The organism is Curtobacterium sp. MEB011, assembly GCF_030209655.1.
GTDB classification, from domain to species: domain Bacteria; phylum Actinomycetota; class Actinomycetes; order Actinomycetales; family Microbacteriaceae; genus Curtobacterium; species Curtobacterium poinsettiae.
Genome location: NZ_JARVRN010000007.1, coordinates 281,574 through 338,319 on the forward strand (window position 1 = coordinate 281,574; position 56,746 = coordinate 338,319).

At 70.8% G+C, this 56,746-nt stretch carries 54 protein-coding genes and 1 pseudogene (2 of these 55 only partly in view); 32 read left to right on the forward strand and 23 right to left on the reverse strand.

Annotated features, from left to right (window positions below; all coding sequences use genetic code 11):
- Window positions 1–381 carry the final stretch of an NAD-dependent succinate-semialdehyde dehydrogenase gene (locus QRN30_RS10795; RefSeq protein WP_263137448.1) on the forward strand. Its footprint begins 1,098 nt before the window's first position, so 381 of the gene's 1,479 nt are visible here — the last part of the coding sequence; its start codon lies beyond the left edge, outside the window; the stop codon is at window positions 379–381.
- Window positions 382–433: 52 nt separating this feature from the next.
- On the opposite strand, the gene QRN30_RS10800 is transcribed toward QRN30_RS10795, so the two are convergent.
- From QRN30_RS10800 to QRN30_RS10845, 10 genes and pseudogenes are all read right to left on the reverse strand, one after another.
- On the reverse strand, window positions 434–2,287 hold the full coding sequence (locus QRN30_RS10800; protein ID WP_017888717.1) for an ABC transporter ATP-binding protein: 1,854 nt from the start codon (window positions 2,285–2,287) through the stop codon (window positions 434–436).
- 7 nt (window positions 2,288–2,294) lie between these two features.
- Entirely contained in the window at window positions 2,295–2,510 is a 216-nt protein-coding gene (locus QRN30_RS10805; protein WP_017888718.1) for a helix-turn-helix domain-containing protein, read from the reverse strand.
- Window positions 2,511–2,825: 315 nt separating this feature from the next.
- Window positions 2,826–4,205 (reverse strand): MFS transporter, encoded by a 1,380-nt coding sequence (locus tag QRN30_RS10810; RefSeq protein WP_284761074.1) that lies wholly within the window; start codon window positions 4,203–4,205, stop codon window positions 2,826–2,828.
- 219 nt (window positions 4,206–4,424) lie between these two features.
- Window positions 4,425–5,054: pseudogene (gene ribA / locus QRN30_RS10815) on the reverse strand (GTP cyclohydrolase II); the annotation flags it as partial.
- 29 nt (window positions 5,055–5,083) lie between these two features.
- Window positions 5,084–6,163, reverse strand: a complete 1,080-nt coding sequence (gene ribD / locus QRN30_RS10820; protein ID WP_081612386.1) for a bifunctional diaminohydroxyphosphoribosylaminopyrimidine deaminase/5-amino-6-(5-phosphoribosylamino)uracil reductase RibD — start codon at window positions 6,161–6,163, stop codon at window positions 5,084–5,086.
- A gap of 91 nt (window positions 6,164–6,254) precedes the next feature.
- On the reverse strand, window positions 6,255–6,809 hold the full coding sequence (locus tag QRN30_RS10825) for a GNAT family N-acetyltransferase (protein WP_284761075.1): 555 nt from the start codon (window positions 6,807–6,809) through the stop codon (window positions 6,255–6,257).
- Between the two features lie 2 nt (window positions 6,810–6,811).
- Window positions 6,812–7,822, reverse strand: a complete 1,011-nt coding sequence (gene trpS, locus QRN30_RS10830; RefSeq protein ID WP_071251841.1) for a tryptophan--tRNA ligase — start codon at window positions 7,820–7,822, stop codon at window positions 6,812–6,814.
- A gap of 41 nt (window positions 7,823–7,863) precedes the next feature.
- Entirely contained in the window at window positions 7,864–8,706 is an 843-nt protein-coding gene (locus tag QRN30_RS10835; RefSeq protein WP_017888724.1) for an exodeoxyribonuclease III, read from the reverse strand.
- 128 nt (window positions 8,707–8,834) lie between these two features.
- Window positions 8,835–9,107, reverse strand: a complete 273-nt coding sequence (locus QRN30_RS10840) for an HPr family phosphocarrier protein (RefSeq protein WP_017888725.1) — start codon at window positions 9,105–9,107, stop codon at window positions 8,835–8,837.
- Window positions 9,108–9,176: 69 nt separating this feature from the next.
- The gene (locus QRN30_RS10845; protein ID WP_017888726.1) at window positions 9,177–9,947 is read right to left on the reverse strand and encodes a DeoR/GlpR family DNA-binding transcription regulator; all 771 of its coding nucleotides are present in this window, start codon (window positions 9,945–9,947) and stop codon (window positions 9,177–9,179) included.
- A gap of 251 nt (window positions 9,948–10,198) precedes the next feature.
- Between QRN30_RS10845 and ptsP the strand changes: the two genes are divergently transcribed.
- The 9 genes from ptsP (at window position 10,199) to QRN30_RS10890 (ending at window position 18,665) form a co-directional block, all read left to right on the forward strand.
- The gene (ptsP, locus tag QRN30_RS10850) at window positions 10,199–11,857 is read left to right on the forward strand and encodes a phosphoenolpyruvate--protein phosphotransferase (protein WP_017888727.1); all 1,659 of its coding nucleotides are present in this window, start codon (window positions 10,199–10,201) and stop codon (window positions 11,855–11,857) included.
- 67 nt (window positions 11,858–11,924) lie between these two features.
- Window positions 11,925–13,472: a PTS mannitol transporter subunit IIBC gene (locus tag QRN30_RS10855; protein ID WP_071251839.1), complete on the forward strand. Its 1,548-nt coding sequence runs from the start codon at window positions 11,925–11,927 to the stop codon at window positions 13,470–13,472.
- 88 nt (window positions 13,473–13,560) lie between these two features.
- On the forward strand, window positions 13,561–13,998 hold the full coding sequence (locus tag QRN30_RS10860; protein WP_017888729.1) for a PTS mannitol transporter subunit IIA: 438 nt from the start codon (window positions 13,561–13,563) through the stop codon (window positions 13,996–13,998).
- Complete coding sequence (locus QRN30_RS10865; RefSeq protein ID WP_071251838.1) at window positions 13,995–15,152, forward strand: mannitol-1-phosphate 5-dehydrogenase; 1,158 nt, start codon at window positions 13,995–13,997, stop codon at window positions 15,150–15,152. Before QRN30_RS10860 ends, QRN30_RS10865 begins: the two co-directional genes overlap by 4 nt.
- 90 nt (window positions 15,153–15,242) lie before the next feature.
- Complete coding sequence (locus QRN30_RS10870; RefSeq protein WP_071251837.1) at window positions 15,243–16,175, forward strand: NADP-dependent oxidoreductase; 933 nt, start codon at window positions 15,243–15,245, stop codon at window positions 16,173–16,175.
- Window positions 16,176–16,278: 103 nt separating this feature from the next.
- Window positions 16,279–16,824 carry a DUF805 domain-containing protein gene (locus QRN30_RS10875; RefSeq protein ID WP_017888732.1) on the forward strand — a complete coding sequence of 182 codons (546 nt, stop codon included), beginning with the start codon at window positions 16,279–16,281 and terminating at the stop codon, window positions 16,822–16,824.
- A gap of 82 nt (window positions 16,825–16,906) precedes the next feature.
- Window positions 16,907–17,473: a DUF805 domain-containing protein gene (locus tag QRN30_RS10880; RefSeq protein ID WP_017888733.1), complete on the forward strand. Its 567-nt coding sequence runs from the start codon at window positions 16,907–16,909 to the stop codon at window positions 17,471–17,473.
- Window positions 17,470–17,994: a DUF805 domain-containing protein gene (locus tag QRN30_RS10885; RefSeq protein WP_284761076.1), complete on the forward strand. Its 525-nt coding sequence runs from the start codon at window positions 17,470–17,472 to the stop codon at window positions 17,992–17,994. The genes QRN30_RS10880 and QRN30_RS10885 overlap by 4 nt, the downstream gene beginning before the upstream one ends.
- Window positions 17,991–18,665, forward strand: a complete 675-nt coding sequence (locus tag QRN30_RS10890) for a DUF805 domain-containing protein (protein WP_350225051.1) — start codon at window positions 17,991–17,993, stop codon at window positions 18,663–18,665. The genes QRN30_RS10885 and QRN30_RS10890 overlap by 4 nt, the downstream gene beginning before the upstream one ends.
- A gap of 67 nt (window positions 18,666–18,732) precedes the next feature.
- On the opposite strand, the gene QRN30_RS10895 is transcribed toward QRN30_RS10890, so the two are convergent.
- The 6 genes from QRN30_RS10895 to QRN30_RS10920 form a co-directional block, all read right to left on the reverse strand.
- Window positions 18,733–19,374 (reverse strand): TNT domain-containing protein, encoded by a 642-nt coding sequence (locus tag QRN30_RS10895; protein WP_042538840.1) that lies wholly within the window; start codon window positions 19,372–19,374, stop codon window positions 18,733–18,735.
- A 50-nt stretch (window positions 19,375–19,424) separates the two neighbouring features.
- Window positions 19,425–20,198: a succinate dehydrogenase iron-sulfur subunit gene (locus QRN30_RS10900; protein ID WP_017888736.1), complete on the reverse strand. Its 774-nt coding sequence runs from the start codon at window positions 20,196–20,198 to the stop codon at window positions 19,425–19,427.
- A gap of 1 nt (window position 20,199) precedes the next feature.
- Complete coding sequence (sdhA, locus tag QRN30_RS10905) at window positions 20,200–21,993, reverse strand: succinate dehydrogenase flavoprotein subunit (protein ID WP_042538838.1); 1,794 nt, start codon at window positions 21,991–21,993, stop codon at window positions 20,200–20,202.
- 49 nt (window positions 21,994–22,042) lie between these two features.
- Window positions 22,043–22,489 carry a succinate dehydrogenase, hydrophobic membrane anchor protein gene (gene sdhD, locus QRN30_RS10910; RefSeq protein WP_056070803.1) on the reverse strand — a complete coding sequence of 149 codons (447 nt, stop codon included), beginning with the start codon at window positions 22,487–22,489 and terminating at the stop codon, window positions 22,043–22,045.
- A gap of 11 nt (window positions 22,490–22,500) precedes the next feature.
- A complete protein-coding gene (gene sdhC, locus QRN30_RS10915) occupies window positions 22,501–22,950 on the reverse strand; it encodes a succinate dehydrogenase, cytochrome b556 subunit (protein WP_017888739.1) in 450 nt (149 codons plus the stop codon).
- A gap of 78 nt (window positions 22,951–23,028) precedes the next feature.
- Entirely contained in the window at window positions 23,029–24,264 is a 1,236-nt protein-coding gene (locus tag QRN30_RS10920; protein WP_240048676.1) for a glycosyltransferase family 4 protein, read from the reverse strand.
- Window positions 24,265–24,451: 187 nt separating this feature from the next.
- Between QRN30_RS10920 and QRN30_RS10925 the strand changes: the two genes are divergently transcribed.
- The 13 genes from QRN30_RS10925 (at window position 24,452) to QRN30_RS10985 (ending at window position 38,753) form a co-directional block, all read left to right on the forward strand.
- Window positions 24,452–25,567 (forward strand): mannose-1-phosphate guanylyltransferase, encoded by a 1,116-nt coding sequence (locus tag QRN30_RS10925; protein ID WP_284761077.1) that lies wholly within the window; start codon window positions 24,452–24,454, stop codon window positions 25,565–25,567.
- Between the two features lie 198 nt (window positions 25,568–25,765).
- Window positions 25,766–26,830 (forward strand): BMP family lipoprotein, encoded by a 1,065-nt coding sequence (locus tag QRN30_RS10930; RefSeq protein WP_284761078.1) that lies wholly within the window; start codon window positions 25,766–25,768, stop codon window positions 26,828–26,830.
- A gap of 195 nt (window positions 26,831–27,025) precedes the next feature.
- Window positions 27,026–28,546, forward strand: coding sequence for an ABC transporter ATP-binding protein (locus QRN30_RS10935; protein WP_017888743.1), 1,521 nt, complete (start codon window positions 27,026–27,028; stop codon window positions 28,544–28,546).
- Between the two features lie 55 nt (window positions 28,547–28,601).
- Window positions 28,602–29,969 carry an ABC transporter permease gene (locus tag QRN30_RS10940; RefSeq protein ID WP_083389422.1) on the forward strand — a complete coding sequence of 456 codons (1,368 nt, stop codon included), beginning with the start codon at window positions 28,602–28,604 and terminating at the stop codon, window positions 29,967–29,969.
- Window positions 29,966–31,255 (forward strand): ABC transporter permease, encoded by a 1,290-nt coding sequence (locus QRN30_RS10945; protein ID WP_017888745.1) that lies wholly within the window; start codon window positions 29,966–29,968, stop codon window positions 31,253–31,255. The genes QRN30_RS10940 and QRN30_RS10945 overlap by 4 nt, the downstream gene beginning before the upstream one ends.
- 109 nt (window positions 31,256–31,364) lie before the next feature.
- Complete coding sequence (locus tag QRN30_RS10950; RefSeq protein ID WP_017888746.1) at window positions 31,365–31,847, forward strand: cytidine deaminase; 483 nt, start codon at window positions 31,365–31,367, stop codon at window positions 31,845–31,847.
- 1 nt (window position 31,848) lies between these two features.
- A complete protein-coding gene (locus QRN30_RS10955; protein ID WP_042538834.1) occupies window positions 31,849–33,147 on the forward strand; it encodes a thymidine phosphorylase in 1,299 nt (432 codons plus the stop codon).
- A gap of 120 nt (window positions 33,148–33,267) precedes the next feature.
- Entirely contained in the window at window positions 33,268–34,380 is a 1,113-nt protein-coding gene (locus QRN30_RS10960; RefSeq protein WP_042538833.1) for an adenosine deaminase, read from the forward strand.
- Between the two features lie 3 nt (window positions 34,381–34,383).
- Window positions 34,384–34,830 carry a PTS sugar transporter subunit IIA gene (locus QRN30_RS10965; RefSeq protein WP_140448904.1) on the forward strand — a complete coding sequence of 149 codons (447 nt, stop codon included), beginning with the start codon at window positions 34,384–34,386 and terminating at the stop codon, window positions 34,828–34,830.
- On the forward strand, window positions 34,827–35,105 hold the full coding sequence (locus tag QRN30_RS10970) for a PTS sugar transporter subunit IIB (RefSeq protein ID WP_017888750.1): 279 nt from the start codon (window positions 34,827–34,829) through the stop codon (window positions 35,103–35,105). Before QRN30_RS10965 ends, QRN30_RS10970 begins: the two co-directional genes overlap by 4 nt.
- Window positions 35,106–35,134: 29 nt before the next feature.
- Window positions 35,135–35,977 (forward strand): purine-nucleoside phosphorylase, encoded by an 843-nt coding sequence (locus QRN30_RS10975; RefSeq protein WP_284761079.1) that lies wholly within the window; start codon window positions 35,135–35,137, stop codon window positions 35,975–35,977.
- A complete protein-coding gene (locus QRN30_RS10980) occupies window positions 35,974–37,650 on the forward strand; it encodes a phospho-sugar mutase (RefSeq protein WP_284761080.1) in 1,677 nt (558 codons plus the stop codon). Before QRN30_RS10975 ends, QRN30_RS10980 begins: the two co-directional genes overlap by 4 nt.
- Window positions 37,651–38,033: 383 nt before the next feature.
- Window positions 38,034–38,753: a hypothetical protein gene (locus QRN30_RS10985; protein ID WP_214532479.1), complete on the forward strand. Its 720-nt coding sequence runs from the start codon at window positions 38,034–38,036 to the stop codon at window positions 38,751–38,753.
- A gap of 88 nt (window positions 38,754–38,841) precedes the next feature.
- Here the strand turns inward: QRN30_RS10985 and QRN30_RS10990 are convergent, their stop codons facing one another.
- Window positions 38,842–40,629, reverse strand: a complete 1,788-nt coding sequence (locus QRN30_RS10990; RefSeq protein ID WP_056070830.1) for an acetyl/propionyl/methylcrotonyl-CoA carboxylase subunit alpha — start codon at window positions 40,627–40,629, stop codon at window positions 38,842–38,844.
- Between the two features lie 79 nt (window positions 40,630–40,708).
- Window positions 40,709–41,503 carry a Maf family protein gene (locus QRN30_RS10995; protein ID WP_042538823.1) on the reverse strand — a complete coding sequence of 265 codons (795 nt, stop codon included), beginning with the start codon at window positions 41,501–41,503 and terminating at the stop codon, window positions 40,709–40,711.
- A 14-nt stretch (window positions 41,504–41,517) separates the two neighbouring features.
- On the opposite strand from QRN30_RS10995, the gene QRN30_RS11000 reads away from it, so the two are divergent.
- From QRN30_RS11000 to QRN30_RS11015, 4 genes are all read left to right on the forward strand, one after another.
- Window positions 41,518–42,777, forward strand: a complete 1,260-nt coding sequence (locus QRN30_RS11000) for a class I SAM-dependent RNA methyltransferase (protein ID WP_284761081.1) — start codon at window positions 41,518–41,520, stop codon at window positions 42,775–42,777.
- Between the two features lie 176 nt (window positions 42,778–42,953).
- Window positions 42,954–43,673, forward strand: coding sequence for a response regulator transcription factor (locus tag QRN30_RS11005; protein WP_284761082.1), 720 nt, complete (start codon window positions 42,954–42,956; stop codon window positions 43,671–43,673).
- A gap of 5 nt (window positions 43,674–43,678) precedes the next feature.
- Window positions 43,679–44,932: a sensor histidine kinase gene (locus QRN30_RS11010; RefSeq protein ID WP_017888758.1), complete on the forward strand. Its 1,254-nt coding sequence runs from the start codon at window positions 43,679–43,681 to the stop codon at window positions 44,930–44,932.
- Window positions 44,929–45,978, forward strand: a complete 1,050-nt coding sequence (locus tag QRN30_RS11015) for a DUF8320 family protein (RefSeq protein WP_284761083.1) — start codon at window positions 44,929–44,931, stop codon at window positions 45,976–45,978. The genes QRN30_RS11010 and QRN30_RS11015 overlap by 4 nt, the downstream gene beginning before the upstream one ends.
- Window positions 45,979–46,577: 599 nt before the next feature.
- Here the strand turns inward: QRN30_RS11015 and QRN30_RS11020 are convergent.
- Window positions 46,578–46,832, reverse strand: a complete 255-nt coding sequence (locus QRN30_RS11020; protein ID WP_017888760.1) for an acyl-CoA carboxylase subunit epsilon — start codon at window positions 46,830–46,832, stop codon at window positions 46,578–46,580.
- On the reverse strand, window positions 46,832–48,427 hold the full coding sequence (locus QRN30_RS11025) for an acyl-CoA carboxylase subunit beta (RefSeq protein WP_017888761.1): 1,596 nt from the start codon (window positions 48,425–48,427) through the stop codon (window positions 46,832–46,834). Before QRN30_RS11025 ends, QRN30_RS11020 begins: the two co-directional genes overlap by 1 nt.
- 74 nt (window positions 48,428–48,501) lie before the next feature.
- Here QRN30_RS11025 and QRN30_RS11030 point away from each other — a divergent pair, with 74 nt between their 5' ends.
- The 3 genes from QRN30_RS11030 (at window position 48,502) to QRN30_RS11040 (ending at window position 51,233) form a co-directional block, all read left to right on the forward strand.
- The gene (locus QRN30_RS11030; protein WP_056070837.1) at window positions 48,502–49,302 is read left to right on the forward strand and encodes a biotin--[acetyl-CoA-carboxylase] ligase; all 801 of its coding nucleotides are present in this window, start codon (window positions 48,502–48,504) and stop codon (window positions 49,300–49,302) included.
- Between the two features lie 4 nt (window positions 49,303–49,306).
- On the forward strand, window positions 49,307–49,855 hold the full coding sequence (locus QRN30_RS11035; protein ID WP_017888763.1) for a PH domain-containing protein: 549 nt from the start codon (window positions 49,307–49,309) through the stop codon (window positions 49,853–49,855).
- Window positions 49,856–49,925: 70 nt separating this feature from the next.
- Window positions 49,926–51,233, forward strand: coding sequence for a UDP-glucose dehydrogenase family protein (locus QRN30_RS11040; protein ID WP_194589682.1), 1,308 nt, complete (start codon window positions 49,926–49,928; stop codon window positions 51,231–51,233).
- Between the two features lie 71 nt (window positions 51,234–51,304).
- Here the strand turns inward: QRN30_RS11040 and QRN30_RS11045 are convergent, their stop codons facing one another.
- Window positions 51,305–52,507 (reverse strand): glycosyltransferase, encoded by a 1,203-nt coding sequence (locus QRN30_RS11045; RefSeq protein WP_052481764.1) that lies wholly within the window; start codon window positions 52,505–52,507, stop codon window positions 51,305–51,307.
- Window positions 52,508–52,555: 48 nt separating this feature from the next.
- Between QRN30_RS11045 and QRN30_RS11050 the strand changes: the two genes are divergently transcribed.
- Window positions 52,556–53,779, forward strand: a complete 1,224-nt coding sequence (locus QRN30_RS11050) for a polysaccharide pyruvyl transferase family protein (RefSeq protein WP_071252204.1) — start codon at window positions 52,556–52,558, stop codon at window positions 53,777–53,779.
- Between the two features lie 206 nt (window positions 53,780–53,985).
- On the opposite strand, the gene QRN30_RS11055 is transcribed toward QRN30_RS11050, so the two are convergent.
- Window positions 53,986–54,984 (reverse strand): GH25 family lysozyme, encoded by a 999-nt coding sequence (locus QRN30_RS11055; RefSeq protein ID WP_197068647.1) that lies wholly within the window; start codon window positions 54,982–54,984, stop codon window positions 53,986–53,988.
- Between the two features lie 125 nt (window positions 54,985–55,109).
- Window positions 55,110–56,393, reverse strand: coding sequence for an acyltransferase family protein (locus tag QRN30_RS11060; RefSeq protein ID WP_017888768.1), 1,284 nt, complete (start codon window positions 56,391–56,393; stop codon window positions 55,110–55,112).
- Between the two features lie 106 nt (window positions 56,394–56,499).
- Between QRN30_RS11060 and QRN30_RS11065 the strand changes: the two genes are divergently transcribed.
- Window positions 56,500–56,746 carry the 5' end (the start) of a glycosyltransferase family protein gene (locus tag QRN30_RS11065; protein WP_139179874.1) on the forward strand. 1,625 nt of this gene lie beyond the right edge of the window, so 247 of the gene's 1,872 nt are visible here — the first part of the coding sequence; the start codon lies at window positions 56,500–56,502; its stop codon lies beyond the right edge, outside the window.

The following is a 56,746-nucleotide window of genomic DNA, read 5'->3' on the forward strand; positions in this document are numbered from 1 at the left end:
ATCGACCGTCCGGGCACGTTCTACGAGGCGACGGTGATCGACGACGTGCAGCCCGGCTCGGAGATCATGACGACGGAGATCTTCGGACCGGTCGCGTCGGTCACGCGCTTCAGCACCGAGGACGAGGGCATCCGGCTCGCGAACGACACCGAGTACGGCCTCGTCGCCTACGCCTTCACGACCGACTTCCGGCGTGGTCAGCGGCTCGCCGAGCGCCTGGAGACCGGCATGCTCGGCCTGAACACGGGCGTCGTGTCGAACGCGGCGTTCCCGTTCGGCGGCGTGAAGTCGTCGGGCCTCGGTCGTGAGGGGGCACACGAGGGCATCGAGGAGTACCTCGAGACCGTCTACGTGCTCACCCCGGACCCGTTCGCCGCCTGAGCCTGCGCGTGGTCCCACGGTGCGGCCGCGGTGGACGCGGCCGCACCGACGCTCACACCAGCAGCTGGTGCTTCGCCAGGTCGCGGTAGAGCGGGGTCGACTGCACGAGCTCGGAGTGCGTGCCGCTACCCACGACGCGGCCGCGCTCGAGCACGACGATCACGTCGGAGTCGACCACGGTCGACAGCCGGTGGGCGATGACGAGGAGCGTGCGGTCTTCGGCGACGGCGTCGATCGCGAGCCGCATCTTCTGCTCGTTGACCCCGTCGAGGGACGACGTCGACTCGTCGAGCAGCAGGATCGGGGGAGCGGCGAGCAGCGCACGGGCGATGGCCAGGCGCTGCCGTTCCCCGCCGGAGAGCATCACGCCGTCCTCACCGACCTGCGCGTCGAGGCCGCGGGGGTCGCGGTGCAGGACCTCGCCGAGGTTGACCGCCTCGAGCACGCGGACGCAGTCGTCCTCGGTGGCGTCGGGCGACCCGAGCAGCAGGTTGGCGCGGATCGTGCCGGCGAGCACGGGTGCGTCCTGCTCGACGTAGCCGATCTGGGCACGGAGCTCGTCGCGGTCCATGCCGCGCACGTCGATGCCGCCCAGGCGGATGACGCCGTCGGTGGGGTCGTAGAACCGCTCGATCAGCGCCAGGGTCGTCGACTTGCCGGCACCGGACGGACCCACGAGTGCGACGCGCGACCCGCGCGGCACGCGGAACGACACGTCGTGGAGCACCACGTCGTCGACCGGTCGCTCGTCGTCGACGCGATCCGGGCCTCCTGGGTGATCCGCGGCGTCGGACGCGACCGCGCCGTCGGCACCCGAGGCGTCCGCCTGGCCGCGGTACCGGAACGACACGTGCTCGAACGCGATGGCGTCGTCGGTCGCGACCGCCGCAGCCGGCCGGACGGACGCGTCGTCCTGGGACTCGGTCGGCAGGTGCAGGATCTCCTCGATGCGGCCGAGGGCGCCGAGCGCCTGGGCGACGGCGACGACCGCGCCCATCGCCTGGCCGAGCGGCATGATCATCATGAAGAGCAGCAGGATGAACGTGATGAGCGTCGCGATGGTGATGGTGCCGGCCGCGACCTGCGCGCCGCCGACGCCCAGGACGGCGATGAACGCGACCTGCATGACGATGCTCGCGACGGGGACGACGAAGGCGGACATCTTGGCGATGTCGAGCCCCCGCTTGTACGCCTCGGTCGCGTGGCCGTCGACCTCGTGCACCTCGCGCTCGGTCGCGCCGGCTGCACGGATGGTGCGGACCGCGCCGATCCCGCGTTCGACCGCGGCGGTGAGGTCACCGACCTTCTCCTGCGCGCGCTTCGACGCGACCCGGATGCGACGGCTCAGTCCGCCGACGACGACGATCGCGACCAGGACGATGACCACGACGATCACGAGCAACAGCGGGTCGATGACGGCCATCGCGATGACGGCGCCGACGAACGTCAGCGCGCCGCCGATCGACTCGATGAGCCCCTGGGTCAGGACGGCGCGCAGGAGCGTGGTGTCGCTGCCGACACGGGACACCAGGTCGCCGGTGCGGCGGGTGTCGAACTCCGAGATGGGCAGGTTGAGGATGCGCGCGATGAGCTTGCGGCGGGTGGAGAGCACCACGCCCTCACCCGCGCGCTGCAGCAGGAAGTGCTGCACGCCGTTCAGCACGCCCGCGATCATGACGAGCCCGACCAGCAGCCACACGAGCGTGCTGAGGGTGTTGCCCTGCTGCACCGCCGTGATCACCTGGTTGACCAGCAGCGGCTGGGCGAGCGACGCCCCCGCGCCGAGGACGCTCAGCACGATGATGACCACCATCGCGGGCTTGTTCTCGAACAGGTAGGACAGCAGGCGACCGAACGTGGCGCGGGGGCCGTCGGAGGTCTTCGGGCGTGCGAAGGGGAAGCTCATCGTGCTCCTAGTTTCTGCCGTACTTCTTGTGCACTGCCTGTCGGCTGACACCGAGCAGCGTCGCGATCTCCTGCCACGATGCGCCGGCGGTGCGTGCACGGCGTGCGGCGAGTTCCTCGGCCCGGTCGAGCTCACGACGCAGCTCCCGCACGCTGGCGAGGGCGGAGAACGGGTCGTCCCCCGAGGCTCCGGCCGCGAGGCTCGTGATGGTCGGTCGGTCCATGCCTGTCAACGTACATTGACGCACCGACACTCGTCAATCTGGGTTGACGAGTGCCGGGTGAGGTGCGCAGACGCCGGCGTCTTCGTTCGACGCCGTCACTCGCGCGAGACGCCGCCGGATTCGGCGGCGTCTCGGCGGGCTTGCGGCGCCTTGCCGGTACGACGGCGTGTTGCGCGGGGCGCGAGGCACGCACGCGACGGACGGGAGGCCCGGTGCCAGCTGGCACCCCTCCCTCGCAGGCTCGGTCGGCGCGCCCCGCGCAACGCTTCGCGTCGCTGCTGAGCGGGGGCCTCCCGTCCGTCAGGTGGTCGCCGATCAGGCGTCGGCGATGTCCTTCGACTTCGTCTCGCGCACGAAGAGCAGCGCGACCAGCGTCACGACCGCGGCGATCGTCAGGTACAGGCCGACGAGGAAGATGTCGCCGTCCGGCCGCCAGAGCGCCAGCGCGACCGTCGGCGCGAGCGACGCACCGAGGATCGACGCGACGTTGTAGGCGATGGCCGAGCCGGTGTACCGGACGTTCGTCGGGAACAGCTCGGGCAGCAGCGCACCCATCGGGCCGAAGGTCAGACCCATCAGGGAGAGCCCCACGATGAGGAACGTCACCACCGTGATCGGCCCGCTCGACGCCGCGAACCAGAACTGGAACGTCAGGCCGAACAGCGCGATGCCGATCGTGGTCGGGATGAGGGTCTTGCGGCGGCCGAACCGGTCGGCGAGCAGGCCCGCGATCGGCGTGAAGATCCCGAAGAACACGACGCCGATCATCAGCAGCGTCAGGAACTCACCGCGGGAGTACCCGAGACCGACCTTCGGCACGAGCGCACTGTTCACGGTGCCGGTGGTGCCGTACTGCAGGGTGAACGTCGTCAGGAAGTAGAAGAGCACGTAGGTGGCGACCATGCCGAAGGTGCCGACGATGACGGCCTTCCACGAGGTGCGGAACACCCGGCCGAGCGGGACCTTCGCGACCGTGCCGGACTCCTGCACCCCGCGGAACACCGGCGACTCGACGAGCTTGAACCGCACGTACAGGCCGATGATGACGAGCACCGCGGACAGCAGGAACGGGATGCGCCAGCCCCACGCCTGGAAGTCGGCGTTCGGGGAGCCGTCGGCACCGGCGGGCATCGCCGCGTTGATGGCGATGAACAGGCCGTTCGCGAGCAGGAAGCCGATGGGGGCACCGAGCTGCGGCATCGAGCCGAACACGCCGCGCTTGCCCTTCGGCGCGTTCTCGGTCGCGAGCAGCGCCGCACCGGACCACTCGCCGCCGAGGCCGACGCCCTGGGTGAAGCGCATCACGGCGAGCAGGACCGGGGCCCAGACCCCGACGGTGTCGAACGTCGGCAGGCAGCCGATCAGGAACGTGGCCGTGCCCATCACGAGCAGCGACGCGACGAGGGTGGTCTTGCGGCCGATCCGGTCACCGAAGTGCCCGAAGATGATCGACCCGACCGGCCGGGCGAAGAACGCCAGGGCGAAGGTGACGAACGACGACAGCTGCGAGGCCGTCGGGTCCTCGTTGGGGAAGAACAGCGTGGGGAAGACGAGCACCGCGGCGGTTGCGTAGACGTAGAAGTCGTAGAACTCGATCGACGTGCCGACGAGGCTGGCGATGACGACGCGGGAGCGCGGGTTGCCGGCGGGGGCCGGAGCGGAGGTGGGCGTTGCGGGTGCCGGAGCGGCGGTCATGACAGGGCGGGGTCTTCCGTGCTGCGTGCTCCCGGGGGAGAGCACGAGGGTCCGGACGGCGGACACCGATCGGTTCGCGCGGGGTGGCGCGGGCACCGATCGGGTGCGTTCGGCTGAGGGGGACCGCTTGTGACGGAAGCCCGATCATACGACAGATGTCGTCTGGCTGCGAATCAGCCCAGAGTCAGCTGGTCGCGGCCGTCCGTTGCCCGTGCGCGCTCAGGCGCCGGCGCCGGCCCCGGCTTCGAGGTGCTCGGGCAGCTGGTGGCCCATCCGGTCGCGCTTGGTGTCGAGGTACCCGGCGTTCTGCGCCGAGATGCCGACGACGAGCGGCACGAGGGAGTCGACGGTGATGCCGTGCTCCTCGAGCTGGCGGCGCTTCTCGGGGTTGTTCGACAGCAGCCGGACGCGGGTGATGCCGAGGTCGGCGAGGATGCCCGCGGCACCGCCGTAGGCACGGGAGTCCGCAGGCAGCCCGAGCGCGAGGTTGGCGTCGAGCGTGTCGAGACCGTCTTCCTGCAAGCGGTAGGCCTTGAGCTTGTTGATGAGACCGATGCCGCGGCCCTCGTGCCCGCGCAGGTAGATCACCACGCCGCCCTCGGCCGCGATGGTGTCGAGCGCCGCGTCGAGCTGGGGGCCGCACTCGCACTTCAGCGAGCCGAAGGCCTCGCCGGTGAGGCACTCGGAGTGCACACGGACGAGCGCGCCATCGGCGGGCAGCGAGCCGTCGGGCAGGGCGCCGATGATGGCGACGTGCTCCGCGCTCGTGACGAGGTCGCGGTAGGCGCGCATCTGGAAGGTGCCGTGGGTGGTCGGCACGTTCGTGGACACCTCGAAGTGGACCGGGCTCCCCGGCGTGGGTGAGGTCAGCGCGTCGGTCATGTGGTGCTCCGGTCGTTCGTGGGCCCGTCGTTCCCGAGCCCGGATGTCGCGTCGTGCTGCCGCTGCAGCTGGTGGTCGTGGTGCTGTGTCCGCTGCGGCCGGGCTCGGACCAGCAGGTCGGGGCCGAGGCTGGTGGTCGATAGTACGTCCAACCGGCGACGGTCGGAGATGCTTCCCACGCCCAGGTCGCCGAGGGCCACTCGGGGACCGCCGAGCAGGACCGGGGCGATGTACACGAGGTACTCGTCCACGAGTCCGGCGGCGATCAGCGCCGAGGCGACCGTCGGACCCCCTTCGACGAACACCGAGTGCACGCCGTGCCCACGCAGGGCTCCGAGCGACGTGGCCAGGTCGTGTCCGGGCAGGGCGATGAGTCCGCGCGGGTGCCGGCGGACCGCGGCGTCGTCGGGCACCGGGCGGTCGCCGAGCACCACGGCGAGCGGCTGGTCGGCGAGCAGCTCGCCGGCGTCGCCGCGGGCGGTCAGACTCGGGTCGTCCGCCAGGACGGTGCCGGTGCCGACGAGGATCGCGTCGTGGGCGGCACGCTGCTCGTGGACGTGCTGGCGGGCGGCGGCGCCGGTGATCCACTTGCTCGTGCCGTCGGCAGCGGCGGCACGCCCGTCGAGGCTGGACGCCCACTTCACGGTGACCCACGGGCGACCGAGCCGCACCGACAGGAGCCACCGTTCGAGGAACGCTTCGGCCTGGTCGGCCAGGACCCCGGAGACGACCTGGACCCCCGCTGCGCGCAGTCGGTCGGCGCCGCCGTGCACGTCGGCTCCGGGGTCGTCGATCGCGTACACGACCCGGGCGACTCCGGCGTCGAGCAGTGCCACGGCACAGGGGCCGGTGCGACCGACGTGGTTGCAGGGCTCGAGGGTGACGACCGCTGTCGCGCCGCGGAGCAGCGCCGGGTCGACCTTGGCCATCGCGTCGACCTCGGCGTGCGGGGTCCCGGCACCCTTGTGCCAGCCCTCGGCGAGGACCTCGCCGGTGGGGGACAGGATCACCGCGCCGACGCGTGCGTGGTCGCCGACAGCGGGTCCGAGGGCCGCGAGTTCGAGCCCGCGGCGCATCGCCCGGACCTCGGTGGGTCGTGCCGTGTCGCTCACGGGCCGAGCCTACCGGCGGCATTCGGGTGACGCGTCACCATGGTTGTGAGCGTGTTCAGACGACGGGCCACGGGAGGTCGGAGGCAGGTGCGCCGTCGGCGCGTCGGAGCGCCGTCCACGCCGCCGTGGGGCCCCCGTCCCGGTCCGGCACACGGGCTTCGCCGCGGCCCGTGTACGAGAACCCGGCCGCACGGGCGACAACCGCCGACGCTGTGTTGCCCTCGTAGCACTCCCAGTAGACGTCCGGGGCGCCCTGCTCGAGCGCCCAGTCGACGACGAGCCGGACGGCGTCGTGCATGATCCCGGCGCCGCGCGCGGACGGCGCGAGCCAGAACCCGAGGTCGCGGCCGGCGGTGCGGTAGCTGATGATGCCCGCGAGCCACGTCGAGCCGGCGGGCCTGATCGCCCAGGTGTACTCACGGTCCGAGGCCCAGCCCGGGCCGACGAGCGCGTCGACGAAGGTGCGGGCGTCCTGTTCGCGGTACGGGTTCGGGACCGTGGTCCACCGGACGATCTCCGGGTCCTGGCAGGCTTCGGTGATCGCCGCGGTGTCGGCGCGGGTGGGCAGGTCGAGCCGGACGCGCGCCGACTCGAGCGTGACGGGCTGCACGCTCAGCCGCGCGACCGCGGGACGAACCCGATGCGGTCGTAGACGCGGGCCAGGGTGTCCTGCGCGATGGACTCGGCACGGTCGGCACCGACGGCGAGCAGGCGGTCGAGCTCGGCCGGGTCGTCGAGCAGTTCGAGCGTGCGGGCGCGGACCGGTTCGAGCTCGGCCACGACGGCGTCGGCGACCTCGCCCTTCAGGTCGCCGTAGCCCTTGCCGGCGAACGACTCCTCGAGCGCGGCGATCGACGTGCCGGTGAACGCCGACAGGATCGACAGCAGGTTCGTCACACCGGGCTTGGCCTGGCGGTCGGCCCGGATCTCGCGCTCGTCGTCGGTGACGGCCGACTTGATCTTCTTCGCGGTGCGCTTCGGGTCGTCGAGGAGGCGGATGAGGCCGTTCTCCGACGCTGCGGACTTGCTCATCTTGCTGGTCGGGTCCTGCAGGTCGTAGATGCGTGCGGTCTCGGTCAGGATCCGCGCCTCGGGCGTGACGAAGGTGTCGCCGAACCGCGAGTTGAAGCGTCCGGCCAGGTCGCGGGTCAGCTCGACGTGCTGTCGCTGGTCGTCACCGACCGGCACGACCTTGGTGTCGTACAGCAGGATGTCGGCGGCCATCAGGATCGGGTACGTGAAGAGCCCGACCGACGCCGCCTCGGCGCCCTGGCGCGCCGACTTGTCCTTGAACTGGGTCATCCGGCTCGCCTCGCCGAAGCCGGTCAGGGTGTTCAGCACCCAGGCGAGCTCGGCGTGTGCGGGGACGTGGGACTGCACGAACAGCGTCGCCTTCGACGGGTCGATGCCCGACGCGATGTACTGCGCGGCGGTGGCCCGGGTGTTCGCACGGAGCTCGGCAGGGTCCTGCGGGGACGTGATCGCGTGCATGTCGACGACGCAGTAGATGGCGTCGTAGTCGTCGAGCAGAGTCCTCCACTGCATGAGTGCCCCGACGTAGTTGCCGAGGTGCAGCGAGCCGGCGGACGGCTGGATGCCCGAGAAGATGCGGGTCTTGGTCATGGTGGTGCTCCGGTGCGTCAGGTGAAGCGAGAGAAGTGGGGTCAGAGTTCGTAGTCGACGACCACGGGGGCGTGGTCGGACCATCGCTGGTCGTACGCCGCAGCGCGGTCGACCGTGTACTCCGTGACCTTCGCGGCCAGGTCGGGCGTCGCCATCTGGTAGTCGATGCGCCAGCCCGTGTCGTTGTCGAAGGCCTGACCGCGCCACGACCACCACGTGAACGGCCCGTCGACGTCACCGGCCTGGGCGCGCCCCACGTCGACCCACCCGAGGCCGGGACCCGTGGAGCCGTCGGCGCCCTCGACGGGCTCGCCGTCGGCACCGAAGAACCGCGAGAAGTAGGCACGCTCGCGCGGCAGGAAGCCGGCACGCTTGACGTTGCCCTTCCAGTTCTTGATGTCGCGCTGGTCGTGCCCGACGTTCAGGTCACCGACGACGACCGCGAGCGGGTTGTGCGCCCGGAGTGCGGGCAGCCGCTCGGTCATCGCGTCGAGGAACTTCCACTTCTCGTCCTGCTTGGGGGTGTCGACCTCGCCCGAGTGCACGTACGTCGAGACCACGGTCACGGTGGTGCCGCCGATCTCGTAGTCGGCTTCGAGCCACCGGCCGGCGGAGTCGAAGTCGTCCGGTCCGAGCGCGACGCGGTGGATCTGCGCCGAGTGTCGGGACGCGATGGCCACGCCGGCGCGACCCTTCGCGGTCGCCGGGTCGTGCACGATGTCCCACTCGTCGCCGAGCAGCGCCGTCAGGTCGTCGCTCGACGCGCGCACTTCCTGCAGGGCCAGCACGTCGACGTCACGGGTGGCGAGCCAGTCGCCCATGCCCTTGCGGAAGGCGGCGCGGACGCCGTTCACGTTGACGGATGCGAGGCGCAGGCGTGTCATGCAGAACACCTTATCGGCGGGTGCCGACAGCCCTGGACGCCCCCGACGGACGGACGGGAGGCACGGTGCCAGCTGGCACCGTGCCTCCCGTCCGCCCTGTGGTCGCGTGCAGGACGCGACCTGCGCGATCAGGCCGCGTCGTGGTCCGTCCCGAGGAACTCGACCAGGCTGTCCGCGGTGGTCTCGGCGTCGTCGCCCGAGACGGTGAGGGTGACCTCGTCGCCGTGCTCGATGCCGAGTCCGAGCAGGGCGAGGATGCTGCCGGCGTTCCCGGACTTGTCGCCCTTGGCGATCGTGACCTGGTGCCCCGACGCCGTCACGGTCTGGACGAAGAGGGAGGCGGGGCGAGCGTGCAGGCCGGATGCGCTGGCGACGGTCACGGTGCGGGTGGCTTCGGACATCGATGTACTCCTGTCGACGGGTGGTTGGCTCATGCTAGCGAGCGCTGGGTGGGCGGGAACGGGGCACGGTCAGGCTCGGCCGGGCCAGAAGACCTCGGTGCCGGCGGCCTCGACCTCGCGGACCAGGTCGAGGTTGACGGCGGGGTCGGTGATGATCGTGTCGATCGCGGCGAGCGGGGCGACGCGTCCGAACTCCTCGCGGCCGAACTTGGTGTGGTCGGCGAGCAGGATGCTCCGCCGTGCGGACTTGATCATCGCGCTCTTCACGGCGGCCTCGGCCACGTTGTGGGTCGTCAGGCCGCGCTCCGGCGTGATGCCGTTGATGCTGATGAAGGCGACGTCGACGCTGACCATGCCGATGAGCTGGTGCGTCCACGTGCCGACGCCGGCCAGCGAGTCGCTGCGGATGTTGCCGCCGAGCAGGTGCAGGTCGAGGCCCGGGCGGTTCGCGACGGCGGTGGCGACCGGCAGCGAGTGCGTGACGACCGTCAGGCCGCGGTCGGTCGGGAGCATCTCGGCCAGGCAGATGGTCGAGGTGCCGGCGTCGATCATGATCGAGCCGTTCTCGGGCAGTTCCGCCAGGGCGGCCTCGGCGATGACCATCTTCTCGGTCTGGTTGATGCCGCCGCGGTCACCGACGCCGGGGTGCAGGGTGATGCGCTCGACCGGGATCGCCCCGCCGTGCGCGCGCCGGACGAGGCCGCGGCGCTCGAGGCTCGTCAGGTCGCGGCGGATGGTCTCGGGCGTGACGGCGAGCAGCTCGGCCAGGTCCTTGACGTCCACCCGGCCCTGCGCGCGCGCCTGCTCGACGATGCGCTGGTGGCGTTCTGGTGCGTACATCGGACCTCGTCGTCTCGGGTCGGAACGGAACGGACATGTTCGGGCGCGACATCCGTGATGTCGGTGCCGTCGGTCGATCCGCCAGACGCAAACGGGCATCTGTTTCTGTATTTTTATCCCCGGATGTGTTTGTTTGTCAACGCTGATCGGGGTAGTGTGCTGATCAGCCGTACGGGCGTGGTCTGTTCCCGTGCCGCGTGCACCGAACGATCCACCCCACCGCAAGCGCGTGTGAGATGAAGGAGTCTCGAATGTCCGAACTGCTCGGCACCGGCGTCGGCCGTGGCGTTGCCCACGGCCCCGTGCTCCGGATGGCTGACCCGCTCGGCGAACCGTCGAAGGATGCCCTGGTGGGTTCTGCGGACGACGCGAAGCAGGCCGTGCACGACGCACTCGCCGCCGTGGCGGACGACCTCAACAAGCGCGGACAGCTCGCCGGTGGCGACGCCCAGGCCGTGCTCGAGGCCCAGGCGCTGATGGCGCAGGACCCGACGCTGCTCGACGACGTGCACGCCCGCATCGACGGCGGCACGAACGCCGAGCGTGCCGTGTACGAGGCCTTCGCACAGTTCCGCGACCTGCTCGTCGGCATGGGTGGCTACATGGGGGAGCGCGCGGCCGACCTCGACGACGTCGCCCAGCGCATCATCGCCAAGCTCCGCGGCGTGCACGCCCCCGGTGTCCCCGAGTCGGACACCCCTTTCGTCCTCGTCGCCCGCGACCTCGCACCGGCCGACACCGCCCTGCTCGACCTCGACAAGGTCCTGGCGCTCGTCACCCGTGACGGCGGCCCGACCTCGCACACCGCGATCCTCGCCCGTGCCAAGGGCATCACCGCCATCGTCGGTGTGACCGGTGCGGACGACCTGGTCGACGGCCAGTCCGTCGTGGTCGACGCCATCGCCGGCACGGTCGTGACCGACCCCGACGCCGCACTGGTCGCGGACGTCGAGCGCCGCATCGCCGACCGCCTCGCCGCCGCAGCGGCACCGCTCACCGCCGGTGCCCTCGCCGACGGCCACGTCGTGCCCCTGCTCGCGAACCTCGGCAGCCCCGCCGACGCCGCCGGCGCCGTTGCTCTCGGTGCGGAGGGCGTGGGGCTCTTCCGCACCGAGTTCCTCTTCCTCGACTCGCCCAAGGCCCCCACGGTCGACGAGCAGACCGAGTCGTACCGCCAGCTCCTCGCGGCGTTCCCCGGCAAGAAGGTGGTCGTGCGTGCGCTCGACGCCGGCGCCGACAAGCCGCTGCCGTTCCTCACCGACAAGGACGAGGAGAACCCCGCCCTCGGGCGCCGCGGTCTCCGTGCCCTGCGGAACCACCCCGAGGTCCTGCGCGACCAGCTCACCGCGCTCGCCCAGGCCGACGCCGCGACCGAGGCCGACCTGTGGGTGATGGCCCCGATGGTCGCCGACGCCGAGGAGACCGAGTACTTCGTCACCCTGGCGCGTGAGCTGGGCATCCGCACCGCGGGCGTCATGGCCGAGGTGCCGTCGCTCGCGCTGATGGCCGACCAGGTGTTCCAGAACGCCGACTTCGTGTCGATCGGCACGAACGACCTGACCCAGTACACGATGGCCGCCGACCGCATGCTCGGCACCGTCGCGTCCTACCAGGACCCGTGGCACCCCGCCGTCCTGCGCCTCGTCGCGCAGCTCGGCACCGCGGGCGCGACCGCCGGCAAGCCCGTCGGGATCTGCGGCGAGGCAGCAGCCGACCCGCTGCTCGCCGTGGTCCTGGTCGGTCTCGGCGCCACCACCCTCTCCATGACCCCCGCGGCCCTGGCCGACGTGCGCGCCGAACTCGGTCGCTACACGCTCGAACAGGCCCGCGAGATGGCGACGGCGGCACTCGCCGCGAGCACGGCGGCGGCCGCGAAGTCCGCTGCCGCGTCCGCGGTGCACGCCGCCTGACCCACCACTCCCAGCACCACCCTCCCAGCACCACGCAGCAGCTCCACCACACAGAAAGTCACCGCACATGACAACGTCGTCCGTTGCAGCGCCCGACGCACCCGCGAAGTCGCGGGGCGGCGCACGCGTCGCCGTTCAGAAGTTCGGCACGTTCCTCTCCGGCATGGTCATGCCCAACATCGCGATCTTCATCGCGTGGGGCATCATCACGGCCTTCTTCATCCCGGACGGCTGGACGCCGGTCGCAGCCCTCGGCGGGTCCCGCGACGGCAGTGTCGTGGGTGTCGTCGGCCCGATCCTGACGTACCTCATCCCGCTCGCGATCGCGTTCCAGGGTGGCCGCATGGTCTACGAGACCCGCGGTGCAGTCGTCGGCTCGATTTTCGCGATGGGCGTCATCCTCGGCTCCGACTCGACGATGATCCTCGGTGCGATGATCTGCGGGCCGCTCGGTGCGTACATCATCAAGCAGCTGGACCGTCTCTGGGACGGCAAGATCAAGCCGGGCTTCGAGATGCTGGTCAACAACTACGCCGCCGGCATCCTCGGGTTCGGGTTGTTCCTGGCCGGGTTCTTCTGGCTGTCGAAGGTCTTCACCGGGATCGCGACCGCACTGGGTGCAGCCGTCGAGTTCCTGATCAACCACTCCCTGCTCCCGCTCGCGAGCGTCTTCATCGAGCCGGCGAAGGTGTTCTTCCTCAACAACGCGATCAACCACGGCGTGCTCGACCAGCTCGGCGTGGACCAGGTCAAGGAGTCGGGCAAGTCGATCCTGTTCCTGCTCGAGGCGAACCCCGGCCCCGGCCTCGGCCTGCTGCTGGCGTTCACCATCTTCGGTGTCGGCATCGCTCGTTCGACCGCCCCCGGCGCGATCATCATCCAGTTCTTCGGCGGCATCCACGAGATCTACTTCCCGTACGTGCTGCAGAAGCCGGTCATGTTCATCGCGGTGATCCTCGGTGGCGGCACGGGCGTGCTGACGAACGTCATCTTCAACTCCGGCCTGACGGCACCTGCGTCCCCCGGGTCGATCTTCGCGGTGTTCCTGAACACGCCGCGGGACAGTTTCCTCGGCGTCATCCTGTCGGTCGTCCTGTCCGCGGCAGTCACGTTCGCGGTCGCGTCGTTCTTCCTCCTCGCCACCCGCAAGCGTGACCGCGAGATGGGCAACGACGGCGACATGAGCGCCGCGATGGCGAAGCTCCAGGCCAACAAGGGCCGCGACGTCAACTCCGCGACCGCCGGCCTGCTCGGCAACAACTCCCCGGCCAACGAGGAAGAGGCCGAGGCCTCCCTCGGCGGCGTCGGCTCGGCGAGCACGGCGACGGCGACGAAGGTCCAGAACCTGGTCTTCGCCTGCGACGCCGGCATGGGCTCCAGCGCCATGGGCGCCAGCGTCCTGCGCAACAAGATCAAGAAGGCGGGCATCGAAGGGGTCACGGTCTCCAACAAGGCGATCGCGAACCTGTCCGGTGACGAGGACCTGATCATCACGCAGGAAGAGCTGACGGACCGTGCGAAGCAGAAGAACCCGAACGCGCAGCACGTGTCGGTCGGCAACTTCATGAACGCGCCGCAGTACGACCAGGTCGTCGAGCAGCTGAAGAACCAGTAACGCCACAACCAGTAACGAAGTGCAGTATCGGAGGGGACGGGGCTGACCCGTCCCCTCCATCACGTCCTCAACACAAGGAGAACCCCCGATGCCCGTCCTGCAGGAGAGCCAGATCCGCATCCACACCGAGGACACCGCGCCGACCAAGTCGGAGGCGATGAAGGAGGCGGCCGAGATCCTCGAAGCTGCGGGCGCGGTCACGGCCGACTACTACCCGGCGATGCTCGAGCGCGAGAAGAGCGTGTCCACCTACATGGGCAACTTCCTCGCGATCCCGCACGGCACCAACGACGCGAAGGACGCCATCAAGTCGTCCGCCCTGTCGTTCATCCGTTACGCCAGCCCGATCGACTGGGACGGCAACCCCGTGCGCTTCGTCGTCGGCATCGCCGGCGTGAACAACGAGCACCTCGACATCCTGTCGAAGATCGCGATCGTGTTCTCCGACGAGGACGAGGTCCAGAAGCTCACCGACGCCGCCGACACCGCCGCGATCCTGGCGATCCTCGGCGAGGTCAACGAGTGAGCACCAGCACCGCCGTCCACTTCGGCGCCGGCAACATCGGCCGTGGCTTCGTCGGGCTCCTGCTCCACCAGGCCGGGTACGAGGTCGTCTTCGCCGACGTCGCCGCCCCGCTCATCGACGCCCTGGCCGCAGCCGACTCGTACACCGTGCACGAGGTCGGGTCCGGCGCCCAGGACCACGAGGTCACGGACTTCCGCGCACTGAACAGCGCGCAGGACGAGGACGGCGTGGTCGCCGAGATCGCGACGGCCGCGATCGTCACGTGCGCCGTCGGCCCGAACGTCCTGAAGTTCATCGCCCCGGTCATCGCACGCGCGCTGGTCGCCCGTGACGCGGACGCCGCACCGATCGCCGTGATGGCGTGCGAGAACGCCCTGAACGCCACGGACCGCCTGCGCGAGTTCATCGTCGCTGCCCTGCCCGAGGACGGCCGCGACGCCGCCCTGGCGAAGGCCGTGTTCGCGAACACCGCCGTCGACCGCATCGTGCCCGCGCAGCCCGAGGGCGGCGGACTCGACGTGACCGTGGAGACATACTTCGAGTGGGCCATCGACCGCACACCGTTCGGTGGGAACGAGCCGGAGATCCCCGGCGCGCACTACGTCGACGGCCTCGCCGCCTCGATCGAGCGCAAGCTCTTCACGGTGAACACCGGACACGCCACCGTCGCGTACCACGGCTTCGTCGCCGGGGCCGACAAGATCTCGGACGCCATCGCGATCCCCGCCGTGCGCTCCGAGCTCGAGTCCGTGCTCACTGAGACGAGCGATCTGCTGGTCCGCCGGCACGAGCTCGACCCCGAGGTGCACCGCGCCTACGTGCAGGCGATCATCGGCCGGTTCGAGAACCCGCACCTGCCCGACACGGTGACCCGCGTCGGCCGACAGCCGCTCCGCAAGTTGTCGCGTGACGAGCGGTTCGTCTCGCCCGCCGCAGCGCTGGCCGAAGACGGCACCGAACCGACCGCGCTGCTCGACGCGATGGCCGCTGCGCTCCGCTTCGACGTCGCGGACGACGAACAGAGCCTCGAACTGCAGGCTCTCCTCGCATCGGACACGTCGGACGCCGACGTGGCCACGCAGATCACCGGTCTCGGTGCGGAGCACCCGCTGCACGCCGCGTTCGCCGACCGGATCCGGTCCGCACGCGCCTGACGACGTCAGCACCGACGAACGGGAGGCCCGTCACCAGCTGGTGACGGGCCTCCCGTTCGTCCCGGGGCCGCGACGCGTAGCGTCGCCCGCATGACGAAGCACTGGGTGGCCCCACGGTTCGGCGGCAGCGAAGTCCTGGAGTACGTCGACACCGAGGTGCCGGCGCCCGGTCCCGGCGAGGTCACGATCGCCGTCCGCGCCGCCGGCATGAACCCTGCTGACACGAAGCACACCCGCCAGGGAGACCCCGCGGACCTGCCGATCGCCGTCGGGTACGAGGTCGCCGGTGTCCTGTCCGCCGTCGGCCCCGACACCGAGATCGCGTCCGGCGGGGGAGCGGTCGGCGACGAGGTCCTCGCCTTCCGCATCAGCGGCGGCTGGGCCGAGTCGGTCACGGTGCCCGCGGCCGACGTCTTCGCGAAGCCCACCGCGCTCGGTTTCGCGGAGGCCGCCAACCTGCTCCTCGCCGGCTCGACCGCCGCCGACATGCTCCGCGTCACCCGCGCCGAGGGGCGCGACACCGTCCTGGTGCACGGCGCCTCGGGCGCGGTCGGCGTCAGCCTGCTCCAGCAGCTGCGGCTGCTGGGCACGCGCGTCATCGGCACCGCGTCGGAGCGTGGTGCGGACGTCGTGCGACGCTTCGGTGGCGAATGGGTCGCGTACGGCGACGGCCTGGAGGCGCGTGTCCGTGATCTCGCCCCCTCCGGCATCGACGTGGCACTGGACTGCGTCGGCACCGACGAGGCCGTCGACGTCTCGCTCGCGTTGGTCGCGGACCGGTCACGGATCGTGACGATCGCCGCGCAGGCGCGGGCCGCATCGGACGGTATCGCCGCCGTGGGTGGGGCGCAGCCGGCCAGCAAGGCGTTCCGGGACTCGGTGCGGCAGCGGCTCATCGACCGCGCCGGTGCCGGAGGGCTCGAGGTCCCGGTCGCGCGGACGTTCCCGTTGTCCGAGGCGAAGGCGGCGGCGGAGTTGCTGGAGTCCGGGCACCCCGGCGGCAAGCTCGCCCTCCTGCCCTGATGCGAGACCGAGCCGGGTGTCGTCCCCGCGGATGACGCTCGCCGGCTCGGGGGAGTGCCACACTCTGTGTGGACCGACAGCCCGCGCCGGAAGGAACGCACGCATGAGTGACCAGTACCCACCCAGGGACCCGTACGGGCAGCAGCCGGGGCAGTCCGGCCAGCAGCCGTGGGGGCAGCCGGGTCAGCAGCCTCCAGGGCAGTACGGGCAGCCCGGTCCGGGTCAGCCGAGTGGTGGGAGATCCGAGCCGCCGCTCTGGGCGCCCTGGTACGGCATCCCCTTCCCCCAGGCGTTCCTGCGGTTCTGGAAGAAGTACGTGCGCTTCGACGGTCGGGCCAGCCAGTCGGAGTACTGGTTCTGGGCGCTGTGGTACCTGATCGGGTCGGCGGCCGCCGGCATCATCGGCAGCGGGTTCGACGTGTTGCCGTTCGTCAACGACGGCTCGGACGGACTCGGCAGCCTCTGGAGCCTCGCCTGCGCCCTCGGGTTCATCGCGTTGACCGTACGCCGGCTGCACGACGTGAACCTCAGCGGCATGTTCGCGCTGTTCTTCATCATCCCGCCCATCGGCATCCTGTTCTCGTTGATCATCGGCCTGATGTCGACGAACCCGCAGGGGCAGCAGTACGACCGGCCGCAGCAGGGGTAGCGCAGCGGATCGGCCCTGCCGCCCGCTCGGGAGTTCTGGTTGACTCGGACGTGTACATCAGCCAACACTCGAGGGGGACCACGTGAGCGACCAGTACCCGCAGGATCCGAACAACCAGCCGAACGCCCAGTTCGGTGGCACGCCGCAGTACGGCCAGCAGCCGCCGACCGGGCCCGACGGGGAACCGCCGCTGTGGGCACCGTGGTACGGGATCTCGTTCGGCAAGGCCGTCGGCCGCTTCTTCAAGAAGTACGCGACCTTCAGCGGTCGCGCCAGCCGGAGCGAGTTCTGGTGGTGGTACCTGGCCAACGGGATCATCGGCATCGTCCTGGGCATCCTGTACGGCATCGGCATCGCCACCTCCGAGCGCTCGACCGTGTCGATGTCGACTGCGACGTCCACCAGCGTCCAGTCGACCGTCACCGAGCCGTCCGCCCTCTTCGTCATCGTCGGCATCGTCGCCCTGCTCTGGGGCCTGGCGATCATCGTCCCGACGCTCGCCCTCGGCTGGCGCCGACTGCACGACGCGAACCTCCCCGGTGCGCTGTGGATCATCGCGCTCTTCGTCGGCATCGTCGGCATCGTCTTCGGTCTGCTGCCCTCGAACCCGCAGGGCGCGCGGTACGACCGTCCGCAGGGTGTCCGATGACCGAGAGCACGCAGCAGTGGACGCCCGCGGAGCAGACCGGTCAGTCGACCGGCGCCGCGGGCGTCCCGCCGCGATGGGCTCCGTGGTACGGCATCTCGTTCCCGAAGGCCATCGCCCGCTTCTTCGCGAAGTACGCCACGTTCAGCGGTCGTGCGAGTCGGAGTGAGTTCTGGTGGTGGTTCCTGGCGAACACGATCGTCACCGGGGCCCTGGTGACCATCGGCGCCGTCATCCGCCTCACCACGCGCAACGCCCGGACGGTCGACTACTACGGCACTGCGTACCAGGTGGTGGACCCGGTCCCGCCGATCTTCTGGGTGGTGCTCGTCCTGCTGGTGCTCTGGGGCCTCGCGACCCTGGTGCCGTCGCTCGCCCTGGGCTGGCGACGCCTGCACGACGCGAACCTGTCCGGTGCACTGTGGATCATCGCGCTGTTCATCGGCGTCGCCGGTGTCGTCTTCGGACTGCTGCCGTCGAACCCGCAGGGCGCTCGGTACGACCGTCCGGACACGAGCCGATGAGCAACGACGGGACGCCGCAGTGGGGCCAGCCGGGCGGCGACCAGCCGCAGGGGCAGCCCGGGTACGGGCAGCAGCCTGGGTACGGGCAGCAGCCGGGCTACGGGCAGCAGCCCGGGTACGGGCAGCAGCCTGGGTACGGGCAGCAGCCGTACGCCCAGCCCTACGTCGACCCGTACCCGCAGTTCGCGCAGCCGATCCCGCTCGGGCCTGATGGCACCCCGCCGCTCTGGGCGCCGTGGTACGGCATCGGGTTCCTCGATGCGTTCACGCGGTTCTTCAAGAAGTACGCCCGGTTCGACGGGCGCGCCAGCCGGAGTGAGTTCTGGTACTTCGTCCTCGCCAACGCCATCGTGACCATCGTGTTGTTCGGCGGGTTATACGCCGTCCTGTTCGCGACGGTCGGGGCGAGTAGCGGCGTCGACGAGTACGGCAACCCCACGGGGAGCAGCGCTCCGTCGCCGTTCGCCTTCGTGCTGCTCGGCCTCTCCTTCCTGTGGTGGCTCGCCACGATCGTGCCGGGCATCGCGCTGGGCTGGCGTCGCGTGCACGACGCGAACCTGGCAGGCCCGTTCTGGCTGATCGCGCTGTTCGTCAGCGCGGCTGCGATCGTGTTCGGCTGCCTGCCGTCGAACCCGGCCGGCGCGCAGTACGACCGCCCTGACCTGCGGTAGCTCCACGAACGAGAACAGCCCACCCCACGCATCGAGCGCAGGGTGGGCTGTTCTCGTTCGTGGACGGTCAGACCACCCGGAGACGGACGAGCGCGCCGTCGACGACCAGGTCGCGCACGGTGGCGGACGGGTCGGCGATCTGGAAGCGCAGGGCACCGCCCGGCTGCTCGAACCACGGCTGGACGAAGCGGACGTTCACCAGGAACGGCCGGTCGACGACGTAGCGGTGCGTCTCGGGCGACGAGGTCACGTGTGGCGGCAGCGAGCGGCTGGGCAGCGGGGTGTCGAGCGGGTGGAGCAGGTAGCCGTCCGGGCCACCGATGCGGTCGACGGGGACGCCGGCCGGGATCTGGATGGTCAGGCCCTGTTCGCCCGCCTGGGAGACCTGCTGCGCGAGCTGCGGGTAGGTCGACGCCGCACGGTCACGGACCCCGTCGAGCTCGTGGCGGGGGATGTCGCGCGGCTGCGGGAACGGACGGTTCAGGAACCGGCGAAGCATCTCCACCGCGTCGTCCTCGCCCGTCGCCTGCGCGAGCCGACGAGCCGTGCCGTAGTCGACGACCTCGAGCGCGTAGTCGGAGGCGTCGGTCTGGACGATGCGGAGCGCCCCCTCGACCGGCGGTTCGTGCAGGGTCTCACCGGGGAGCTGCACGTACCGGGTCGTGTAGCCGAGCTGGTCGAGGATGGGGCGGGTGTCCGCGAACGTCATGGTCGGGAGCCTATCGGTCGGCGTGGTGCGGAGCTTGGACGGAGCCGGGACTACGCCCGACCCCGCATGATCGCCTGCTTGACCTCGGAGATCGCCTTCGTCACCTGGATGCCGCGAGGGCACGCGTCGGTGCAGTTGAAGGTGGTCCGGCAGCGCCAGACGCCTTCCTTGTCGTTGAGGATGTCGAGACGGACGTTCGCGGCGTCGTCGCGGGAGTCGAAGATGAAGCGGTGGGCGTTCACGATCGCGGCGGGGCCGAAGTACTGCCCGTCGGTCCAGAACACCGGGCAGGACGACGTGCACGCCGCGCAGAGGATGCACTTCGTGGTGTCGTCGAAGCGGGCGCGGTCGGCGACCGACTGCACACGCTCCTTGCCGGGCGTCGGGGCCGACGAGGACTGCAGGAACGGCTGCACCTCGCGGTAGCTCTGGAAGAAGGGCTCCATGTCGACGACGAGGTCCTTCTCGAGCGGCAGGCCCTTGATCGCCTCGACGTAGATCGGCTTCGAGACGTCGAGGTCCTTGATCAGGGTCTTGCACGCCAGACGGTTCCGACCGTTGATGCGCATCGCGTCGGAGCCGCAGACACCGTGCGCGCAGGAACGGCGGAAGGTCAGCGACCCGTCCTGCTCCCACTTGATCTTGTGCAGGGCATCGAGGATGCGGTCGGTCGGCAGCATCATGACGTCGAAGTCCTGCCAGCGCGGCTCGTCGTCGACGTCGGGATCGAAGCGACGGACGATGACCGTGACCGAGAAGGATCCGGGAGGGGCGTCCTGCACGGTGTCGGTGCGGGGTGCTTCGGAGACCAGGGTGTCGGTCATCTCAGTACTTCCTCTCCATCGGCTGGTACCGCGTGATGACGACAGGCTTCCAGTCGAGCGTGATGTGGTCGTCGGCGAGCGACGAGTGCGGGTCGCCCGTCAGGTACGCCATGGTGTGCTGCATGTAGTTCTCGTCGTCGCGCTTCGGGTAGTCGTCGCGCATGTGTCCGCCGCGGCTCTCCTTGCGGTTGCGTGCGGAGTAGACGACGACCTCGGCCAGGTCGAGCAGGAACCCGAGCTCGACGGCCTCGAGCAGGTCGGTGTTGAACCGCTTGCCCTTGTCCTGCACGGAGACCTGCATGAAACGGTTGCGCAGTGTGTGCAGGGTCTCGGTGACACGGGCGAGCGACTCGTCCGTGCGGAACACCTGCGCGTTCTTGTCCATCTCCTCTTGCAGTTCCTTGCGGAGGGCAGAGACGCGCTCGGTGCCGGTGGAGGCGCGGAGCTGGTCGAGCATGCCGCGGACGCCGGCAGCCGGGTCTTCCGGCAGCGGGAGGAACTCGGCGGTCTGGACCCACTCGGCGGCGTTGTTGCCCGAGCGCTTGCCGAAGACGTTGATGTCGAGCAGCGAGTTCGTGCCGAGACGGTTCGAGCCGTGCACGGAGACGCAGGCGCACTCGCCGGCGGCGTACAGCCCGGGGACGACGGTGGTGTTGTCGTACAGGACCTCGGCCTTGACGTTCGTCGGGATCCCGCCCATCGCGTAGTGCGCGGTCGGCATGACGGGGACCGGCTCGACGACGGGGTCGACACCGAGGTACGTCCGGGCGAACTCGGTGATGTCCGGCAGCTTCGTCTCGAGGACCTCGGCACCCAGGTGCGTGCAGTCGAGCAGCACGTAGTCCTTGTTCGGACCGGCGCCGCGACCTTCTGCCACTTCCTGCACCATGCAGCGCGCGACGATGTCACGCGGAGCGAGGTCCTTGATGGTGGGGGCGTACCGCTCCATGAAGCGCTCACCCGAGGCGTTCCGGAGGATCGCGCCCTCACCGCGGGCACCCTCGGTCAGCAGGATCCCGAGCCCTGCGAGGCCGGTCGGGTGGAACTGGAAGAACTCCATGTCCTCGAGCGGCAGGCCCTTGCGCCAGACGATGCCGACGCCGTCGCCGGTCAGGGTGTGCGCGTTCGAGGTGGTCTTGTACATCTTGCCGAAGCCACCGGTCGCGAAGATCATCGCCTTGGCGTGGAAGACGTGGAGCTCACCGGTCGCGAGCTCGAACGCGACGACGCCGGCCGGCTGCTGGCGGGTGACGCCGTCCTCGCCGACGACGTCGACCATGATGAGGTCGAGTGCGTAGAACTCGTTGTAGAACTCGACGCCGAGCTTCACGCAGTTCTGGAACAGCGTCTGCAGGATCATGTGCCCGGTGCGGTCGGCGGCGTAGCAGGCCCGGCGGACCGGGGACTTGCCGTGGTCGCGGGTGTGCCCACCGAAACGACGCTGGTCGATCTTGCCCTCGGGCGTGCGGTTGAACGGCAGGCCCATGTTCTCGAGGTCGATGACGGCGTCGATCGCCTCTTTCGCGAGGATCTCGGCGGCGTCCTGGTCGACCAGGTAGTCGCCGCCCTTGATCGTGTCGAAGGTGTGCCACTCCCACGAGTCCTCTTCGACGTTCGCGAGGGCTGCGGCCATACCGCCCTGCGCCGCACCGGTGTGCGACCGGGTGGGGTAGAGCTTCGAGATGACGGCCGTCTTCGCCTTCGGGCCGGCTTCGATCGCGGCTCGCATGCCCGCGCCTCCGGCGCCGATGATGACGATGTCGAACTGGTGGTGGTGGACGGTGGTCTCGGTCACAGGGGTCTTTCCGTAGACGGTGGGAACGCGGGCAGCAACGGTGGTGGTGCTACTGCGCCGGGCAGAAGGACGGCAGGTCGGCGGCAGCTGCGCCGGCGGGGCACGGGTCGAAGGTCCAGCAGACGAGGAGCCCGAGCACGATCAGCACGACGCAGGCGGCCAGGATCGCGATGAGGAGCGTCTTGCGGATGCCCGGCTTCGACACGTAGTCGTTGACGATGGTGCGCATGCCGTTCGAGCCGTGGATGAGGGCGAGGACCAGCATGAGCGAGTCCCAGACCTTCCAGAAGGGGTTGGCCCACTTGCCGGCGACGAAGGCGAAGTCGATCTGCTTGACGCCCTCGCCCGCCACCATGTTGACGAAGAGGTGGCCGAAGATCAGCACGACGAGCAGGACGCCCGAGGCGCGCATGTAGATCCAGCCCCACTTCTCCCAGTTGGTGGTGCTCCGGGCGGCCGCTGCCGAGCGGGGAGGTTCGACGATCTGCGTGGTCATGTCCGTGCCCCTCAGTTGAAGTCCGCGACGAGGTTCATGAGCTGGCGGGGCAGGAAGCCCGCGATCGCCACCGCCCACAGGACCATGACGATCCAGAACATGGCCCGCTGGTACTTCGGGCCCTTGGACCAGAAGTCGATCAGGATGATCCGCAGGCCGTTGAACGCGTGGAACACGATGGCCATCACCAGCGCGATCTCGCCGAGGTTCATGATCGGGGTCTTGTACGTGCCGATGACGGCGTTGTAGGCCTCGGGGGAGAGCCGCACGAGTGCCGTGTCGAGGATGTGCACGAGCAGGAAGAAGTAGATCGCGACGCCCGTGATGCGGTGGAGGACCCACGACCACATCCCGATGGATCCGCGGTAGAGCGTGCCCTGTGGCGTCCGAGAAGCCCTGGGCGCTTCGATCGAGACGTCGGGCACCGCCGTCGCCGTACCCCCGCCGGTGTGCTCAGCCATGAGCTCGTCCTTCCATAGGACGGGCTCGCCCGATCGGCGAGCCCTTGCCGTTCGTGTTCGTGTGGAACACGACCCATCCTATGCGCGAGCGCTGACCTTCTCGTCCCGACCTGCCCGGAGGCCCCGTCCGACGGGCGGCGCGCCGATGGTCCGGGCCGTGTCGTGGTGGTCGAGGAGCTGGTCGCCGACGGCCTCCCACGTGGTCCCCTCGACGCGGAGCCGACCGGCCGAACCCATCCGCTCGGCCAGGGCGCGGTCGTGGTGCAGCCGCAGGACGGCGTGCCGCAGGGCCTGGGGTGCGTCGGCGTCGTAGAGCTCCCCGTCGAGCCCCGGGGCGACCAGGTCGAGCGGGCCGCCGGACGCCGGTGCGATCACCGGTAGGCCGGAGGCGTGGGCCTCCTGCAGGGTCTGCCCGAAGGTCTCGGCCGGACCGGTGTGCACGAACAGGTCGAGTGCTGCGTACGCGTCGGCGAGGGCGTCGCCGCGCAAGGGGCCGGTGAAGGTGACGTCGAGGTGCCGGAGCCGCCGCTCGAGCATCGCCCGCGACGGACCGCCGCCGGCGACGACGACCCGGATGCCGGGGACACCACCGAGTTCGGCGAGTCGCTCGACCTCCTTCTCCGGGGCGAGGCGACCGACGTACCCGACGATCGTCTCGCCGTTCGGGGCGAGCCGGCGGCGGAGCGCCCGCACGTGCCCCGACGTCCGGCGTGCGGGGTGGAACAGCTCGGTGTCGACGCCGCGACCCCAGCGGGCGACGCGCGGTACGCCGTCCTCGGCGAGCATCGCGGCCGTCGCGCTCGACGGGGCGAGCGTCAGCGAGGCGCCCGCGTGGATGCGTCCGAGGATCTTCCGCACCAACGGGACGGTCGCGGTCAGGCCGTTGCGGCGGGCGAACCCGGCCACGTCGGTCTGGAAGACGGCGACGGAGGGGATGCCGAGCCTCCCGGCCGCCGTGATCGCGCGCCCACCCAGCAGGAACGGACTCGCGGCGTGGAGCACGTCGGCGCCGGAGGCGGCGAGGATCGTGTCGAGCACCGGGTGGGGGAGCGCCACCGGGAACTGCCGGTAGGCGACCGCAGGGACACGGTGGACGTCGAAGGAGCGGTAGCGCTCGACCGCGCTGCGCGAGCGGAACTGCGCGAGTCCGGGGGTGTCCGGGGCGATCACGACCGCGCGGTGACCACGTCGTTCCAGGTGGTCGAGGACCGCCAGGACACTCGTGGTCACGCCGTTGAGGGTGGGCAGGAAGCTCTCGGTCACGACGGCGACGGTCCGGGGGGACGTGCCGCGCTCCACGCTGCGTGCGCTCATGGTGCTGCCCATGCTCCGGGCGTGACGTGACCCGACGGGGCCGACGACGTGAACGGGACGCGCGCGCCGGGTGAACAACGCGACGCCCTCCGGTGCGGACGCCGGACGGCGTCCTGCGGGAGGCCGCATGCGGGAATCGTGCGGAGACCACCCAGGATCCGCCCGGCGGGGGCGGTACGGTGAGCGCGTGGCTGACGCTCTCGAAGACTTCTACGCGATCATCCCCGCAGGGGGCATCGGATCGCGCCTGTGGCCGTTGTCGCGCGCGGACGCACCCAAGTTCCTGCACGACCTGACGGGTTCCGGCACCTCGCTGCTGCGGCAGACCTGGGACCGCCTGGCGCCGCTCGCCGGCGACCAGCGGATCATGGTCGTCACCGGCCGTGCGCACCGCGTCGCGGTCGAGTCGCAGCTACCCGGCGTCGAGGACCACAACGTGGTGCTCGAGAGCGAGCCGAAGGACTCGACGGCGGCCATCGGCCTGGCCGCGGCGATCCTGGTGCGCCGCGAGCCCGACGTCATCATCGGCTCCTTCGCGGCCGACCACGTCATCGGCGACGCACGCGGTTTCCGCCGTTCGGTCCGCGAAGCCGTCGCCGTCGCCCGCGCCGGCTACGTCACGACCATCGGCATCACCCCGACGGAGCCCGCGATCGGCTTCGGGTACATCCACGCGCACGGCGACACCCTGGACATCGAGGGCGCACCGACCGCGCACGCCGTCCGGTCGTTCGTCGAGAAGCCCGACCTGGACACCGCCCGCTCGTACGTCGAGCAGGGCACGTACCTGTGGAACGCGGGCATGTTCATCGCCCGCGCCGACGTGCTGCTCGAGGAGATCGGCCGGAACAACCCGACGCTGCTGGCCGGCATCAACGAGCTGGCGGACGCCTGGGACACCTCGGCGCGCGGCGCGGTCGTCGACGCGGTCTGGCCCACGCTCGAGAAGATCGCGATCGACTACACAGTCGCCGAGCCCGCTGCTGCTGCTGGTCGCATGGCCGTCGTGCCCGGCGACTTCGACTGGGACGACGTGGGCGACTTCGCCTCGCTCGCCAAGCTGCAGTCCGGTGGGCGACCGAACAACCTCGCGGTGCTCGGGGACGGTGCGCGCATCCTGGCGGACTCGTCGAGCGGCATCGTGATCTCGCACAGCCAGCGACTCATCTCACTCATCGGCGTCGAGGACATCGTCGTCGTGGACACCCCGGACGCCCTGCTCGTCACCACGAGCGCGAACGCCCAGCGGGTGAAGGGTGTCGTGGATGCCCTGAAGATCAGCGGCCGGGGCGACGTCCTGTAGCGCTCCACCGACAAACCCCTCGAACTGGGGGTGAGCGGGCGGCCCCGCGTTACGGGCGCGTTTCGGCGGGGTCGCGATCCCGTAACCGATCCACGGGACCCCCGCAACGGGTCCTGTACCGACCCGACGGTCGTGTACTGTCGCCACGATCGCCCGGAACGCACGTGGTCCGGGCACGCTCCCCGGAGGAACCAACCCGTGACATCTCGTACCCGACAGGTCGTCCTCAGCGGCCTCGCGCTCGCCGGCACCGTCGCCGTCCTGGCCGGCTGTGCCTCGGCGCCGTCCACCACCGAAACGGCGAAGAAGACCGACTTCCGCCCCTGCATGGTCTCCGACGCCGGTGGGTTCGACGACAAGTCGTTCAACCAGCTCGGCTACGAGGGCATGAAGGACGCCGCCAAGGACCTCGGCGCCACCTACAAGGAAGCCGAGTCCAAGGACGCCACCGTCTACGACTCGAACATCGAGCAGCTCATCGGCCAGAACTGCAACCTCGTCGTGACCGTCGGCTTCAACCTGGCCGACGCCACGAAGAAGCAGGCCGCTGCGAACCCCGACACCGACTTCGCGATCATCGACGACAACTCGATCGACGCCAAGAACGTCAAGCCGATCACGTTCGACACCTCGCAGGCCGCGTTCCTCGCCGGCTACGCGGCGGCGTCGTACTCGAAGACCAGCGTCGTCGGCACCTTCGGCGGCATGCAGATCCCGACCGTCACCATCTTCATGGACGGCTTCGCGGACGGCGTGAAGTACTACAACGAGCAGAAGGACAAGGACGTCAAGGTCGTCGGCTGGAACGTCGACACCGGCAAGGGTTCCTTCACCGGTGGCTTCGAGGCCGGCACGCAGGCCAAGTCGGTCGCGCAGACGCTCCTCGACCAGGACGCCGACGTGATCCTGCCCGTCGGTGGCCCGATCTACCAGTCCGCTGCCGAGGCCATCAAGGACGCCGACAACGGTTCCGTCCTGATCGGCGCGGACAGCGACCTCTACGAGGCCGACCCCCGCTACAAGGACATCGCCTTCACCTCGGTCGAGAAGGGCATGCGCCCGGCCGTGAAGGACGTCGTCGAGCAGGCGGCTGACGACAAGTTCTCGAAGGAGCCGTACGTCGGCACCCTGAAGAACGACGGCGTCGGCATCGCTCCGTTCCACGACTTCGAGTCCAAGGTCGACAAGGGCCTGCAGGGCGAGCTCGACGACGTGAAGGCCGGCATCATCGACGGCTCGATCAAGGTCAAGACCCAGTCCTGACCCGGTGAACGCGGGCGGGGGAGCATCCCTCGCCCGCGTTCTCGTGCGCCCAGGTGGCGCACCCCAGACCGTGCATCCCCAGGGTGCACCCCCAGACCGTGCACCCAAGGGTGCGCGCCAGACCGTGCTTCCGCAGGGTGCACGCGACAGCGTGCGCCCGCGTGGCGCGCGCGAGACAGAAATAGACTCCCGAACATGAAGCTCGAACTCCGCGGCATCACCAAGCGGTTCGGCGCCCTGGTCGCCAACGACCACATCTCGCTCACCGTCGAGCCGGGTGAGGTCCACTGCCTCCTGGGTGAGAACGGCGCCGGCAAGTCCACCCTGATGAACGTCCTGTACGGCCTGTACGACGCCGACGAGGGCGAGATCCTGCTCGACGACGTGGTGCAGGACTTCGACGGCCCCGGTGACGCCATGCGCGCCGGCATCGGCATGGTGCACCAGCACTTCATGCTCGTGCCCGTGTTCACGGTCGCCGAGAACGTGATGCTCGGGCAGGAGCAGACGACCTTCGGTGGCCGTCTCGACCTGGCCGGTGCCCGCAAGCGCGTGCAGGAGATCTCGGACCGTTTCGGGTTCGACGTGGACCCGGACGCCAAGGTCGAGGACCTGCCCGTCGGTGTGCAGCAGCGCGTCGAGATCATCAAGGCGCTGTCCCGCGATGCCTCCGTGCTGGTGTTCGACGAGCCGACGGCCGTCCTCACCCCGCAGGAGACCGACGAGCTGATGGGCATCATGCGCCAGCTCCGCGAAGCCGGCACCGCCATCGTCTTCATCACCCACAAGCTCCGTGAGGTGCGCGAGGTCGCCGACCGCATCACGGTCATCCGCCTCGGCAAGGTCGTCGGCGAAGCTTCGCCGACAGCCACGAACAACGAGCTGGCCGCGCTGATGGTCGGCCGCGCCGTCTCGCTCGTGGTCGACAAGGAACCCTCGACCGGTGGCGACGACGCCCTGGTCGTCGAGCACCTCACCGTCACCGACCCGTCCGGCATCGTGCTCGTCGACGACGTCTCCTTCACGGTGCGTCGCGGCGAGGTCCTGGCCATCGCCGGGGTGCAGGGCAACGGGCAGACCGAGCTCACCGAGGCGATCATGGGCCTCGAGCCCGCGCACGGTGGCCGCATCACCCTGGACGGCAAGGAACTCACCGGCCGGAGCGTCAAGCAGGTGCTCGACGCGGGCGTCGGCTTCGTCCCCGAGGACCGCAAGGAGGACGGCCTGGTCGGCGAGTTCACCATCGCCGAGAACCTGATGCTCGACCGCGCCGACCACGCCGAGTTCGTCCGCGCCGGCACCATCCGGTCGGCGGAACGTGACGCGTTCGCCGACGAGAAGATCGCCGAGTTCGACATCCGGACGCCTGGTCGCACCACCGCTGCCGGTCGGCTGTCCGGCGGCAACCAGCAGAAGATCGTCCTGGCGCGCGAGCTGAGCCGCGAACTGCGGCTGTTCGTCGCCGCGCAGCCCACCCGCGGCATCGACGTCGGCTCGATCGAGTTCGTCCACAAGCGCATCGTCGCCACCCGCGACACCGGTGTGCCGGTCATCGTCGTCTCCACCGAGCTCGACGAGGTCGTCGCACTGGCCGACCGCATCGCCGTGATGTACCGCGGCGGCATCGTCGGCATCGTCCCCGCGACCACCCCCCGCGACGTCCTCGGCCTCATGATGGCCGGGGAGATCCCTGAAGGAACGGAGCTGGCCGCATGACCGGTTCGGCCGGCGAGATCCACGCCACACCCACGACCGGAACGGAGCTGGCAGCGTGACCACCCCACCGCCAGACAACACGCAGCAGCCGGCCCCGGCGGCGAACGACACCGCCGACGCCCCGCTCACCGACGACCGTCTGCAGGAGGTCGAGTCGACCCCGCACCTGATGACGGACTCGGCAGCGGACACCGAGCGCCGCAACGGCGCCGGCGGCGACCGCTGGCACGCCGCCCTACAGGGGATCCTGAACGGCTCCGTGCTCGTCACGGTGCTCGCCGTCGTCCTCGCGCTGGTCGCCTGCGGCATCCTCATCGCGGTGACGGACGAGAACGTCCGTGCCACCGCCGGGTACTTCTTCGCCCGCCCCACGGACATGCTCCAGGCGGTCGGCACCGCGGTCGGCGGCGCGTACGCCTCGCTGTTCCAGGGCTCGGTGTTCAACTTCGGCGCGGACTCGTTCCAGCAGGCGATCGGGCCGCTCACGCGCTCCGTCGACTACTCGGTGCCGCTCATCGCCGCGGGCCTGGGGATCGCGCTGTCGTTCCGCGCCGGACTGTTCAACATCGGCGGTCAGGGCCAGATCCTGATGGGGGCCGCGGCCGCCGGGTGGGTCGGGTTCTCGTTCGACGGGCCCGCCGCGGTCCACATCCCGCTCACGATCCTCGCCGGCATCGTCGGCGGCGCCGTGTGGGGTGGCATCGTCGGGGTGCTGAAGGCCCGGACGGGTGCGAACGAAGTGGTCGTCACGATCATGCTCAACTACGTCGCGCTCTACCTGGTCAGCTACCTGCTCCGCACCCCGGGCCTGCTGCAGGCCCCGGGCAGCAGCAACCCGATCTCGCCACCCACGAAGGACAGCGCCCTGCTGCCGCAGCTCTTCGGCGTCCGGTACGGCGTGGACCTGGGGTTCATCGTCGCGATCCTCGCGGTCGTCGTGGTCTGGTGGCTCGTCAACAAGTCGTCCCTCGGCTTCCGGTTCCGTACCATCGGTGAGAACCCCCGTGCCGCCCGCGTGGCCGGCATGAGCGTCCCGTCGCTGACCATCTGGGTGATGCTGATCTCCGGTGCCCTGGTGGGCATCGCCGGCGCCTACCAGGTGCAGGGCGCCGTCACGTCGGGCTTCACCTCGGGCATCGACGCCGGCATCGGCTTCGACGCCATCACGGTGGCCCTGCTCGGCCGTTCCAAGCCGTGGGGCGTGTTCTGGGCGGCCATCCTGTTCGGCGTGCTGAAGAACGGTGGCTACGCCATGCAGGCCGCCAACGGCATCCCGATCGACATCGTCGGGGTCATCCAGGCCCTCATCGTCCTCTTCATCGCGGCGCCGCCGCTCGTCCGCGCGATCTTCCGGATCCCGCAGCCGGGTGCCCGCAAGCGCACGAAGACGAACAAGACCAGCAAGAAGGCGGTCGCCGCATGAGCACCCTCAGCCCCACCGCGGCCCCCGCGTCGCCGCTCGCGGACCGCCCGCTCGAGACCACCAGGAGCTGGAAGCTCCCGATCGGGTACGGCGTGTTCACGCTCATCGCGATCGTGCTGTTCGGCCTGCTGCCGCGTTCCGGCACCACCACGTTCCGCCTGGCGAACGCCGGTGACTTCTTCGCGCTGCCGAACGTCCCGTTGCCCGCGCTCGGGACGGGCATCGTCGTCATCGTCCTGCTCGCGATCCTGACGGTCTACGCGTTCATCGAGACGCGTGCGCTGCGCCGGGTCGCGCTGTGGGTCACGTCGGTCTTCGCGGTGGTGTTCGTCGTCGGGTTCCTGACCTGGGCCGCCGCCGGTTCGTCCCTGCCGATCCCCGGCCTGCTGCTCGGCGCGCTGAGCCTGAGCGTGCCGCTCGTGTTCGGTGCCCTGGGCGGCGTCATCTCCGAACGGGTCGGCGTCGTGAACATCGCGATCGAGGGCCAGTTCCTCGCCGGTGCGTTCAGCTCCGCGATGGTCGCGTCGATCACCGGGTCGCCCTGGGTCGGCCTCGTCGCCGCGCTCGTCGCCGGCATGCTCGTGTCGTTCGTCCTCGCGGCGTTCAGCATCAAGTACCTGGTCGACCAGGTCATCGTCGGTGTCGTCATCAACGCGTTCATCTCCGGCCTGACCGGCTTCCTGTACTCGCAGGTGCTCTCCCCGAACGAGGAGACGCTCAACATCGGCATCCGGTTCCCGAAGGTCGAGATCCCGCTGCTGCACCAGATCCCGGTCATCGGACCGGTGTTCTTCGAGCAGACCGTCGTGGTCTACCTCGCCTACATCGCCGTCGCGGTGGTCACCTTCGGGCTGTTCAAGACCCGCTGGGGGCTGCGGCTCCGCGCCGTCGGCGAGCACCCGCAGGCCGCCGACACGGTGGGCATCAACGTCACGAGCACCCGGTTCTGGAACGTCTCCCTCGCCGGTGCGATCGCCGGTCTCGGCGGGGCGTACTTCACGCTCGACGCGGTCGGGCCGTTCACGAAGGACATGACCGCGGGCGCCGGCTACATCGCCCTGGCCGCCGTCATCTTCGGCCGGTGGGACCCGATCAAGGCGACGCTCGCGGCGCTGCTGTTCGGCTTCGCGTCGAACCTGCAGAACACGCTCGGAGCGATCGACTCACCCGTGCCGAGCGAGTTCCTGCTGATGCTGCCGTACGTGGTGACGATCTTCGCCGTGGCAGGCCTGGTCGGGCAGTCGCGCGGGCCCGCCGCGTCCGGCAAGCCCTACATCAAGAGTTAGTTCCCTTCCGCAAGACACCGGTGTTCGTGCTCCGCACCGCGGTTCGCGGGTGTTCGATCGACGAACACCGGTGTTTTGCGAACCACCCACCGGCCTGGAGGCACGACACATGACCGACACGCACGCTGCGGGTGACCAGGGGGTCACCGCCACCGACCTGACGGACGCGGCCACGGGCCTCCCGGCCGACGACGTGGACTGGGGCGCCCTGCGGGACGCCGCCACGGCCGCGATGCGGCGCGCCTACGCGCCGTACTCGTCGTTCCCGGTGGGCGCCGCGGCGCTCACCGACGACGGCCGGATCGTCTCCGGCTGCAACATCGAGAACGCGAGCTACGGGGTGACGCTCTGCGCCGAGTGCTCGCTCGTGTCGCAGCTGCACATGACCGGCGGCGGCAAGCTCGTCGCGTTCACGTGCGTCGACGGCGACGGGGCGACCTTGATGCCGTGCGGGCGCTGCCGCCAGCTGCTGTTCGAGCACTCCACCGAGGGCATGCTCCTCGAGACGCTCTCCGGCATCCGCACCATCGACGAGGTCCTGCCGGACGCCTTCGGGCCGCGCACCCTCGCCACCTACCAGCAGGAGCACTGACATGGCAGTCGAGCCGTTCGACACCGTCGACCTCATCCGTACGAAGCGCTCCGGCGGCGCGCTGAGCACCGCCGAGGTGGACTGGCTCGTCGACGCGTACACCCGCGGCTACGTCGAGGACCCGCAGATGGCCGCGATGGCGATGGCGATCTTCCTGAACGGCATGGAGCGGCGCGAGATCAAGGACCTCACGCTCGCGATGATCGCGTCGGGGGAGCGGATGTCGTTCTCGTCGCTCGGCAAGACGACGGTCGACAAGCACTCCACCGGCGGGGTCGGCGACAAGATCACCCTGCCGCTGGCACCCCTGGTGGCGTCGTTCGGCGTCGCCGTGCCGCAGCTGTCGGGCCGCGGACTCGGGCACACGGGCGGCACGCTCGACAAGCTCGAGTCGATCCCCGGGTGGCAGGCGTCGATCTCGAACGACCGCATGATGCAGGTGCTGCAGGACGTCGGCGCGGTCATCTGCGCCGCCGGGTCCGGGCTGGCCCCCGCGGACAAGAAGCTCTACGCGCTCCGCGACATCACCGGCACCGTCGAGTGCATCCCGCTCATCGCGTCGAGCATCATGTCGAAGAAGATCGCCGAGGGCACCGGTGCGCTCGTGCTCGACGTCAAGTTCGGGTCCGGCGCGTTCATGCCGACGTACGAGGCGTCGAAGGAGCTCGCGCAGACCATGGTCGACCTCGGCAACGACGCCGGGGTGGCGACCTCGGCGCTGCTGACCGACATGGAGGTCCCGCTCGGACTGACGATCGGCAACGCGCTCGAGGTGCGGGAGTCGGTCGAGGTGCTCGCCGGTGGCGGACCGGCCGACGTCGTCGAGCTGACCGTGGCACTCGCGAGCGAGATGCTGACGCTCGCCGGACTGCCCGACGCCGACCCCGCTGCGGCACTCGCCGACGGCCGGGCCATGGACACGTGGCGTCGGATGATCGAGGCGCAGGGCGGGGACCCGTCCGCGGCGCTGCCCGTCGCCCGGGAACAGCACGTCGTGACCGCGCCGACGTCCGGGGTCCTCACGCAGCAGGACGCGCTGCCGTTCGGCGTCTCGGCCTGGCGGCTCGGAGCCGGTCGTGCCCGTGCGCAGGACCCGGTGCAGGCCGGTGCGGGCATCGAGCTGCACGTCAAGCCGGGGGACACCGTGACCGAGGGGCAGCCGCTGTGGACGCTGCACTCCGATGACGCGTCGCGGATCCCGCGCGCGCTGGAGTCGCTCGAGGGGGCGTGGGCGATCGGCTCGGCGGACTCTCCCGCCGCAGCACGTGGTCCGATCGTGCGCGAGCGCATCGGGTCCTGAACCCGGCCACCCGGCCGACCGGAGGCTCCCTGCACAGCTGTGGGGAGCCTCCAGTGTCTTCCGTTGTGGGTTGTGCACAGGTGCCTGCGCGGCGGCGGTGACCACCGATAGCCTGGGGGAATGAGCGCCGACGCCCCGACCTACCGCCTGCCCGACGCCGGGGCGGTCATCAACGACCTGCCGAAGGTCTCGCTGCACGACCACCTCGACGGCGGCCTGCGTCCCGCGACCATCATCGAGCTCGCAGCATCCGCGGGTGTCACGCTCCCCACCACCGACCCGGAAGAGCTCGGGCAGTGGTTCGCCGACCAGTCGAACTCCGGCTCGCTCGTCGAGTACCTGAAGACGTTCGACGTGACCACGTCCGTCATGCAGACCGCACCGCAGCTCACCCGCGTCGCCCGCGAGTTCGTCGAGGACCTGGTCGCCGACGGCGTCGTCTACGGCGAGGTCCGCTGGGCGCCGGAGCAGCACCTGCAGGGCGGGCTGACGCTCGACCAGACGGTCGAGGCGGTGCAGGCCGGCATCGAGGAAGCCGTCGACGCCGCCGGTGGGCGCATCCGTGTCGGCCAGCTCGTCACCGCGATGCGGCACGCCGACCGGTCGCTCGAGATCGCTGAACTCGCCGTCCGGCACCGCGACGCCGGAGTCGTCGGCTTCGACATCGCCGGTGCCGAGGCCGGGTTCCCCGCCTCGAACCACCGCGCAGCCTTCGACCACCTGGCTTCCGAGCTGTTCCCGGTCACCGTCCACGCGGGCGAAGCCGACGGACTCGCCTCGATCCGCTCCGCGCTCGTCGACGGCCGGGCGCTCCGCCTCGGACACGGCGTCCGCATCTTCGAGGACGTCGCCCTGTCCGACGCCGGGGACGGCTCGACGCTGGCCTCCCTGGGCGAGGTCGCCTCGTGGGTCCGTGACCGCGAGATCCCGCTCGAGGTCTCGCCGTCGTCCAACCTGCAGACCGGAGCGATCGCCGCGTGGGGCGACGACCTCGCCGACCACCCGTTCGACGTGCTCTACCAGCTCGGCTTCCGCGTCACGGTGAACACCGACAACCGCCTGATGAGCGGCACCTCGCTGTCGAAGGAGCTCGCACTGCTCGCCGGCACCTTCGGCTACGACCTCGACGACCTGGCGGCGTTCCAGATCAACGCCGCGCTCGGCTCGTTCCTGCCGCTCGAGGACCGCGAGGAGATCATCGCCACCATCACGGCCGGGTACCAGGAGGCCTGACGCATGGGACTGCCACCGCTGCCGGACACCGCTGTCCTCCTCGGTGCGGACGCGCCCGCATGGCGTGACGCGATGCGCCTGGTCGGCGGTGCGCTCGTCGCGTCGGGCGCCACCACCGACGAGTACACCGACGCCATGATCGGCATGGTCGAGGAACACGGGCCGTACATCGTCATCTCGCCGGGGCTCGCGTTCGCGCATGCCCGGCCCGGTGGCGCCGTGGTGCGGGACGGACTCGCGGTCGTGACGCTCGCATCGCCGGTGGCGTTCGGCCACCCGCACAACGACCCCGTCCGTGTCGTGCTCGGGCTCGCGGTGGCCGAGGTCGGCACCCACCTGGAGTCGATCGGCGAGATCGCGAACCTGTTCAACGACGCCACCGTCACCGGGCGGATCGCGGCGGCGACCACGGCGGACGAGGTCCGCGCGATCATGGGGGTCTCCGCGTGAAGATCGTGACCATCTGCGGTGCCGGCATCGGGTCGAGCGGCATCCTCAAGGTGAACGCCGAGAAGGCGCTCGACACCCTCGGGCTGTCGGCGTCCGTCGTCGCTGCGGACGTCGCATCGGTGCGGGACGTCTCCGACGACGCCAACGTGATCCTGACGAGTCAGGAGTTCGTCGAGGCGATCGGGGACACCTACGCCGAGGTGATCGTGATCAAGAACCACTTCGACCAGGGCGAGATCACGGCGGCGGTCGACCGGGCGCTCGGCGAGCACTGAGCGCGTAGTGCGCCCTTTAGAGTTGGGGCATGAGCACCGAGAACCCGCTGAACGACCCCGCTGCCGACCCGTTCGAGGTCGCGCGGGACGCCGCCGCCGTCATCGCCGAACAGTCCGGCATCGAGCGGCACGACATCGCACTGACCCTCGGTTCGGGTTGGGGCAAGGCCGCCGACATCATCGGTGAGACCGTGTCCGAGATCCCGGCCGACCAGGTCCCCGGCTTCAGCGCCTCGGCCGTCCCCGGACACTCCGGCACGATCCGGTCGATCCGCCTCGCCGACGGCCGCCACGCGCTCGTCATCGGCGCCCGCACGCACTACTACGAGGGTCACGGCGTCCGCCGGGTCGTGCACAGCGTCCGCACCGCCGCGGCGACGGGTGCCTCGATCATGGTGCTGACCAACGGTGCCGGTGGCATCAAGGAGCACTGGACACCCGGCACCCCGGTGCTCATCAGCGACCACATCAACCTGACCGCCGACAGCCCACTCGAGGGCGCGACGTTCATCGACCTGACCGACCTGTACTCGGCGCGTCTGCGTGAGGTGGCCCGGACGGTCGATCCGTCGCTCGACGAGGGCGTGTACACGCAGTTCCGCGGCCCGCACTACGAGACCCCGGCCGAGGTCCAGATGGCGAAGGCCATCGGCGGGCACATCGTCGGCATGTCGACCGCGCTCGAGGCCATCGCTGCCCGCCAGGCCGGCATGGAGGTCCTCGGGTTCTCGCTCATCACGAACCTCGCCGCCGGCATCCAGAAGACGCCGCTGTCGCACACCGAGGTGCTCGAGGCGGGCAGGCAGGCGGAGCCGGTGATCGCGGACCTGCTCGCACGCGTCGTCACCGCACTCGGGCAGCCGGCGTCGTGAAGCTCGACCTCGACCGGGTGCTCGGCACCGCGCGGGCGTGGCTGGCGCAGGACCCCGACCCGGAGACCCGCGACGAGCTGGCCGCGGCGATCGACGAGGCCGCCGACGGTGACGGTCCTGCGGTCCGGGCGCTCGCCGAGCGGTTCGACGGGCGACTGCAGTTCGGCACCGCCGGACTCCGCGCCGAGCTCGGCTGGGGCCCGCTGCGGATGAACCGTGTCGTCGTGACCCAGGCGGCGGCGGGGCTCGCACGGTTCCTGATCGAGACCGGGCGTTCGCCGAGTGTCGTCATCGGCTACGACGGCCGGGTGAACTCGGACGTCTTCGCGCGCGACTCCGCCGAGGTCATGCGGGGTCTCGGACTCGAGGTCACCCTGCTGCCCTCGGCCCTGCCGACGCCGGTGCTCGCGTTCGCCGTCCGGCACCTCGACGTCGGTGCCGGCGTCATGGTGACGGCGAGCCACAACCCGCCGCGGGACAACGGGTACAAGGTCTACCTCGGACAGGACGACGACGGTTCGCAGATCGTGCCGCCCGTCGACGGCGAGATCGCGGCCGCCATCGACGCCGTCGCCGCAGGGTCCGTCACCGACCTGCCGCGCGGCACCGACTACACCGTGGCGACGTCGGCCCTGGTCGATGCCTACGTGGCCGCCACGGCCGCGATCGTGCCCGCTCCGACGCTCCCGGTCGACGAGCAGCCGAAGGTCGTCTACACGGCCATGCACGGCGTCGGGTGGGAGACCGCTCGCGCGGTGTTCGTCGCCGCCGGGTTCGCGTCACCGACCGTGGTGCCGGAGCAGATCGAGCCGGACGGTGCATTCCCGACGGTCTCCTTCCCGAACCCGGAAGAGCCCGGCGCGATGGACCTGGCGATCGCCCGTGGTCTCGCCGTCGGCGCCGACCTGGTGATCGCGAACGACCCCGACGCCGACCGGCTCGCACTCGCGATCCCGACGGCCGCGGACGCCGGTGCGCCGTCCTACCGCCGGCTGTCGGGCAACGAGGTCGGCTGGCTGCTCGGGTGGCGTGCCGCTGCACGGGCGTCCGAGTCCGGCGCGACCGGCACCCTCGCTGCGTCGATCGTCTCGTCGCCGGCCCTGGCCCGGGTGGCTGCGCGCCACGGGCTGGAGTACCGCGACACCCTGACCGGCTTCAAGTGGGTGTCGCGGGTGCCCGGGCTGCTGTTCGGCTACGAGGAAGCCCTGGGCTACCTGGTCGACCCGTCGGTCGTGCGCGACAAGGACGGCATCTCGGCGGCGCTGGAGCTGCTGTCGTTGGCGTCGGACCTCGCCGCGGCCGGATCGTCGATCGCCGGGCAGCTCGACGCCTTCGCCGCCGAGTTCGGGGCGTTCGCCTCGGGGCAGGTCGCGACCCGGGTCGACGACCTGTCGCGCATCGGCGAGGTCATGGCGTCGCTCCGGTCCACGCCGCCTGCGTCCCTCGGTGGCCTCGACGTGCACACGGTGACGGACTACTCGGACGGGGTGCAGGGCTTCCCGCCGTCGGACATCCTGCGCTACGACCTGGCCGGCGACGCACGGGTGATCGTCCGCCCGAGCGGGACCGAGCCCAAGGTGAAGGTCTACATCGACACCGTCGCGGACACCCCCGCCGAGGCCCAGCGCCTGGTCGACGCCATCGCCGACGCCGTGCGCCCCTTGGTGTCCTAGGGCGGGGTGGGCTTCCGCAAAACACCGGTGTTCGCGCTCTGAACACCCGCACAACGCGGTGCAGAACGCGAACACCGGTGTTTTGCTGTTCCTCCACAGGGGGTGGGGGAACGCTGGCTGCTCACAAGGAGGGGGAGGCCGTCGTGCAGGCCGCGCGGAGCCGTGACGGTTGGGCCATGGCTCACATCACGGTGTTCGGCGCGGCTCCGAGCGATCCCGATCCGAGAGCGCACCGACGGCTTGCAGATGCCGCGCGCCGCGGGACCCTCATCCGCCTGACGGCGGGTCGGTACGTTGAACGAGAGGCGTTCGAATCAGCGAGTGCAGCGGAGCGCCATCGTGCACGGGTCGAAGCGGTCGTGCCGAACATCCACCCTGCCCTCGTGATCTCCCACGAGTCGGCTGTGGCGATGCTCGGACTCCCGTGGCTCGGGGAGTTCCCCACGCACGTCGTCGCCACCGATCCGCGTCGAGCCACCGGTCAACGTCGCGCGCACCTGCAGAAGGTCGGAGGGGCGGGTCGCCCCATCGCCTGTGCGAGCGTCGGCGGCCTGCCCGTCACGACCCTCGTGGTCACCGGGGTCGACGTCGCGCTCCGAGCGTCGTTCCGCACGGCGGTGGTCGTGTTGGACGCGGTCCTGGCCCGAGGAGTGCCGCAGGACGCGCTGCTCGCCGAACTGCGCAGCAGGGAGCCCCGTCCGCGGGCGTCCACCCGTGCGCGACGCGCGATCGAGTTCGCGGACGCTGCTGCTGACTCGCCGGGTGAGTCGGTGGCGCGGCTGTGCTGGGCAGAAGCGGGGTTCCCGCCGCCGGTGCTGCAGCAGGAGTTCCGCGATGCGGCCGGCCTGATCGGCCGCGTGGACTTCTGGTTCGAGGACGCCGGCGTCGTGGTGGAGTTCGACGGGCTGGTCAAGTACCGCGACCGGACGATGCGCGCTGGTCGATCGCCCGAGCGCGTCGTCATCGACGAGAAGCTCCGGGAGGACCGCCTCCGTGCGCATCGCCACGTCCGTCGGGTCGTCCGCGTGACGTGGCCGGACGTGGAGCCAGGCGGCAACGGCCCCGTGGCACTCGAGGCAGCCGGAGTGCGCCGTGTTCGATGAAGCAAAACACCGGGGTTCACGAGCCGAACCGCGGCATGCACGTGTTCGACCGGCGAACACCGGTGTTTTGCGGGAGGGAACCCGCGCGCTACGCGAGCTCGAGCAGCACGTGACCGGACGAGACCGTCTGGCCGACCGGGGCGTTCAGCCCGGTGACGACACCGTCCTTGTGGGCCTGCACGGGCTGCTCCATCTTCATGGCCTCGAGCACGACGAGCAGGTCGCCCTTCACCACGGTGTCACCCTCGGCGACCGCGAGCTTCACCACGGTGGCCTGCATGGGCGACGCCACGGACGACCCGGACTTCGCCAGACCGCCACGGACGGCCGACGAGCGGCGCTTCGGGGGAGCGGTGGGCCCGGCGGGACGACGACCGGCGACACCGGCACCGGCAGCACCGCCACCGACGATCGACGGCATGGTGACCTCGATGCGCTTGCCCTGCACCTCGACGACGACGCTGTCGCGCGCAGCCGGGGCCGGCAGTTCCTCGGGGGAGCCGCTCCACGCCGGGATCTCGTTGACGAAGTCGGTCTCGATCCACTGCGTGTACACCGAGAACGGCGAGGAGTCGTCGGTCGCGAACGCCGGGTCGGACACCACGGCACGGTGGAAGGGGAGCACGGTCGGCAGGCCGGTGACCTCGAACTCGGCCAGTGCGCGTCGGGAACGCTCGAGCGCCTCGGCACGGGTGGCGCCGGTGACGATCAGCTTCGCGAGCATCGAGTCGAACGAGCCGGACACGACATCACCCGCGACGACACCCGAGTCGACGCGGACGCCTGGGCCGGACGGTGCGTTGAACGCGTGCACGGGGCCGGGCGCGGGGAAGAAGTTGCGGCCCGGGTCCTCGCCGTTGATGCGGAACTCGAACGAGTGTCCACGCGGTTCCGGGTCCGAGTAGTCGAGCACGCCGCCCTCGGCGATGCGGAACTGCTCGCGCACCAGGTCGATGCCGGTGACCTCTTCGGACACGCAGTGCTCGACCTGCAGGCGGGTGTTCACCTCGAGGAACGACACGGTGCCGTCGGCGCCGATGAGGAACTCGCAGGTGCCGGCACCGACGTAGCCGACCTCGCGCAGGATCGCCTTCGACGACTCGTACAGCGCGGTCTGCTGCTCGGGCGTCAGGTACGGCGCCGGGGCTTCCTCGACGAGCTTCTGGTGGCGACGCTGCAGCGAGCAGTCGCGGGTGGAGACCACGACGACGTTGCCGTGCTCGTCCGCCAGGCACTGGGTCTCGACGTGACGCGGCTTGTCCAGGTACTTCTCGACGAAGCACTCGCCCCGACCGAACGCGGCGATCGCCTCGCGCGTGGCGGACTCGAACTGCGAGGCGACCTCGTCGCGGGTCCGCGCGACCTTCAGCCCGCGGCCACCGCCACCGAACGCCGCCTTGATGGCGACCGGCAGGCCGACCTCGTCGGCGAACGCGATGACCTCGGAGGCGTCCTTGACGGGCTCGATGGTGCCGGGAGCGAGCGGCGCGCCGACCTTCTCGGCGACGTGGCGCGCGGAGACCTTGTCGCCGAGGCGCTCGATCGAGTCCGGCGACGGTCCGATCCAGACGAGCCCGGCGTCGATGACGGCGCGGGCGAAGTCGGCGTTCTCGGCCAGGAACCCGTAGCCCGGGTGCACGGCGTCCGCACCGGAGCGGCGGGCGACCGAGATGATCTTGTCGATGACCAGGTACGTGTCGGCGCTCGTGGTGCCGTTCAGCGCGTAGGCCTCGTCGGCGAGGCGGGCGTGCTGGGCATCGCGGTCCTGGTCGGCGTAGACCGCGACCGACGCCTTGCCCGCGTCGCGGGCCGCGCGGATGATGCGGACGGCGATCTCGCCGCGGTTCGCGATGAGGACCTTGCTGATACGGGGCATGACACAGCAGCGTATTCGTGCGGCGTGCGTGCGTTTTGACTGACGCCCACAAAGAAGCACCCGGATCAGGTGCGGATGTCTACAGTGCCCACAGATCGTGCCAGTCGATGCCGAAGCCACGCAGGAGCATCGAGCGCAGCATCGGCAGGGACATCCCGATCACCGCGGACGGTGCCCCCTCGATCCGCGTGATGTACGCGGCGGCCCGGCCGTCGATGGTAAACGCGCCGGCGACCTCGAGCGGCTCGCCGGTCGCGACGTACGCGTCGATCTCGTCGGGGGACACGTCGTCGGCGAAGGTCAGCACCGCGCTGTCGACGGCGACCACGCGGTCGCCGTCGGCGGCCAGCGCCGACCCGCCGGGGGCGACGTCGCCGAGCTCGGGGACGCCGGCGGCGGACGTGACCAGGGACCGGACGGGAGGCACGGTGCGTGCCGGTCCCGTGCCTCCAGGCCGTCCCGTGGTCGGCTCCAGGTCCGGGCGCCGGTCGTCCCGTCGCCGGTCGATCACGCAGTGCCCGCTCCACAGCGTGCCGCCGCCGGCGGCCAGCATCTGCCGCCAGCGCTCGCGCGCGACCTCCGGGTCGTGCGGCTTGCCGTACAGCTGCCCGTCGACCTCGAAGGCGGAGTCGCCGCCGAACACGACCCCGTCGACCGGCGACCCGGCCACCGTGGCGTCCGCGACGGCCGACGCCTTCGCGACGGCGAGGAGCGAGACGAGTTCCGGACCGGTCAGGTCGCGGCCGAGCGATGCCGCGGCGGCGGCGCCGACGGCGTCCTCGTCGACCCCGGGGGACACGAGGACGGGTTCGATCCCGGACTGGGCGAGGAGTGCTCGGCGGGCGGGGGATGTACTCGCGAGGTACAGACGCATGGGACCATCTCACCATGGGTGAATCCGTCGGCACGCTGCTCGAACTCGACGTCACCGGGATCGCCCACGGCGGCATCTCGGTGGCACGGCACGAAGGACGGGTGGTCTTCGTCTCGGACGCGATCCCCGGGGAGCGCGTCGTCGCCCGGGTGACCGAGGACCGCAAGAAGTCGTTCTGGCGCGCCGACACGGTCCGTGTCCTGACGCCGAGCGAGCACCGCGTCGACCACGTGTGGCCCGAGGCAGCCCTCGATCGCGACCCCGAGACGCGCCCGGGCGGTGCCGAGTTCGGCCACATCGCCCTCGCACACCAGCGCACGCTGAAGCACGACGTCCTCGTCGACTCGTCCGCACGCTTCGCGCGGATGGACCTCGCCGAGGTGCTCGGCCACGACGTCGTCGTCGAGGCCGCGCCCGGCGACGACGCGGCGAACGGCCTCGGCTGGCGCACCCGTGTCCGACTGCACGTCGACGAGCAGGGCACCGCCGGCCCCTTCGCTGCCCGCTCCCACTCCGTGATCCCCGTCGCCAGCCTGCCGCTCGCGACCGCCGTCGTGCAGCAGAGCGCCCCGCTCGGCCGTGGTGCGCTGCCGGGCTCGTCGGTCATCGACGTCCTCGCGCCGAGCGGTTCCGAGGGGGCACGGCTCGTCATCGACGACCAGAAGCCCACCGTGGTGACCGAGGTCGTGGGGGAGCGCACCTTCCAGGTCGACGACAACGGGTTCTGGCAGGTGCACCGTGCCGCCGCTTCCGTGCTGACCGAGGCCGTGCAGGACCTGGTCGACCGCGACCGCCTCGACCCCGAGGGCACCCACCTCGACCTGTACGGCGGTGTCGGTCTGCTCGCCGCCGCACTCGGCGACCTGGTCGGCCCGAAGGCGCGCATCACGAGCGTCGAGAGCGCCGCCCGTGCCACCGAGCACGCGCAGGAGAACCTGTCCGAGTGGCTCGGCGCACGTGCCGAGACCGGCCGGGTCGACCGCTGGCTGACGAACACCGTGGCCAACGCCTCGCGCGCCGAGAAGGACCGCTTCCGCGCCGGCACGGTCGTGCTCGACCCGCCGCGCTCCGGCGCCGGGCGGGACGTGGTCGTGCAGATCGCCGCGCTCCAGCCGGAGCAGGTCGTCTACGTGGCGTGCGACCCGGTGGCACTGGCACGCGACGTCGCGACGTTCGCCGACCTGGGGTACCGGCTCGAGGCCCTGCGGGCCTTCGACCTGTTCCCGCACACCCACCACCTGGAAGCCGTCGCGCGCCTGGTCCCCACGCGCTGAGGGCCGGGGCTCGTTCGACCGCCGTTCCTTGCGTGTCGGGGTGTCCACCAATAGGCGGACCGACCAGCGTGGCGCGGCCGAGAAGCCCCGCACCTGAGTCCGGGCTGGGTATCCTGGGTCGTTGATGGCACTCCGGTTTCAGGGGCCGGCGTCGCGCATCGGAACGAGAGGCCACAGTGGCAGCAGGAACGACAACCACCAGCACCGAGACGTCAGGGGCGGCCACCAGGCCGGTCCGGGTCGCGATCGTCGACGACCACGAGTCCGTCCGACTCGGGATCCAGGCGGCGTGCCAGAACGAGGGGTTCGAGGTGGCGCTCACCGCCGCCAGCGTCCCCGAGTACGTCCAGAACCTCGACGGGCGAGAGGTCGACGTCGTCGTCCTCGACCTGTCCCTCGGTGACGGCTCGACCGTCACCGAGAACGTCAAGGGCGTGCAGGGGACGGGATCGGCGGTGCTCGTGCACTCCATCGCGGACCGGGTCGCCAACGTGCGTGAGGCGCTCGCAGCAGGGGCTGCCGGCGTCATCCCGAAGTCCTCCGCCACCAAGACGGTGATGGCCGCGGTCGCCACCGTCGCACGGGGCGACGTGCTCAACAACCTCGAGTGGGCGAGCGCCATCGACGCCGACCGTGACTTCGCGAAGGCGCAGCTCGGCCGCCGCGAGCGCGAGATCCTGCACCTCTACGCCTCGGGGCTCCCGCTCAAGCTCGCCGCCCAGCAGCTCGGCATCGGCTACTCGACGGCGCGTGAGTACCTCGACCGGATCCGGGTGAAGTACGTCGAGGTCGGCCGCCCGGCCCCGACGAAGGTCGACCTGCTGCGTCGGGCCGTCGAGGACGGGATCCTCCCGGGGCTCGACTCGGGCATCGACCCCGACGGCGACGGTCGCTGACACGGATGGTCACCGCGGCTGAGCCGGGGCGGACGGCCGTCGAACCGGCACCGTTCGGTGCCGATCCGGCGCGCAGCGTCCGCGCCTCGATCACGCAGGCATCGGTGGAGCGGGCGTTCGCGATCCTCCTGGCGATGGCCGCGATCGGGCTCGGCATCGTCGACGCGCCGGCGGTCGTGCAGCAGCTGCCGTACCTCGACCCGTTCTGGGGGCCGACGCTGATGCTCGCGCTCGCGGCGTCGTTCGTGCTCATCGGCGTAGCGGCCTTCGTGCAGCGGGTCGCCCAGATGGCGCAGATCATCTGCGCGCTGCTGTTCCTCGTCGCGCTCGTGACGTGGACGGCGACCGTGCAGGAGCCCATCCCGTCGTCGCAGCAGCCGTGGCCGTGGTGGTTCTGCACGGTCGGCTGCACGGCGGCAGCGATGGGCTTCGCCACGTGGCGTGCGACGGTCTACACCGCGCTCGTGCCGGCGGTGTACGTCGTCGTCCGGCTCAGCCCGCTCGGCGGCGACGTCGGCGTCCTCGCGGTGCTGCTCGACGGGGTCTACACGGCGCTCCTCAGCGGCGCGGTGCTCGTCATCGCGGTGGTGCTGCGCCGCGCGGCCACGGCGGTCGACACGGCGCAGTCCACGGCCGTGCGGCGGTACTCGCTCGCCATCCGGGAGCACGCGACGGAGGTCGAACGGGTCCAGGTGGACGCGATCGTGCACGACAGCGTCCTGACGACGCTGCTCTCCGCTGCACGTGCCGACACGCTCGAGGCCAAGACCCTCGCGGCGAGGATGGCCCGGAACGCGATCGACCACCTCGAGGCCGCGGCCACCGACGGCCCGGGCGACGTCGAACCCGTCGCGCTCGGGGAACTCCGGGCGCGCATCCGCGAGGGGATCGGCGCCCTCCCCGCGCCCGTCCGCCTCGTCCCGACGACGACCGGGTCGGTCCGCCTGCCCGCGTCGGTCGCGGACGCGCTGGCCTCGGCGGCGCTGCAGGCCGCGGTGAACAGCGTGCAGCACGCCGGCGACTGCGACGTCTCCCGCTGGGTCAGCATCGAGCAGCAGGGGCAGGGCGTGCGCGTCGAGGTCGGCGACGACGGCCGCGGGTTCGACGTCGCGGCCATCCCCGCTGAACGCCTGGGGGTCCGCCGCTCCATCGTCGAGCGGATCGCGACCGTCGACGGGCACGCCGAGGTGCACACCGCGCCGGGCGAGGGCACCCGCATCGTGCTCACGTGGTCGCCGGCTGCGAGGACGACCGCATGAAGGTCTCCCTGCCGGCGAGCATCGCCCTCGGACTCGCGTCGCTGTTCTCCGTCTACCACCTGGTCCTCGCCGCGGCCACGCTCCCGCGGGTCGACCAGGTCGCCCCGATCATCGCCTGCATGGCGCTCTACGCCGCGGCCACCGGCCTCGCACTGTTCGTCCCCGGCAAGATCCTGCCGGTCTGGACGGCCTGCTTCTCCCTCGCCACCGCGATCGTGATGCCGGTGATCGCCGCCCCGGTCGTCGTCGAGGGTCGCGGACCCGGCTCCGCCACCTGGTGGATCGCGGCGATCGGCACGCTCATGGTCGTGCTCGTCGTGCGCGGCCGGGGTCCGTTCGCGTGGGCCGGCGTGCTGTTCCTGACCGTGTACACCGTCGCCTGGGCCGGCCTCGGCTCGCTCGGCGGTCTGGGCGTGGTCGGCAGTGTCGCCTGGGTCGCGATCGCCACCGTCTTCGCGGCCGCGATGAGCCGCGCCATCCGCAACACCCGTGAGCTCGTCCTCGCCGAGCAGGAGACCGCCGACTGGCAGGCTGCGCAGGACGCCCACGTGTTCGAGCGGCAGTTCCGGCTGAGCCAGACCACCCGGATGGCCCTGCCGATGCTCCAGCGCATCATCGACTCCTGCGGGGACCTGGACGAGGCCGACCGTGCCGAGTGCCTGCACCTCGAGCAGGCCATCCGTGACGAGATCCGCGGCCGGTCGCTGCTGTCGGACGACGTCCGCGACGAGGTGATGCGCCTGCGTCGCCGTGGAGCGACCGTCCAGCTGCACGACGACGGCGGGCTCGACGACCTGGATGCCCCGGACATCCGTCGCATCCACGCCCGCGTCGCCGAGGCGCTGCGGCAGGCCCGCGACGCCGACAACGTCATCGTCCGGACCGTCGGCGAGGGCTCCGACTCCGCGGTGACCGTCGTCGGGCTCCGCCTCGACGTGGCGGCGAGCGAGTCGGCCGCGCTCGGAGCGGGGCTGGACGATGACGACGGTGACGAGGACGACTCCGTCGCGCTCTGGCTCGAGATCCCGCGGCACGAGCCGGCGTAGCGCGCGGCCACGCGGCCGCGCGCGTGTCGCGACGATGCACCACGTGATCGACGCGTGGACCGTCGCGAACGTGGTGCGGACGCGCACTGCGGTGGGCGCGATGTGGGACAGCCGGGAGGCGCGCGGCGGCCCCGGCACGAGCCTCCCGGCCGTCACGTGGGTGCGCCGGGCTGGCGCGTGCGTGGAAGCGACCACGTCGCTGTCGTACGACGTCGACGCTGTCGTTCCGCATCGGCCCCGCGAGCCGCACCGACGCCCGCCAGCACGCGCTGGACGCCCCCGGGAACGGGGAACGGGCCGGTCGGATACCGACCGGCCCGTTCGCGACCCGAGGCTGAGCGACAACCCGAATGTCGCCCTGCCCCGCAGCGGGCGGTGGCTTCGTACCCTAGTCGGCCACCGACCAGCGATGTCTTTCGTTGAAGGACACCGAACACCAACTACTATGCTCACGCACCAGCTGCATGTCAGTCGTCATTATGGGGGACAATTTCGGCATTTCCGGTCCGCATCCGCAGATCGTGTCCCCCGAGCGAGGGGATACCGACCGGGAAGTGCGCCCCGTGACCGTCATGATCGGCCGCGCACCGAGGGGTACATCAGCGCAGCGATCGGCCCCAGGCGCCCGGTCCGTCCTCGAGCGGGCGGCGGAGCCCCCGAGCCGCCACGTCCCAGCCGGTGCGCGGTTCGACGACGACGGCAGCGCGTCCGGCCGCCGCGGCCTCGTCGGCCTGCCGCTGCAGGACGGCCACGACGGCGGCGAGCTCCTCGGGGGTGGGTTCGCCGGAGACCACCCGGACGTCCGCCACCGAAGCGGGCTCGTCCGAGGGCACGGGTGCTGCGTGGCGTCCCATCAGAGCGGGATGTTCCCGTGCTTCTTCGGCGGCAGCGTTGCACGCTTGCCCCGCAGCGACCGGAGGGCCTTGATGACCGACACGCGGGTGGCGTGCGGCTGGATGATGCCGTCGAGCTCACCACGCTCGGCCGCCAGGTACGGCGACGCCACGTTGTACGTGTACTCGTTGGCGAGCTTCGTCCGGACCGCGGCGACGTCCTCGCCGGACTCCTCGGCCCGCTTGATCTCGGCGCGGTACAGGATGTTGACGGCGCCCTGACCGCCCATCACGGCGATCTCGGCGGTCGGCCACGCGAGGTTGATGTCGGCGCCGAGCTGCTTCGAGCCCATCACGATGTACGCGCCGCCGTAGGCCTTGCGGGTGATGACGGTGACGAGCGGGACGGTGGCCTCGGCGTAGGCGTAGAGCAGCTTCGCGCCGCGGCGGATGACGCCGGTCCACTCCTGGTCGGTGCCGGGCAGGTAGCCGGGCACGTCGACCAGGGTCAGGATCGGGATGCCGAAGGCGTCGCAGAACCGCACGAAGCGGGCGGCCTTCTCGCCGGCGTCGATGTTCAGCGTGCCGGCCATCGCCTGCGGCTGGTTCGCGATGATGCCGACCGTTCGGCCCTCGACCCGGCCGAAGCCGATCAGGATGTTCGGCGCGAAGAGCGGCTGGACCTCGAGGAACTCACCGTCGTCGACGATGTGCTCGATGATCGTGGTGACGTCGTACGGCTGGTTCGTGGAGTCCGGGATCACGACGTCGAGCTCGTGGTCGGCGTCCGTGGTCTCGAGCTCCGGGGCGACGTCGTACGCGGGCGGGTCGGACAGGTTGTTGTCCGGCAGGAACCCGATCAGCGAGCGGGCGTAGTCGAGCGCGTCGGTCTCGTCCTCGGCCATGTAGTGGGCCACGCCGGAGACCGCGTTGTGCGTCTGGGCGCCGCCGAGCTCCTCGAAGCCGACGTCCTCGCCGGTGACGGTCTTGATGACGTCCGGACCGGTGACGAACATGTGGCTGGTCTTGTCGACCATGATCACGAAGTCGGTGAGGGCGGGGGAGTACACCGCACCGCCGGCCGCCGGGCCCATCACGATGGAGAGCTGCGGGATGACGCCGGAGGCCTGGGTGTTGAGGCGGAAGATCTCGCCGTACTTGCCGAGCGCGACGACGCCTTCCTGGATGCGGGCGCCGCCGGAGTCGAGGATGCCGATGATCGGCACGCCGGTCTTGAGCGCGTGCTGCATGACCTTGATGATCTTCTCGCCGGCGACCTCGCCGAGCGACCCGCCGAAGACCGTGAAGTCCTGCGCGTACACGGCGACGTTCCGGCCGTGGATCGTGCCGACGCCGGTGACGACCGCGTCACCGTAGGGGCGCTTGGCGTCCATGCCGAACGACGTGGTGCGGTGCCGCACGAACTCGTCGAACTCCACGAAGGAGTTCGGATCGAGCAGCTGCTCGATGCGTTCGCGAGCGGTGCCCTTGCCCTTCGCGTGCTGCTTGGCGATGGCGGATTCGCCCGCGGCGGTCACGGCCTCGTGGTACCGGTCGCGGAGGTCGGCCAGCCGGCCGGCCGTCGTCGACAGATCGGGGGTGTCTCCTGAAGTCACCCGCTCACCCTACCGGCGGGTGGGACGCTGCCGGTTGGAGGACCCCCACGGTTCCTGCCCGTACATTTGCGTGCATGTCCACATCCCCGTCGCCGTCGTTCCCCGCCACCAGCGAGGCGGTCCGGTCGACGGGCGCGACCATCACCGCCCCCGCCGAGACCGGGTCCACCAACGCGGACCTGCTCGCCGCAGCGCCCGAGCAGCAGCACGGCAGCGTCGTCGCGACCCTGCACCAGACCGCGGGGCGGGGCCGGCTCGACCGCACCTGGACCGCTCCGGCCGGTGAGACGCTCGCCGCCAGCGTGCTCGTCCGCGCCGACCTCGACGACCACGACCGCGGCTGGCTGCCCCTGGTCGCCGGTGCGGCGATGCGCGACGCGATCGCGTCGGTGCTCCCCGCCGGCGCGGACGTCGTCGTGAAGTGGCCGAACGACGTGCAGGTCGGCGGGCACAAGGTGTGCGGGATCCTCTGCCAGGTCGCCGCCGACGGCAGCGTCGTGGTCGGCGCCGGCGTCAACCTGACGATCCCGGCCGACCGGCTGCCCACCCCCACGTCCACCTCGCTCCTGCTCGCGGGCGCGGCCGACGACGCACCCGCCCTGGCCGACGCGGTCCTGTCCGCGTTCCTGCGCTCCGTCCTGGAGGCGGTGGCCGGCCTGGTCGCGGGTGGTCACGCCGCCGAGACGGTCCGGACCCACGTCCGCGCCGCGTGCGGCACGATCGGTCGCCGCATCCGTCTCGAGCTGCCGGACGGCAGCGTCGAGGAAGCCGACGCGACCGGCATCGACGACGCCGGTCGCATCACGATCCGGGACCAGGCGGGGCGCACCAGGGGCGTCGCGGTGGGGGACGTCACCCACCTGCGGTATGCATGACGGCATGACCGCCGAGCCCCCGCCCGAACGTGTCGTCGCACGCCTGCGACCGCACGCCCGTCGGCTGGTGCGCCCGGCGGTGTTCGTCGTGCTCGTCACCGCGGCCGGCGGGTTCGGCTTCGGCGTGTTCCAGGCCCAGCTGGCGTGGCTGAACGCCGTCGTCGCGCTCGTCGTCCTGGTGCTCGTCGTGTTCGGCGGCGCGGTCCCGCTGTTCCGCTGGATGTCGGAGCGGTACGTGGTCACCACCCGTCGTCTGGTCGTGGTGGGCGGCCTCGGCACCCGGACGCGGCGGGAGCTCCTGCACTCCCGCGGCTACGACGTCACGGTGCGGCGTCGGGGCCTGCAGGGCCTGTTCCGCTCCGGTGACGTGCTGGTGTTCCCCGGGGACGACCCGGCGGTGGTCCTCGCCGACGTGCCGCACGCCGACCTCGTCGTCGCCGTGCTGCACGACCTGGTGGAGGCGTACGAGGCCAGGCGTCGGCACCGTGAGCCGGACTGGGACGAGATCGTCGGCGGTCCGGACCGTCCGCCGTGGGGCGACGTGCGGGCCTGACCGCGGACGCCGCGACACCCCCTGGGGAGCAGTGGTGAGACTTCGGCGAGAAACCGGTACCGTCTTCGACGTGCGTATCTCTGTCATCGGCTGCGGCTACCTCGGTGCCGTGCACGCCGCCTCCATGGCCAAACTCGGACACGAGGTCGTCGCTGTGGACGTCGACCCCACCAAGATCGAGCGGCTCGCTGCCGGCGAGGCCCCCTTCTTCGAGCCCGGCCTGCCCGAGATCCTGACCGAGGCCCTCGAGTCCGGTCGGATCCGCTTCACCACCGACATGGCCGAGGTCGCCGGTGCCCGCGTGCACTTCCTCGCCGTCGGCACCCCGCAGGGCCCCACCGGCGCCGCGGACCTGACCTACGTGAACGCCGCCGTCGCCGCGCTCACCCCGCACCTGTCCGCCGGCGAGTTCGTCGTCGGCAAGTCGACCGTGCCCGTCGGCACCGCGGCGCGCCTGGCCGCCGAGGTCAGCGAGGCCGTCCCCGGTGCCACGCTCGTCTGGAACCCCGAGTTCCTGCGTGAGGGCTTCGCGGTGCAGGACACCATCGCGCCGGACCGCTTCGTGTACGGCGTGCCCGACGGTGCGGCCGGCGAGCAGGCCGTCGCCGCCCTCGACGAGGTCTACGCCGAGGCACTGTCCACCGGCACGCCCCGACTCGTCGTCAACCTGCCCACCGCCGAGCTCGTGAAGATCAGCGCCAACGCGTTCCTCGCCACGAAGATCTCCTTCATCAACTCGATGGCCGAGATCGCCGAGGTCGCCGGTGCCGACGTCACCGCGCTCGCCGACGCGATCGGCCACGACGCCCGCATCGGCCGCAAGTTCCTGAACGCCGGTCTCGGCTTCGGTGGCGGATGCCTGCCGAAGGACATCCGCGCGTTCCAGGCGCGGGCGAACGAGCTGGGCGTCGGGGAGTCCCTGGCGTTCCTGGCCGACGTCGACGCCACGAACCTGCGCCGTCGCGCGCACGTCGTCGAGCTGGCGCAGGAGCTGCTCGGTGGGGTCGTCAGCGGCAAGCGCGTCGCCGTGCTCGGCCTGGCCTTCAAGCCGAACTCCGACGACGTCCGCGACTCGCCGGCACTCGACATCGCTGCTCGCCTGCACGAACTCGGCGCCGTCGTCTCGGCGTACGACCCCGAGGCCGTCGTCACCGCGCGCCGCGTGCACCCCGAGCTCGACTACGTCGAGAGCGCTGCCGAGGCGCTGGGTGGAGCGGAGCTCGTGCTCGTGCTGACCGAGTGGACCGAGTTCCGCGAGCTCGACGCGACGGCCGCTGCCGCCCTCGTTGCGTCGCCCGTCGTCATCGACGGCCGCAACTGCCTCGACCGCGAGGCGTGGACCGCCGCCGGCTTCACGTACCGCGGCATGGGGCGCTAGCCGCGACCGACAGGAGGCCCGGTGCCGGTCCGTGGGACCGGCACCGGGCCTCCTGTGCGTTCATCGCGTCGTCAGCCGATGGCTGCGCGCAGCACCGCGCGGTACCGCTCGCCGATCCGTTCGGTGGAGAACTCCGCCGCCGAGACGACGGCCTGCTCCTGGTAGCGCGTCCGCGCCGTGTCGTCGGTGAGCACGCGCTGCAGTGCCGCGCGGAGTGCCGGGACGTCGCCCGGGGGCACGAGCACGCCGGACACGTCGTCCTGCACGACGTCCCGGATGCCGGGCAGGTCGCTCGCCACGATCGCGGCGCCGACCGCCGCGGCCTCGAGCAGGGTCACCGGCAGGCCCTCCTGGTCGCCGTTCGCCGCCGGGATCGACGGAACGGCGACGACGGTCGCCGAGGCCAGGGTCTCGAGGACCTCGGTGCGGCCACGCTGGCCGAGGAACGACACCGGCAGCCCTGCAGCCTGCTGCTCGAGCTGGGTCCGGTACGGGCCGTCACCGACGACGGTGAGCCGCCACGGCACGTCGTCGCCCAGGCCGCGGAGCGCCTCGATCAGGTTGCCGAAGCCCTTCTTCTCGACCAACCGCCCGACGGCGACCACGTGGTGCTCCTGTGGCGCGACGCGCGCGCGGGTGTCGCGGGCCGGGCCCAGGTCGACACCCATCGGGATCACGGTCGAGCGTGACTCGGGCACGCCCCACTCGGTCAGCCGATCACGCATCTCGGAGTTGACGGTGGTGACGTGCGCTGACCGCCCGAAGATCCACCGCTTGAGGCGGACGAGGGGAGCCGCACGGAGCGCGTAGATGTCCCCGCCGTGGGTGGTCACGACGACGGGCACGCCCGGAGCGGCCAGGGTCGCGACGAGGGCCTGGGGGATGGCCCAGTGCGCGTGTATGACGTCGGGCCTCGCAGAACGCACCACGCGCCGCACGGCCAGGTACTGCGCGAGCACCAGGGCGGGCACCTGCACGATGCGGGAGCGGCGTTCCTTGAGGTTGTCGAGGATCGCGCCGTCGGCCAGGTCCTCGAAGCGACGCGGGAAGTACGGGTAGCGACGGACCGCGACCTCGCCGATGCGCTCCTTCGTGGCACCGCCGGGCACGCGGGGCGTGAGGACGAGGGTGTCGAACTCGGTCGCCTCTTGGTGGGCGAGGTCGAGCACGAACGCCGGCACCCCGTCGTCCGGCCGGGCCGGGAACGTCGAGCCCAGGACGAGCAGGCGGGGGCGTCCCTGGGGGGAGCGGGCGGAGCGAGTGGTGCGGGACATCGTGCCTTTCCGGGGGTGGCGGGGGACGGTCCGGTAGGCTCTCACCCCGTGCGCGTACTGATCCACAATAGCGATTCGCCCCACAACCGCGGGGACCGGGCGATCCTCGCCGGCAACGTCGAGCTCGTCCGCCGCCGGTGGCCCGACGCCGAGATCGTGTCCCTGTCCCAGTACCCCGAGCGGGACGCCGCGTGGTTCGGGATCCGGTTCCTGCCGGTCTCCCCGTACAGCACGGGCATCGGCGACCTGTTCGCCCTGCTGCGTGCCGCCCGCGGCGCCGACGTGGTGCTCTGGGGTGGCGGCGAGATCCTGAAGGACTACACGAACAAGCTCGGCCTCGTGTACTGGTTCGGCAAGATGCTGCTCGTCCGTGCGGTCAACAAGAACCTCGTCGGGGCGTTCCAGGGCATCGGCCCGACCACCGCCGGGGTCAGCAAGCGCCTGATCCGCGCCACCGTCGACCTGTGCAGCGCGTTCGCCGTCCGTGACGACGAGTCCCGCGAGAAGCTCCTGTCCTGGGGCGTGACGACGCCGATCGTGTCGTCCTTCGACCCCGCCGTCGTCGGGACGGTCACCCCGCCCGACGCCGAGGTGCTCGAGCGGCTCGAGCGCACCACCGGCCTGACCGCCGAGCAGCTCGACGGCTCGATCGGCTTCGGCGTCCGCCGCTGGTTCCACTACAAGCGCAGCGGCTGGATCCCGTTCCGGTTCCTGCCGAAGCGTTTCCGCCAGACCGGTGTCGACAGCGACAAACTCGTGACCTACCGCCAGGCCGTCGCCGACCTGGCCGACCGCGTCATCGACCGCTGGGACGCCGACGTGGTGTTCTACCCGATGCACATGGAGGCGTCCGAGGGTGACGCCGCGTTCGCCCGCGAGGTCATCGCGCTGATGCGGCACGCCGACCGCACCCACGTGGTCGAGGCCGACGAGTTCTCGCCGTCCGAGTACGCCGGGCTGATGTCCCGCAGCCGCCTGTTCCTGGCGAGCCGCCTGCACTCGGCGATCGTGGCGACCATCGCCGGGGTGCCGGCCGCGGTGCTCTACTACGTCGACAAGGGCCGGCTGTTCTTCGAGCAGATGGGACAGCAGGCGTACTCGAAGCCGATCGAGGCCGCGCTCGAGTCCACGTTCGTCGACGACGTCACGGCGCAGCTCGAGGCGCTCGACGCGGACCGCGACGCGGTCCGTGCGCAGCTCGCCGAGGGCGTGGCCCGCATGGCGACCGCACTCGACGCCGACTTCGCCGAGGCGACGCGCGACGTCCGCTGACACGACGGGCGCGAACGCGCGCCCGTGACGGACAGGAGGCCCGTGGCGACACCGCCACGGGCCTCCTGTCCGTCGTGCGCACGGTGCGGGCTGCGCTGTCCGGTGCTGGGCCGTCCGCTCCGTGCGCGCTTGCATGCTCGCTCGGAGCGAGCAACGGCGCACGGACTGACCAGGTGCGCACGGTGCAGCCGCGTGCCTGACGGGCGTCAGCTCGTCCGGGAGGCGAAGCGCTTCAGGTAGGTGATGTCGTTGCGGTAGACGTCCTGGTCGCCGGGGAGCGTGCCGCTGGACGCCCACTGCCAGAAGGTCCACTTCGACCAGCTGCGGCCGAGGGTGCCGGGCGTGGTGAAGTCCTTCACCGGGTAGATCGCGACGAACAACGGGTTCTTCGAGAACTGGTTGCTGTTGTTCGTGCAGCGCTTCCACCAGTCGGTCGTGGTGTAGATCGCGGGGTACCGACCCGTCTTGGCGACGACCGTCCGGTTGAAGTCCTTGATCCAGCTGCGCATCGACGACCACGACTTGCCGTAGCAGGTGCCCTGGGCGGCGCTGCCGTACTCGATGTCGAGCAGCGGCGGCAGGGTCTTGCCGTCCTTGCTCCACTGGCCGCCGTGCGCGAAGAAGTAGTTCGCCGTCGCGGCGCCGCTCGCCTGGCTCGGCTGGGCGTAGACGTAGCCACCGCGGTACAGGTTGCGCTGCTTCGCGGTCGCGTACTGCTGCTTGAACGTCGAGCTGACGTACGAGGTGCCCTCGGTCGCCTTGACGTACACGAACCGGGCGCCGTTGCCGTACGCCTGCCGGAAGTTCACGCTCGGCTGCCACGCGCTGATGTCGAAGCCCTGCACCCGGCCCGGGGGCGGACCGCCGGCGGAGGCGGCAGCGGCGGAGGAGCTGAGGGCCTGCGCGCTCACGCCGCCGGACAGGGCGTCGGGCGAGGCGGTCGTGACGTGGGACTCGCCGGCGTGCGCGGCGATGCCGGCACCCATGGTGTGGTTGCCGGTGCGGTCCATCTCGGCGATGGACAGCTGCTCGGTGGGTGCCTCTGCCGCCGGCGCCGCTGCCGACGTACCCGCCGTGGGGGCCGGTGCCGCGGTCGCGGGGTCGGTCGTGGTGACGCCGACGGCCGGGCCGCTGGCGAAGGTGATGGCCCCGGCGACGACGGCGGCGGTGCCGAGTCCGAGGAGTCTGCTGATCGGTGCGCGCATGTGGTCTCGTCTTCCCTGTCGAGATGCCGTGGGCCTGATCTCCCACGCCGAGGTCCGAGTGATGCTACCCGGCCTCGGCGACACATGTCCGTCAGGCGCACACGGGCGGCACCCGCCGCGGTGGGCTACCGCCGCCGGCGCGGCGCTGTGTCGGTGTCGTCGGTCTCGACCTCCGGCAGGCGCCCGCGCGAGGCGACCTCGCGCGTGGCGTGCTTCTGCCGGCGGTTGAGGAAGTTGCGCTCGACGAGCCACCACATCCCGACGCAGATGGCCAGGGTGACCGGGATCACCACGAAGACCATCAGCAGGAACTGCCACTTCGGGTACAGGCCCATCGGCAGGAGCAGCAGGTTGCCGAGTCCGAGCAGCGGGCTGTGGAAGAGGTAGACCGAGTACGACACGAGGCCGGCGAGCACGAACGGCTTCCAGGCGAAGAACCGTGCCAGCCAGGTGTGCTGCCCGGACACGGCTCGGCGTCCCATCCAGGTCAGCAGGATGCCGGCGAAGATGCCGAGGACGACCTCGGACGGCCAGGTCTGGTGCTGCCAGTAGTCGCGGTTGCGGAAGAAGACGAGGAGCATCCCGACGAACATCGCGGCGACGAACACGCCGCCCTGCCACCGCGGGCCGCCGAGCTTCGAGGCGTTCAGCTTGCCGGTCAGGTGCTCGTCACGGGCCTTCACGGTGAGTTCGGCGGCCAGCATGCCGACCGCGAAGAGGCCGACGAACCACGGGTGCATCCACGAGTAGCGGCTCTCGGAGCCCATCCACATGCCGATCAGGACCAGCGAGGACGCCGTCGCCCAGCCGCCGAAGACCTTCCAGAGCGGCAGGATCAGCAGCGGCATGAGGAAGTAGATCTGCCACTCGACGGCGACCGTCCACATCGGGCCGTTGATCTTGCCGATGTACTGCGGGAAGAAGTCGTGCACCAGGAAGAAGTGCGTGAGGAAGGTCCCCCAACCCATCGGCAACTTCGTGTCCCACTGCGTGCCACCCGGCTGCCCCATCACGGGGACGAACAGGATGATGAGCGCGAAGACGACGAGCGACGCCCAGTACGGCGGGATGATCCGTCGTGCGCGGCGCCAGATGAACTTCCAGAAGCCGCCCGGCAACCGGTAGCGGTCGAACCGGGTCACGACGGGGAGCATCAGCACGTAGCCGGACAGCACGATGAACAGCGGGACGCCGAGGTAGCCCCACCCGATGAACGGACGGAGCCACGGCAGCTCGGTCGGACCGGTGCCCCGCATCCCCGTGAAGAGGTACGCGTGGTAGAACACCACGGCGAGGGCGGCGAGTCCGCGGAGACCGTCCAGGTACGGGAACTCGAGACGGCCCCCGGCTCGGGGAGCGGCGGCCCTCGGTTCGGCTGCGGTTTCGGCTGCGCGGGTTTCGGTGGCCAACGAACGTCCTCGTGGTGGTCGGAGCGGGGTCCCCGGCAGTCTCCCACACGCCGAGCGTCCCTCGCGATCCGGCCCGGTGCGGTCCGACAAGCGATCGGATGTCATGATGAAGCACGTGACCGTGACGACGCCCGCAGCACCGCAGTCCGCCCACGAGCCCGTTCGAGGCCGTTCGGGGACGGCTTCCCGACGGTACCGGCACCTGGTCGCACCCCTGCTCCTCGCGGTCCTCACGGTGGTCGGCGTCGTCCTCTGCGCTGCGGTGGCCTACCACAACCGTCTCGGCGTCACCAACGTCGACGGCATCTCCTACATGGGCATCGCGCGCGAGTACGCGAACGGCTGGCTGCCCG

Bases quoted from the DNA above. Each gene is read 5' to 3' on its own strand.
- QRN30_RS10800 (WP_017888717.1), bottom strand. From the start codon at position 2,287: ATGAGCTTCCCCTTCGCACGCCCGAAGACCTCCGACGGCCCCCGCGCC.
- QRN30_RS10805 (WP_017888718.1), bottom strand. From the start codon at position 2,510: ATGGACCGACCGACCATCACGAGCCTCGCGGCCGGAGCCTCGGGGGAC.
- QRN30_RS10810 (WP_284761074.1), bottom strand. From the start codon at position 4,205: ATGACCGCCGCTCCGGCACCCGCAACGCCCACCTCCGCTCCGGCCCCC.
- ribD (WP_081612386.1), bottom strand. From the start codon at position 6,163: ATGCGCCGCGGGCTCGAACTCGCGGCCCTCGGACCCGCTGTCGGCGAC.
- trpS (WP_071251841.1), bottom strand. From the start codon at position 7,822: ATGACCAAGACCCGCATCTTCTCGGGCATCCAGCCGTCCGCCGGCTCG.
- QRN30_RS10835 (WP_017888724.1), bottom strand. From the start codon at position 8,706: ATGACACGCCTGCGCCTCGCATCCGTCAACGTGAACGGCGTCCGCGCC.
- QRN30_RS10840 (WP_017888725.1), bottom strand. From the start codon at position 9,107: ATGTCCGAAGCCACCCGCACCGTGACCGTCGCCAGCGCATCCGGCCTG.
- QRN30_RS10845 (WP_017888726.1), bottom strand. From the start codon at position 9,947: ATGTACGCACCAGAACGCCACCAGCGCATCGTCGAGCAGGCGCGCGCG.
- ptsP (WP_017888727.1), top strand. From the start codon at position 10,199: ATGTCCGAACTGCTCGGCACCGGCGTCGGCCGTGGCGTTGCCCACGGC.
- QRN30_RS10855 (WP_071251839.1), top strand. From the start codon at position 11,925: ATGACAACGTCGTCCGTTGCAGCGCCCGACGCACCCGCGAAGTCGCGG.
- QRN30_RS10860 (WP_017888729.1), top strand. From the start codon at position 13,561: ATGCCCGTCCTGCAGGAGAGCCAGATCCGCATCCACACCGAGGACACC.
- QRN30_RS10870 (WP_071251837.1), top strand. From the start codon at position 15,243: ATGACGAAGCACTGGGTGGCCCCACGGTTCGGCGGCAGCGAAGTCCTG.
- QRN30_RS10875 (WP_017888732.1), top strand. From the start codon at position 16,279: ATGAGTGACCAGTACCCACCCAGGGACCCGTACGGGCAGCAGCCGGGG.
- QRN30_RS10885 (WP_284761076.1), top strand. From the start codon at position 17,470: ATGACCGAGAGCACGCAGCAGTGGACGCCCGCGGAGCAGACCGGTCAG.
- QRN30_RS10890 (WP_350225051.1), top strand. From the start codon at position 17,991: ATGAGCAACGACGGGACGCCGCAGTGGGGCCAGCCGGGCGGCGACCAG.
- QRN30_RS10895 (WP_042538840.1), bottom strand. From the start codon at position 19,374: ATGACGTTCGCGGACACCCGCCCCATCCTCGACCAGCTCGGCTACACG.
- QRN30_RS10900 (WP_017888736.1), bottom strand. From the start codon at position 20,198: ATGACCGACACCCTGGTCTCCGAAGCACCCCGCACCGACACCGTGCAG.
- sdhD (WP_056070803.1), bottom strand. From the start codon at position 22,489: ATGACCACGCAGATCGTCGAACCTCCCCGCTCGGCAGCGGCCGCCCGG.
- sdhC (WP_017888739.1), bottom strand. From the start codon at position 22,950: ATGGCTGAGCACACCGGCGGGGGTACGGCGACGGCGGTGCCCGACGTC.
- QRN30_RS10920 (WP_240048676.1), bottom strand. From the start codon at position 24,264: ATGAGCGCACGCAGCGTGGAGCGCGGCACGTCCCCCCGGACCGTCGCC.
- QRN30_RS10935 (WP_017888743.1), top strand. From the start codon at position 27,026: ATGAAGCTCGAACTCCGCGGCATCACCAAGCGGTTCGGCGCCCTGGTC.
- QRN30_RS10945 (WP_017888745.1), top strand. From the start codon at position 29,966: ATGAGCACCCTCAGCCCCACCGCGGCCCCCGCGTCGCCGCTCGCGGAC.
- QRN30_RS10950 (WP_017888746.1), top strand. From the start codon at position 31,365: ATGACCGACACGCACGCTGCGGGTGACCAGGGGGTCACCGCCACCGAC.
- QRN30_RS10955 (WP_042538834.1), top strand. From the start codon at position 31,849: ATGGCAGTCGAGCCGTTCGACACCGTCGACCTCATCCGTACGAAGCGC.
- QRN30_RS10960 (WP_042538833.1), top strand. From the start codon at position 33,268: ATGAGCGCCGACGCCCCGACCTACCGCCTGCCCGACGCCGGGGCGGTC.
- QRN30_RS10965 (WP_140448904.1), top strand. From the start codon at position 34,384: ATGGGACTGCCACCGCTGCCGGACACCGCTGTCCTCCTCGGTGCGGAC.
- QRN30_RS10975 (WP_284761079.1), top strand. From the start codon at position 35,135: ATGAGCACCGAGAACCCGCTGAACGACCCCGCTGCCGACCCGTTCGAG.
- QRN30_RS10990 (WP_056070830.1), bottom strand. From the start codon at position 40,629: ATGCCCCGTATCAGCAAGGTCCTCATCGCGAACCGCGGCGAGATCGCC.
- QRN30_RS10995 (WP_042538823.1), bottom strand. From the start codon at position 41,503: ATGCGTCTGTACCTCGCGAGTACATCCCCCGCCCGCCGAGCACTCCTC.
- QRN30_RS11000 (WP_284761081.1), top strand. From the start codon at position 41,518: ATGGGTGAATCCGTCGGCACGCTGCTCGAACTCGACGTCACCGGGATC.
- QRN30_RS11010 (WP_017888758.1), top strand. From the start codon at position 43,679: ATGGTCACCGCGGCTGAGCCGGGGCGGACGGCCGTCGAACCGGCACCG.
- QRN30_RS11015 (WP_284761083.1), top strand. From the start codon at position 44,929: ATGAAGGTCTCCCTGCCGGCGAGCATCGCCCTCGGACTCGCGTCGCTG.
- QRN30_RS11020 (WP_017888760.1), bottom strand. From the start codon at position 46,832: ATGGGACGCCACGCAGCACCCGTGCCCTCGGACGAGCCCGCTTCGGTG.
- QRN30_RS11030 (WP_056070837.1), top strand. From the start codon at position 48,502: ATGTCCACATCCCCGTCGCCGTCGTTCCCCGCCACCAGCGAGGCGGTC.
- QRN30_RS11035 (WP_017888763.1), top strand. From the start codon at position 49,307: ATGACCGCCGAGCCCCCGCCCGAACGTGTCGTCGCACGCCTGCGACCG.
- QRN30_RS11045 (WP_052481764.1), bottom strand. From the start codon at position 52,507: ATGTCCCGCACCACTCGCTCCGCCCGCTCCCCCCAGGGACGCCCCCGC.
- QRN30_RS11055 (WP_197068647.1), bottom strand. From the start codon at position 54,984: ATGCGCGCACCGATCAGCAGACTCCTCGGACTCGGCACCGCCGCCGTC.